64 protein-coding genes, 1 tRNA gene and 1 riboswitch (1 of these 66 cut by a window edge) are annotated in these 55,876 nt (G+C 38.8%); of the genes, 54 read left to right on the top strand and 11 right to left on the bottom strand.

Annotated elements, in window-relative coordinates; genetic code table 11:
- The 3 genes in view from tsaE to brpA are tightly spaced (at most 9 nt apart) and all read left to right on the top strand, a layout consistent with a single transcriptional unit that may run on beyond the window.
- On the top strand, window positions 1–313 hold the 3' portion of the coding sequence (tsaE, locus tag FRX51_RS05305) for a tRNA (adenosine(37)-N6)-threonylcarbamoyltransferase complex ATPase subunit type 1 TsaE (protein WP_146496526.1). The gene continues 131 nt to the left of window position 1, outside the view; only the last 313 of its 444 coding nucleotides appear in the window; its start codon lies beyond the left edge, outside the window; it ends in the stop codon at window positions 311–313.
- The gene (locus FRX51_RS05300) at window positions 306–827 is read left to right on the top strand and encodes a GNAT family N-acetyltransferase (protein WP_146496524.1); all 522 of its coding nucleotides are present in this window, start codon (window positions 306–308) and stop codon (window positions 825–827) included. The genes tsaE and FRX51_RS05300 overlap by 8 nt, the downstream gene beginning before the upstream one ends.
- 9 nt (window positions 828–836) lie before the next feature.
- On the top strand, window positions 837–2,189 hold the full coding sequence (brpA, locus tag FRX51_RS05295) for a biofilm formation/cell division transcriptional regulator BrpA (protein ID WP_146496521.1): 1,353 nt from the start codon (window positions 837–839) through the stop codon (window positions 2,187–2,189).
- Between the two features lie 50 nt (window positions 2,190–2,239).
- Here brpA and FRX51_RS05290 read toward each other — a convergent pair whose 3' ends face one another.
- On the bottom strand, window positions 2,240–2,545 hold the full coding sequence (locus FRX51_RS05290; RefSeq protein WP_146496519.1) for a hypothetical protein: 306 nt from the start codon (window positions 2,543–2,545) through the stop codon (window positions 2,240–2,242).
- 2 nt (window positions 2,546–2,547) lie between these two features.
- Window positions 2,548–2,961 (bottom strand): HIT family protein, encoded by a 414-nt coding sequence (locus FRX51_RS05285; protein ID WP_146496517.1) that lies wholly within the window; start codon window positions 2,959–2,961, stop codon window positions 2,548–2,550.
- Between the two features lie 195 nt (window positions 2,962–3,156).
- On the opposite strand from FRX51_RS05285, the gene FRX51_RS05280 reads away from it, so the two are divergent.
- The 15 genes from FRX51_RS05280 (at window position 3,157) to FRX51_RS05210 (ending at window position 15,631) form a co-directional block, all read left to right on the top strand.
- A complete protein-coding gene (locus tag FRX51_RS05280) occupies window positions 3,157–3,894 on the top strand; it encodes an ABC transporter ATP-binding protein (RefSeq protein ID WP_146496515.1) in 738 nt (245 codons plus the stop codon).
- Window positions 3,891–4,925, top strand: a complete 1,035-nt coding sequence (locus tag FRX51_RS05275) for an ABC transporter permease (RefSeq protein WP_146496513.1) — start codon at window positions 3,891–3,893, stop codon at window positions 4,923–4,925. The genes FRX51_RS05280 and FRX51_RS05275 overlap by 4 nt, the downstream gene beginning before the upstream one ends.
- Window positions 4,926–4,983: 58 nt before the next feature.
- Window positions 4,984–5,772, top strand: a complete 789-nt coding sequence (ccrZ, locus tag FRX51_RS05270; protein ID WP_146496511.1) for a cell cycle regulator CcrZ — start codon at window positions 4,984–4,986, stop codon at window positions 5,770–5,772.
- Window positions 5,773–5,774: 2 nt separating this feature from the next.
- A complete protein-coding gene (gene trmB, locus FRX51_RS05265; protein WP_146496509.1) occupies window positions 5,775–6,419 on the top strand; it encodes a tRNA (guanosine(46)-N7)-methyltransferase TrmB in 645 nt (214 codons plus the stop codon).
- Window positions 6,420–6,451: 32 nt separating this feature from the next.
- Window positions 6,452–6,538 (top strand) — tRNA-Ser (locus FRX51_RS05260).
- Window positions 6,539–6,589: 51 nt separating this feature from the next.
- Window positions 6,590–6,835 carry a hypothetical protein gene (locus tag FRX51_RS05255; RefSeq protein WP_186627138.1) on the top strand — a complete coding sequence of 82 codons (246 nt, stop codon included), beginning with the start codon at window positions 6,590–6,592 and terminating at the stop codon, window positions 6,833–6,835.
- Between the two features lie 491 nt (window positions 6,836–7,326).
- Window positions 7,327–7,797, top strand: coding sequence for a ribosome maturation factor RimP (gene rimP / locus FRX51_RS05250; RefSeq protein WP_146496505.1), 471 nt, complete (start codon window positions 7,327–7,329; stop codon window positions 7,795–7,797).
- A gap of 26 nt (window positions 7,798–7,823) precedes the next feature.
- Window positions 7,824–8,972, top strand: a complete 1,149-nt coding sequence (gene nusA / locus FRX51_RS05245; protein ID WP_146461891.1) for a transcription termination factor NusA — start codon at window positions 7,824–7,826, stop codon at window positions 8,970–8,972.
- Window positions 8,973–8,991: 19 nt separating this feature from the next.
- Window positions 8,992–9,288, top strand: coding sequence for an RNase P modulator RnpM (gene rnpM / locus FRX51_RS05240; RefSeq protein WP_146496503.1), 297 nt, complete (start codon window positions 8,992–8,994; stop codon window positions 9,286–9,288).
- Window positions 9,281–9,583: a YlxQ-related RNA-binding protein gene (locus tag FRX51_RS05235; protein WP_146496501.1), complete on the top strand. Its 303-nt coding sequence runs from the start codon at window positions 9,281–9,283 to the stop codon at window positions 9,581–9,583. The genes rnpM and FRX51_RS05235 overlap by 8 nt, the downstream gene beginning before the upstream one ends.
- Before the next feature lie 18 nt (window positions 9,584–9,601).
- Window positions 9,602–12,322 carry a translation initiation factor IF-2 gene (gene infB, locus FRX51_RS05230; protein ID WP_146496499.1) on the top strand — a complete coding sequence of 907 codons (2,721 nt, stop codon included), beginning with the start codon at window positions 9,602–9,604 and terminating at the stop codon, window positions 12,320–12,322.
- A 29-nt stretch (window positions 12,323–12,351) separates the two neighbouring features.
- Window positions 12,352–12,705 (top strand): 30S ribosome-binding factor RbfA, encoded by a 354-nt coding sequence (gene rbfA / locus FRX51_RS05225; protein ID WP_146461898.1) that lies wholly within the window; start codon window positions 12,352–12,354, stop codon window positions 12,703–12,705.
- A 115-nt stretch (window positions 12,706–12,820) separates the two neighbouring features.
- Entirely contained in the window at window positions 12,821–13,723 is a 903-nt protein-coding gene (locus FRX51_RS05220; RefSeq protein WP_146496497.1) for a hypothetical protein, read from the top strand.
- 144 nt (window positions 13,724–13,867) lie between these two features.
- A complete protein-coding gene (locus tag FRX51_RS05215; protein WP_146496495.1) occupies window positions 13,868–14,686 on the top strand; it encodes a Cof-type HAD-IIB family hydrolase in 819 nt (272 codons plus the stop codon).
- A 102-nt stretch (window positions 14,687–14,788) separates the two neighbouring features.
- Window positions 14,789–15,631 carry a DegV family protein gene (locus FRX51_RS05210; protein ID WP_146496493.1) on the top strand — a complete coding sequence of 281 codons (843 nt, stop codon included), beginning with the start codon at window positions 14,789–14,791 and terminating at the stop codon, window positions 15,629–15,631.
- An 86-nt stretch (window positions 15,632–15,717) separates the two neighbouring features.
- Here FRX51_RS05210 and FRX51_RS05205 read toward each other — a convergent pair whose 3' ends face one another.
- The 4 genes from FRX51_RS05205 to trkA form a co-directional block, all read right to left on the bottom strand.
- On the bottom strand, window positions 15,718–16,536 hold the full coding sequence (locus tag FRX51_RS05205; RefSeq protein ID WP_146496491.1) for a hypothetical protein: 819 nt from the start codon (window positions 16,534–16,536) through the stop codon (window positions 15,718–15,720).
- 20 nt (window positions 16,537–16,556) lie between these two features.
- On the bottom strand, window positions 16,557–17,024 hold the full coding sequence (locus tag FRX51_RS05200; protein WP_146496489.1) for a hypothetical protein: 468 nt from the start codon (window positions 17,022–17,024) through the stop codon (window positions 16,557–16,559).
- A gap of 118 nt (window positions 17,025–17,142) precedes the next feature.
- Complete coding sequence (locus FRX51_RS05195; protein ID WP_146496487.1) at window positions 17,143–18,582, bottom strand: TrkH family potassium uptake protein; 1,440 nt, start codon at window positions 18,580–18,582, stop codon at window positions 17,143–17,145.
- A 4-nt stretch (window positions 18,583–18,586) separates the two neighbouring features.
- Entirely contained in the window at window positions 18,587–19,936 is a 1,350-nt protein-coding gene (gene trkA, locus FRX51_RS05190; RefSeq protein ID WP_146496485.1) for a Trk system potassium transporter TrkA, read from the bottom strand.
- Window positions 19,937–20,204: 268 nt separating this feature from the next.
- Here trkA and FRX51_RS05185 point away from each other — a divergent pair, with 268 nt between their 5' ends.
- The 8 genes from FRX51_RS05185 to FRX51_RS05150 all read left to right on the top strand — a co-directional run bounded on the left by FRX51_RS05185 (window position 20,205) and on the right by FRX51_RS05150 (window position 27,505).
- Window positions 20,205–20,753, top strand: coding sequence for a tRNA (cytidine(34)-2'-O)-methyltransferase (locus tag FRX51_RS05185; RefSeq protein WP_146496483.1), 549 nt, complete (start codon window positions 20,205–20,207; stop codon window positions 20,751–20,753).
- A 31-nt stretch (window positions 20,754–20,784) separates the two neighbouring features.
- Window positions 20,785–20,917, top strand: a riboswitch (FMN riboswitch).
- A gap of 59 nt (window positions 20,918–20,976) precedes the next feature.
- The gene (locus FRX51_RS05180) at window positions 20,977–21,546 is read left to right on the top strand and encodes an ECF transporter S component (protein ID WP_146496481.1); all 570 of its coding nucleotides are present in this window, start codon (window positions 20,977–20,979) and stop codon (window positions 21,544–21,546) included.
- Window positions 21,536–22,189, top strand: coding sequence for a phosphatase PAP2 family protein (locus FRX51_RS05175; RefSeq protein ID WP_146496479.1), 654 nt, complete (start codon window positions 21,536–21,538; stop codon window positions 22,187–22,189). The genes FRX51_RS05180 and FRX51_RS05175 overlap by 11 nt, the downstream gene beginning before the upstream one ends.
- Before the next feature lie 52 nt (window positions 22,190–22,241).
- Entirely contained in the window at window positions 22,242–22,793 is a 552-nt protein-coding gene (locus FRX51_RS05170; RefSeq protein ID WP_146496477.1) for a class I SAM-dependent methyltransferase, read from the top strand.
- 79 nt (window positions 22,794–22,872) lie between these two features.
- Window positions 22,873–24,207 carry a hemolysin family protein gene (locus FRX51_RS05165; protein ID WP_146496475.1) on the top strand — a complete coding sequence of 445 codons (1,335 nt, stop codon included), beginning with the start codon at window positions 22,873–22,875 and terminating at the stop codon, window positions 24,205–24,207.
- A gap of 164 nt (window positions 24,208–24,371) precedes the next feature.
- A complete protein-coding gene (locus tag FRX51_RS05160) occupies window positions 24,372–25,610 on the top strand; it encodes an MFS transporter (RefSeq protein ID WP_146496473.1) in 1,239 nt (412 codons plus the stop codon).
- A 104-nt stretch (window positions 25,611–25,714) separates the two neighbouring features.
- Complete coding sequence (pflA, locus tag FRX51_RS05155; protein ID WP_146496471.1) at window positions 25,715–26,503, top strand: pyruvate formate-lyase-activating protein; 789 nt, start codon at window positions 25,715–25,717, stop codon at window positions 26,501–26,503.
- Between the two features lie 69 nt (window positions 26,504–26,572).
- Window positions 26,573–27,505, top strand: a complete 933-nt coding sequence (locus FRX51_RS05150) for a manganese-dependent inorganic pyrophosphatase (protein WP_146496469.1) — start codon at window positions 26,573–26,575, stop codon at window positions 27,503–27,505.
- A 38-nt stretch (window positions 27,506–27,543) separates the two neighbouring features.
- Here the strand turns inward: FRX51_RS05150 and FRX51_RS05145 are convergent, their stop codons facing one another.
- Genes FRX51_RS05145 through FRX51_RS05130 form a run of 4 tightly spaced genes read right to left on the bottom strand, consistent with a single transcriptional unit; the run spans window position 27,544 to window position 31,276 of the window.
- The gene (locus FRX51_RS05145) at window positions 27,544–28,530 is read right to left on the bottom strand and encodes an iron ABC transporter permease (protein WP_146496467.1); all 987 of its coding nucleotides are present in this window, start codon (window positions 28,528–28,530) and stop codon (window positions 27,544–27,546) included.
- A complete protein-coding gene (locus FRX51_RS05140; RefSeq protein WP_146496465.1) occupies window positions 28,527–29,546 on the bottom strand; it encodes an iron ABC transporter permease in 1,020 nt (339 codons plus the stop codon). Before FRX51_RS05140 ends, FRX51_RS05145 begins: the two co-directional genes overlap by 4 nt.
- 9 nt (window positions 29,547–29,555) lie before the next feature.
- Window positions 29,556–30,482 carry an iron-hydroxamate ABC transporter substrate-binding protein gene (locus tag FRX51_RS05135; RefSeq protein ID WP_146496463.1) on the bottom strand — a complete coding sequence of 309 codons (927 nt, stop codon included), beginning with the start codon at window positions 30,480–30,482 and terminating at the stop codon, window positions 29,556–29,558.
- A gap of 2 nt (window positions 30,483–30,484) precedes the next feature.
- Complete coding sequence (locus FRX51_RS05130; RefSeq protein WP_146496461.1) at window positions 30,485–31,276, bottom strand: ABC transporter ATP-binding protein; 792 nt, start codon at window positions 31,274–31,276, stop codon at window positions 30,485–30,487.
- Between the two features lie 198 nt (window positions 31,277–31,474).
- On the opposite strand from FRX51_RS05130, the gene upp reads away from it, so the two are divergent.
- From upp to FRX51_RS04990, 28 genes are all read left to right on the top strand, one after another.
- On the top strand, window positions 31,475–32,104 hold the full coding sequence (gene upp, locus FRX51_RS05125; protein WP_146496459.1) for a uracil phosphoribosyltransferase: 630 nt from the start codon (window positions 31,475–31,477) through the stop codon (window positions 32,102–32,104).
- Window positions 32,105–32,244: 140 nt separating this feature from the next.
- Window positions 32,245–32,847, top strand: a complete 603-nt coding sequence (locus FRX51_RS05120; RefSeq protein ID WP_146461934.1) for an ATP-dependent Clp protease proteolytic subunit — start codon at window positions 32,245–32,247, stop codon at window positions 32,845–32,847.
- A gap of 79 nt (window positions 32,848–32,926) precedes the next feature.
- Window positions 32,927–33,175, top strand: coding sequence for a DUF2129 domain-containing protein (locus tag FRX51_RS05115; protein ID WP_146496457.1), 249 nt, complete (start codon window positions 32,927–32,929; stop codon window positions 33,173–33,175).
- 113 nt (window positions 33,176–33,288) lie between these two features.
- Window positions 33,289–34,464, top strand: a complete 1,176-nt coding sequence (locus FRX51_RS05110; protein ID WP_146496455.1) for an ABC transporter substrate-binding protein — start codon at window positions 33,289–33,291, stop codon at window positions 34,462–34,464.
- Between the two features lie 98 nt (window positions 34,465–34,562).
- Window positions 34,563–35,432, top strand: coding sequence for a branched-chain amino acid ABC transporter permease (locus tag FRX51_RS05105; RefSeq protein ID WP_146496452.1), 870 nt, complete (start codon window positions 34,563–34,565; stop codon window positions 35,430–35,432).
- A gap of 1 nt (window position 35,433) precedes the next feature.
- Window positions 35,434–36,384 (top strand): branched-chain amino acid ABC transporter permease, encoded by a 951-nt coding sequence (locus FRX51_RS05100; RefSeq protein WP_146496450.1) that lies wholly within the window; start codon window positions 35,434–35,436, stop codon window positions 36,382–36,384.
- Entirely contained in the window at window positions 36,384–37,148 is a 765-nt protein-coding gene (locus FRX51_RS05095; RefSeq protein ID WP_146496448.1) for an ABC transporter ATP-binding protein, read from the top strand. Before FRX51_RS05100 ends, FRX51_RS05095 begins: the two co-directional genes overlap by 1 nt.
- On the top strand, window positions 37,148–37,858 hold the full coding sequence (locus tag FRX51_RS05090) for an ABC transporter ATP-binding protein (protein ID WP_146496446.1): 711 nt from the start codon (window positions 37,148–37,150) through the stop codon (window positions 37,856–37,858). Before FRX51_RS05095 ends, FRX51_RS05090 begins: the two co-directional genes overlap by 1 nt.
- Before the next feature lie 99 nt (window positions 37,859–37,957).
- Entirely contained in the window at window positions 37,958–38,614 is a 657-nt protein-coding gene (locus FRX51_RS05085) for a CBS and ACT domain-containing protein (protein WP_146496444.1), read from the top strand.
- Between the two features lie 112 nt (window positions 38,615–38,726).
- The gene (gene tmk, locus FRX51_RS05080; protein WP_146496442.1) at window positions 38,727–39,365 is read left to right on the top strand and encodes a dTMP kinase; all 639 of its coding nucleotides are present in this window, start codon (window positions 38,727–38,729) and stop codon (window positions 39,363–39,365) included.
- A 1-nt stretch (window position 39,366) separates the two neighbouring features.
- Entirely contained in the window at window positions 39,367–40,242 is an 876-nt protein-coding gene (locus tag FRX51_RS05075; RefSeq protein ID WP_146496440.1) for a DNA polymerase III subunit delta', read from the top strand.
- 8 nt (window positions 40,243–40,250) lie between these two features.
- Window positions 40,251–40,568, top strand: coding sequence for a DNA replication initiation control protein YabA (gene yabA, locus FRX51_RS05070; protein ID WP_146461957.1), 318 nt, complete (start codon window positions 40,251–40,253; stop codon window positions 40,566–40,568).
- 2 nt (window positions 40,569–40,570) lie between these two features.
- Window positions 40,571–41,443 carry a 16S rRNA (cytidine(1402)-2'-O)-methyltransferase gene (rsmI, locus tag FRX51_RS05065; RefSeq protein ID WP_146496438.1) on the top strand — a complete coding sequence of 291 codons (873 nt, stop codon included), beginning with the start codon at window positions 40,571–40,573 and terminating at the stop codon, window positions 41,441–41,443.
- Window positions 41,440–41,799, top strand: a complete 360-nt coding sequence (locus FRX51_RS05060; protein WP_146496436.1) for a hypothetical protein — start codon at window positions 41,440–41,442, stop codon at window positions 41,797–41,799. The genes rsmI and FRX51_RS05060 overlap by 4 nt, the downstream gene beginning before the upstream one ends.
- On the top strand, window positions 41,799–42,161 hold the full coding sequence (locus FRX51_RS05055; RefSeq protein ID WP_146496556.1) for an arsenate reductase family protein: 363 nt from the start codon (window positions 41,799–41,801) through the stop codon (window positions 42,159–42,161). The genes FRX51_RS05060 and FRX51_RS05055 overlap by 1 nt, the downstream gene beginning before the upstream one ends.
- A 100-nt stretch (window positions 42,162–42,261) precedes the next feature.
- Window positions 42,262–42,990 carry a M15 family metallopeptidase gene (locus FRX51_RS05050; protein WP_146496434.1) on the top strand — a complete coding sequence of 243 codons (729 nt, stop codon included), beginning with the start codon at window positions 42,262–42,264 and terminating at the stop codon, window positions 42,988–42,990.
- Window positions 42,987–43,574, top strand: coding sequence for a glycoside hydrolase family 73 protein (locus FRX51_RS05045; RefSeq protein WP_146461968.1), 588 nt, complete (start codon window positions 42,987–42,989; stop codon window positions 43,572–43,574). The genes FRX51_RS05050 and FRX51_RS05045 overlap by 4 nt, the downstream gene beginning before the upstream one ends.
- 124 nt (window positions 43,575–43,698) lie before the next feature.
- A complete protein-coding gene (gene hrcA / locus FRX51_RS05040; protein ID WP_146496432.1) occupies window positions 43,699–44,754 on the top strand; it encodes a heat-inducible transcriptional repressor HrcA in 1,056 nt (351 codons plus the stop codon).
- Entirely contained in the window at window positions 44,744–45,259 is a 516-nt protein-coding gene (gene grpE / locus FRX51_RS05035; protein WP_146496430.1) for a nucleotide exchange factor GrpE, read from the top strand. Before hrcA ends, grpE begins: the two co-directional genes overlap by 11 nt.
- Window positions 45,260–45,616: 357 nt before the next feature.
- Window positions 45,617–47,431, top strand: coding sequence for a molecular chaperone DnaK (dnaK, locus tag FRX51_RS05030; RefSeq protein WP_146496428.1), 1,815 nt, complete (start codon window positions 45,617–45,619; stop codon window positions 47,429–47,431).
- Between the two features lie 187 nt (window positions 47,432–47,618).
- Complete coding sequence (gene dnaJ / locus FRX51_RS05025) at window positions 47,619–48,755, top strand: molecular chaperone DnaJ (RefSeq protein ID WP_146496426.1); 1,137 nt, start codon at window positions 47,619–47,621, stop codon at window positions 48,753–48,755.
- A gap of 87 nt (window positions 48,756–48,842) precedes the next feature.
- Window positions 48,843–49,592 carry a tRNA pseudouridine(38-40) synthase TruA gene (truA, locus tag FRX51_RS05020; RefSeq protein WP_146496424.1) on the top strand — a complete coding sequence of 250 codons (750 nt, stop codon included), beginning with the start codon at window positions 48,843–48,845 and terminating at the stop codon, window positions 49,590–49,592.
- Window positions 49,582–50,343 carry a bifunctional hydroxymethylpyrimidine kinase/phosphomethylpyrimidine kinase gene (locus tag FRX51_RS05015; protein ID WP_146496422.1) on the top strand — a complete coding sequence of 254 codons (762 nt, stop codon included), beginning with the start codon at window positions 49,582–49,584 and terminating at the stop codon, window positions 50,341–50,343. The genes truA and FRX51_RS05015 overlap by 11 nt, the downstream gene beginning before the upstream one ends.
- Window positions 50,330–50,791 (top strand): ECF transporter S component, encoded by a 462-nt coding sequence (locus FRX51_RS05010; protein WP_146496420.1) that lies wholly within the window; start codon window positions 50,330–50,332, stop codon window positions 50,789–50,791. The genes FRX51_RS05015 and FRX51_RS05010 overlap by 14 nt, the downstream gene beginning before the upstream one ends.
- Window positions 50,792–50,991: 200 nt before the next feature.
- Window positions 50,992–51,579, top strand: a complete 588-nt coding sequence (locus FRX51_RS05005) for an ATP-binding cassette domain-containing protein (protein WP_186627134.1) — start codon at window positions 50,992–50,994, stop codon at window positions 51,577–51,579.
- Window positions 51,580–51,589: 10 nt separating this feature from the next.
- Entirely contained in the window at window positions 51,590–52,753 is a 1,164-nt protein-coding gene (locus tag FRX51_RS05000; protein ID WP_146496416.1) for a hypothetical protein, read from the top strand.
- Window positions 52,754–52,767: 14 nt separating this feature from the next.
- Window positions 52,768–53,460: an ABC transporter ATP-binding protein gene (locus FRX51_RS04995; protein ID WP_146496414.1), complete on the top strand. Its 693-nt coding sequence runs from the start codon at window positions 52,768–52,770 to the stop codon at window positions 53,458–53,460.
- On the top strand, window positions 53,420–54,724 hold the full coding sequence (locus FRX51_RS04990) for an ABC transporter permease (RefSeq protein WP_146496412.1): 1,305 nt from the start codon (window positions 53,420–53,422) through the stop codon (window positions 54,722–54,724). Before FRX51_RS04995 ends, FRX51_RS04990 begins: the two co-directional genes overlap by 41 nt.
- Window positions 54,725–54,793: 69 nt before the next feature.
- On the opposite strand, the gene FRX51_RS04985 is transcribed toward FRX51_RS04990, so the two are convergent.
- The gene (locus FRX51_RS04985) at window positions 54,794–55,633 is read right to left on the bottom strand and encodes an exodeoxyribonuclease III (protein ID WP_146496410.1); all 840 of its coding nucleotides are present in this window, start codon (window positions 55,631–55,633) and stop codon (window positions 54,794–54,796) included.
- Between the last annotated feature and the right edge of the window lie 243 nt (window positions 55,634–55,876).

Here is a 55,876-nt window from a genome sequence, read left to right as displayed (position 1 = left end):
CGCCAAAGGTCTAGGGATTGATCAAATGATTAAGAGCCCAACTTATACCATTGTCAGAGAGTATGAGGGGCGTTTGCCCTTATATCACTTAGATGTTTATCGTATTGGTAATGACCCAGATTCTATTGATTTAGATGAGTTTTTGTATGGCAATGGTGTGACTGTTATTGAATGGGGACACTTATTGGGTGCAGATTTTACGAATGATTATATGGAAGTTGTGATTGAAACAAAAGACGTAGGTCGTTATGTGTCATTAGTCCCTAAGGGAAAACGGTCCAATCAACTAAAGGAGGTCATTAGTCATGGCTGAACAAGAATTTATCATCAAAGAAGCAGAACCAAATGATGCCAAAGCACTGGTTGAAACCCTCAATCAGATAGGGGGAGAAAGTGAATTTATGACCTTGGACGAGGCGGGCATTTTGATGACAACTGAGCAGATGGTTGATTTTATCAAGCATCGACAAGAATCGGTCAATCAGCTCTGCCTTTTAGCTAAGAAAGGTTCAGAAGTGGTTGGTGTGCTTAATGTCACCAGTGATTTTCACGAGCGGGTTAATCATATTGGAGATATTTTTATCGGCATTAAAAAACAGTATTGGGGTTATGGTTTAGGTCAAGTTTTGATGGCTGAAACAATTGAGTGGGCCAAACAATCTGGAGTGATTCGTCGTTTGGAATTAACCGTACAAAAACGAAATCAGCGTGCCGTCCATGTTTATGAAAAGATTGGTTTTGAGATAGAAGGCGTTAAGAAACGTGGAGCTAAGACAAGTACAGGTGAGTTTCTTGATGTCTATATCATGGGAAAAATGATTGATTAGGAAGACAGCATGAGCATTGGAAAAAAAATTAGTATCATGATTGTTGCGATTTTAGCAACGACAGCACTAGCAGTGGGGCTTTATTTTACGACCCTATCTAGTTTCACGAATAGTGAATTTGCAAAAACCTTTAAGAACTATCAAACCTCGAAAAATGTTAGTCAAGCCATTAAGCAGACTAAACCTTTTTCCATATTGTTGATGGGAGTGGATACAGGTAGTGCCGATCGAACGGATCGTTGGCAAGGTAATAGTGATTCTATGATTTTGGTGACGGTTAATCCTAAAACGAAAAAAACAACCATGACCAGTTTGGAACGAGATATTTTAATTAAACTATCAGGGCCAAAGAAAAATGACATGACTGGAGTTGAGGCCAAATTAAATGCTGCCTATGCTGCTGGCGGTGCTCAGATGGCTATCATGACAGTTCAGGATCTTTTGGATATTACCATTGACTATTATATGCAAATCAATATGCAAGGGATGGTTGATTTGGTAGAGGCTGTTGGTGGAATTACCGTAACCAATAATTTTGATTTTCCGATTCAAATATATGAACAAGAGCCAGCCTATACAGCAACAGTGCCTGTAGGAACTCACAAAATCAATGGCGATCAAGCCTTAGTTTACGCTCGCATGCGTTATGACGATCCAGATGGTGATTATGGACGCCAAAAACGTCAGCGAGAAGTGATTAAGAAAATCATGGCGAAAATTTTAGCCTTGGACAGCATTAGTAACTACCGTAAAATTCTTTCAGCAGTCAGCAGTAACATGCAGACTAACGTGGAAATATCAACGAAAACTATTCCTAAGTTGTTGGGCTATCGAGAGGCTTTGAAAAATATCAAGAGCTATCAACTTCGTGGAGAAGATGCCACCATGGCTGACGGTGGTTCTTATCAAGTGGTCACAGCAGAACATCTTTTGGATATTCAAAATCGCATTAAGAAAGAGTTAGGCTTGAAAACAAATCAGTCGAAATTAAAAACCAGTGCAGTCGTTTATGAAACCTTATATGGTTTGGACAGTAAGATTGCCATCAACGAAACTAAAGCCTCTTCTGAAAGTAGTGAAGACAAGAATGATAGTTCTTCAGTAGTAGAAGCCGACACACAAGTGAGCAGTTATGAGAGCAGTTCCGTTGACAGTATGCTAGTACCAGCTAGCGAAATCGTGTCTGTTCCTGTTGTTCCAGAAGTTAGTCAAGTGACACCAGAAGTCTATCCAAGCTATTCTGAAAGTTACCCTGTGTATTCTACTCCTGTAGAGTCTGTCTATGAGCAACCAGTTGTGTCTAATGTAATTGAAACACCACAAGTGGTAGAAACTCCAGTTGTTAACACTATAGTAGAATAAGAGTTAACTAAAATGAAAAACAACCAAGAAGTTACTTTCTTGGTTGTTTTTTATTTAGGATTGGTTTCTGTTGCTTTGTATTTACTTAATAGTTTATTGATTTCTCGCAAAGTTGCTTGGGTTTCAATCTGGAAAACTCTTGCTTGATAAGAGAAATCTTGGCCTAGTTTACTTGCCTGTAAACTTTCTTTTTGGATGGTTTTCAAACTCTTTTGAGCTTTAGCAAGGTCTTGTTTTCCTTGCTGGATACGATTGGTTTTATCCTTGACTTCTGTTTCGATGACTTGACGATTGTCATAGAGTTTATAAAGCGTTGCTCCGACTAATCCTGACAAGATAAAGGTTTTTAATTTCATTTTTATACCTCATTTGTAATCGCCTTAGCTAACTGACTGAGTTGTTCAAAGTTGGGTTCATTGGTTTTGAAGTCGATAGTTAAGCCGTCTTCATCATTAAATCTTGGAATAAGATGAATATGGGCATGAAAGACGGTCTGTCCAGCCACTGCTTCGCTATTATTAAGCATATTAAGTCCACTAGCTCCAGTAACGGTTTGTAAGCGACGTGCTAGTTGTGGAATAGGGGCAAAGACCTGTTGGGCAGTTTCTGAATCCATATCTAAGAGATTACGAACGTGTTTTTTAGGGATAACAAGGGTATGGCCTTTGGTGACTTGGGTAATGTCTAAAAAGGCGAGAACGTGTTCATCTTCATAGACTTTGCTAGCAGGAATGTCACCTGCAACGATTTGACAAAAAATACATTTTTCCATAAGCTCAACCTTCTTTTCTTTAATTTACTATCAGTATAGCATATTGTTAGTCACTGGTCTGTGAAAAAGTCATTTTATGATTGATTAGATTGCTTTAAGAAAATGAGAATGGATTTCTTTTGTTTTGTTTAGGATTTTGTCTAAATCAAATAATATGATAAAATGAAAGGTAATCTTATAACAAGGAAAATGACGATGTTAAAACTAGAACATGTTACAGGGGGCTATATCAATATCCCTGTTTTGAAAGACTTGAGTTTTGAAGTAAACAAGGGGCAGTTGGTTGGTTTGATTGGTCTGAATGGAGCGGGAAAATCAACGACGATTAGCGAGATTATTGGGCTTTTAACGCCTTATCAAGGACAAATTAGCTTAAATGGTTTGACCTTATCTACGGATCCAGTTAATTATCGTAAGCAGCTAGCCTTAATTCCGGAAACACCTAGTTTGTATGAAGAATTAACTTTAAAGGAGCATTTGGAAACTGTCATCTTGGCTTATGATTTGGATCAACAAAAAGCCATGGCTTGTGCTGAACGTCTATTAAAAATCTTTCGTTTGTCAGATAAGTTGGATTGGTTTCCAGTCAATTTTTCTAAGGGAATGAAACAAAAGGTGATGATTATTTCAGCCTTGATGGTTGAACCTAGCCTTTTGATTGTGGATGAGCCATTTTTGGGGCTTGATCCAGTAGCTATCAAGGATTTGACTGACTTGCTTATGGAGGAAAAGGAGAAAGGAACAGCCATTCTTATGAGTACTCATGTGTTGGATTCCGCGGAAAAGATGTGTGATGAATTTGTTATCCTTCATCATGGTCAGGTCAAGGCTAAAGGTAGTCTGGCTGATTTACAAAAAAGCTTCGCAAAACCATCCGCTAGTCTCACTGATATTTATTTAAGTTTGACCCAAGAGGAAAGTGGCAGTCTATGAGAGAGCTTTTTGGTAAACGACGTTTCGATTTTCATCAGCTCTGTCTGAAATACTTGCGCTATGTGTTAAATGACCATTTTGTTTTGATTCTAGTCTTTCTGACAGGCTTTGTAATGGTGGAATACAGCAAATTATTAAATGATTTTCCTAGCCAAACCTGGCCCATTTGGTCAGTGATTGTATTGCTTTTGCTGATTTTATTGAGTATGGGTCGGGTCGCGACTTACTTAGAACCAGCAGACCAATTGTTTTTATTGGTAAAAGAAGCAGAGGTCAGAAGAGAAATTAAGAAAGCCTTAAAGAGAAGTGTCTTACTTTGGGGAAGTCTTCAAACAATAGGTGTCTTATTTTTAAGTCCACTTCTACTAAAATTGAGTTGGACGAGTTGGCAGATTTTACTATTAGTGGTATTACTTTGGGTAGTTAAGGCTGGTTTGATGTCTTGGAAAATTAGAGACTTTTTTCAACCTTCATCTTTGCATTGGTCAAAGGCTATTGCTTATGAACAAAGACGCAAGCAGGCAATTTTAAAATTTTTCTCACTCTTTACAGATGTGAAAGGCATTTCCAGCCCAGTTAAGAGAAGGGCTTATTTAGATAGCCTTATCACGTTTTTGTCAGGCAAGACACCAAGTCTATGGTCCAAACTTTACGCTCAGGCCTTTGTGCGTAGTGGCGATTATCTACATTTGACACTTCGATTGTTCTTTTTATCTCTATTAAGTTTGGTAACCATTTCTAATCCATGGCTATCCGAGGCTTTAGGTTTGCTGTTTAATTACTTGTGGCTTTTTCAAATGACGGCTTTGGGACGTCATTATGACTACCAGTATCTAACACGTTTATATCCTAAGCAAGCAGATAAAAGTGTAGCCCTTCAAGGTGTCTTGCAACGTTTGTTTTTAATCTTTTATATCATCCAAACCAGTTGTTCTTTCTTTTTTGGTTTTAGTGGCTTGTTTGCTGTCGGAGGTTTGCTATTAGGTTTCTTTTATTTACCCAAAAAAGTTAAGTCAAGTTTGACTAAGTGATTGAAAACAAGTACAATGTAAGATGATAAGGCTCAATAGAAAAATAGGAGGAAAAACAATGGCTGGTACAGATCAAGAATTACAATTAACTCTTCTTAAAGGTAACAGTGGTCAGGCTTATATGGGAACTTATCCTAATGGTGAGCGAGTTTTTGTCAAATTGAATACCACTCCTATCCTTGCTGCTCTAGCCAAGGAACAGATTGCTCCTCAACTGTTGTGGGCTAAGCGTATGGGCAATGGCGACATGATGAGTGCTCAAGAATGGTTAGATGGTCGGATTTTGACCAAACAGGATATGAATAGTAAACAAGTTGTTCAAATTTTGGTTCGGATGCATCGCTCTAAAGCGTTGGTTAATCAACTGTTGCAACTTAATTTTAAGATTGAAAATCCTTATGATTTATTGGTGGATTGGGAAAAGAATGCACCGTTACAACTGCAAGAAAATTCTTACCTACAATTAGTGATTAAGGAACTCAAACGTAGTTTGCCAGAATTTCGTTCAGATTTGGCGACTATTGTCCATGGGGATGTTTGTCATAGCAACTGGGTGATTACAACCAGTGGCATGATTTATTTAGTGGATTGGGATTCTGTTCGCCTAACTGATCGTATGTATGATGTAGCCTATGTTTTGAGCCATTATATCCCTCGTGTTCGTTGGCAGGAATGGTTGGCCTTGTATGGTTATAAGTATAATGAAAAGGTCATGAATAAGTTATACTGGTATGGTCAATTTTCTTACTTATCACAAATCATCAAATGCTTTGATAGTCGTGATATGGAGCATGTCAATCAAGAAATCTACGAACTTAGAAAATTCCGTGAAACATTTAGAAAGTAAAAATGAGAGTTAGAAAACGTAAAGGTGCTGAAGAACACCTAGAAAATAATCCACAGTATGTGGTGTTGAAGCCAGAAGAAGCCAAAGGACACTGGCAAGAGGTTTTTGGCAATGAACAGCCGATTCATATTGAGGTAGGTAGTGGTAAGGGATCTTTTATCACTGGCATGGCAGCAAAAAACCCCCATATCAACTATATTGGTATTGATATTCAGCGTTCGGTCTTGTCTTATGCCTTGGATAAGGTTTTAGAGAGTAATCTTCCAAATATTAAATTACTCTTGGTTGATGGGTCAAGTTTAACCAATTATTTCGCTGATGGTGAGATTGATTTACTTTATCTCAACTTTAGTGATCCGTGGCCTAAAACTCGTCATGAGAAACGTCGCTTGACTTACAAAACCTTTTTAGAAACCTATGAGCAAATTTTACCAGAAGAGGGGCAGATTCATTTTAAGACGGATAATCGTGGCTTGTTCGAATATAGTTTAGCGTCTTTATCGCAGTATGGCATGGTATTGAACCAAGTCTGGCTAGATTTGCACGCTAGCGACTATGAGGGCAATGTGATGACAGAATATGAGCGTAAGTTCTCCAACAAAGGTCAAGTCATTTACCGTTTGGAAGCTCAATTTGCTAAGAAATAAACTATTTTGAATGTGAGCCTAGCTCACATAATGGAGAGGTCGCATAGTGGCCGAGTGCGCACGCTTGGAAAGCGTGTAGTCCTTCACGGGGCTCGGGGGTTCGAATCCCCTCCTCTCCTTTTATCCTATTGATTTTATAGGTTTTATTAGACTTTAAGAAAGGCGTTTTGATGATGTTGTTATTGCAAAAGATAAAGAATTCAAATCGCATAGGATATTTTTATACTCCTGAAAATTATCCAGGGCCTGGTATGGTGGAAATCAATACAACTACAGGAGATGTTGAAATCGTGGAACTATCTGCATTCGATAAGAAAGATGGTTGTCCTTATTTTGCGAATAAAGCTCGAGGAGTGGTTAAGCAAATGTGGGATAGTGGAGAATTGCCAGATGAAAAATTCTTAGCTTGGGGATAGATGGTCTGTTTTTAAATTTCTTGTTAAATAAAATTGTTTACAAAAAAGAGTAGCAGTAGTATAATTAAGATAAAGATAGAGGTTGAGAATCTGTCACCAACGCGCCACTTTCTTAGTGGGTCGAGAAATGCAGGAGCCCCGACAGTCCTGCCTATCTTAGCATTTAGATTTACTCTAGGTGCTTTTTATTTATCAATTTCAGTTGAGAGAGGTATAAATTGGAAACTCAATATTTTATCATTAGGACAGAGCAGACTAAAATTATTCGTTATGTTAATGGTAGTACAGCAGTTCTATTGATTAAAGAAATGACTATTGATTGAAATTGTGCTAAAAATAAAAGTAAGTTTTTATCGATGTATAGGACTTAGTTAACAAAAAATGATTTTCTTTGCATTGATAAAGAAAATGTGATAGAATGAAATTAACTAATAAAGAAGAGGGGGACTGAGGTGTATCTTGGTCCTCTTAGCTATACAAGGAGGTATGCCATGGCATCACTTATTGAACAGGTGATAGAAGTCATTGCTCCAGCAATTCCAGAGCCGTTTGAGCTAGTGGATATTGAGTACGAAAAAATGGGTGGCGATTATGTGTTGTCTGTACTCGTTGATAAACCTGAGGGGATTAGCGTAGAAGACACAGCAGAATTGACCGAGATTATTAGCCCACTTTTAGACACGATTCAGCCTGACCCGTTTCCTGACCAGTATTTTTTAGAAGTGTCTAGTCCAGGCTTGGAACGTCCTTTGAAAACCAAGGATAGTCTTACTGCAGCTATTGGGAAATATATCAATGTCAGTCTTTATCAAGCCATTGATAAGGTTAAGATTTTTGAAGGCGATTTGTTGGCTTTTGATGGTGAAACCTTGAAAATGGCTTACTTGGATAAGACTCGTCAAAAAACAGTTGAGATTCCTTACAAGATGGTGGCTAAGGCTCGTCTTGCAGTGAAATTTTAGAAAGGAAGGTCGAAAAGACCAAGATTATGACTAAAGAAATGTTAGAAGCCTTCCGTATTTTGGAAGAAGAAAAACACATCAATAAAGCAGATATTATTGAGGCAGTGACTGAATCTCTAAAATCAGCCTATCGCCGTCGTTATGGGCAATCTGAAAGTGCCGTTGTTGAATTTAACGAAAAAACTGGAGATTTTCAGGTTTATACAGTGCGTGAAGTGGTTGATGAGGTCTTTGATAGTCGTTTGGAAATCAGTCTAAAAGACGCCCTTGCCATTAACCCTGTCTATGAATTGGGAGATAGAATTCGCTTTGAAGAATCAGTAACCGAATTTGGTCGTGTGGCTGCCCAATCAGCTAAACAAACGATTATGGAACGCATGCGTCGTCAAATGCGAGAGGTGACCTTTAACGAGTACAAGCAGCATGAACGTGAAATTATGACGGGAACGGTTGAACGTTTCGATGATCGCTTTATCTATGTTAATCTAGGTTCGATTGAAGCTCAGTTATCTAAGCAAGACCAGATTCCAGGTGAAATTTTCAAATCTCATGATCGCATCGAAGTTTACGTTTACAAGGTTGAAAATAATCCTCGTGGAGTCAATGTTTTTGTGAGCCGAAGTCACCCAGAATTTATCAAACGCTTGATGGAACAAGAAATTCCAGAAGTTTTTGATGGCACAGTAGAAATCATGAGCGTTTCGCGTGAGGCAGGAGATCGTACCAAGGTAGCGGTTCGTAGCCATAATCCTAATGTTGAAGCGATTGGAACCATCGTCGGTCGTGGTGGTGCCAACATTAAGAAAGTGGTGAGCAAATTCCACCCTAAACGTCTTGATCAAAAGACAGGTTTATTGGTTCCTGTAGAAGAAAATATTGATGTCATCCAATGGGTAGAAGACCCCGCAGAGTTTATTTACAATGCGATTGCACCAGCAGAAGTGGACTATGTTATCTTTGATGAGAATAACAGTAAGCACGCGACAGTTGTGGTGCCTGATAATAAGCTATCGCTTGCCATTGGTCGTCGTGGGCAAAATGTACGTCTAGCGGCTCATTTGACAGGCTATCGTATTGACATCAAATCAGCTTCTGAATATGAAGCAATGGAAAATGAACCTTTTTCAAGTGTAGAAGAAGTAATTCCTGAACAAACAGAAGACGTTACAGAATAAACTATTGGAGAGGTGTTTGATGGCAAAAGTAAGAAAAATACCTTTACGAAAATCTGTCGTTTCTGGTGAAGTGATTGACAAACGAGATTTGCTTCGCATTGTTAAAACCAAGGAAGGCGAAGTCTTTATTGACCCAACAGGTAAGAAAAATGGCCGAGGTGCCTATATCAAGTTGGACAATCAAGAAGCACAGCTAGCCAAGAAAAAACAAGTTTTTAATCGAAGCTTTTCTATGGAAGTGCCAGAAACTTTTTATGATGAACTGATTGCTTATGTGGATCATAAGGTAAAAAGAAGAGAATTAGGTCTTGAATAATAAAGAAAAATTGTCAAATTTGCTAGGCTTGGCACAGCGAGCAGGTCGTGTGATTTCTGGTGAGGAGTTGGTGGTTAAAGCCATTCAACACCAGCAGGTTGGCTTGGTTTTTCTCGCTAATGACGCGGCTAGTAATTTAACAAAGACAGTAACTGATAAAAGTCGTTATTATGATATAGAAGTCTCTACAGTGTTTTCGACACTGGAATTAAGCACAGCACTGGGCAAAGCTAGAAAAGTCGTTGCGATTACAGATGCTGGATTTATTAAGAAAATGAGGACTCTTATGGACTAGAGAATAGGAGGACACCAATTGTCTAAGAAAAGATTATACGAAATTGCCAAGGAACTTGGTAAGGCAAGTAAGGAAGTGGTTGAGCGTGCCAAGGATTTAGGCATGGCAGTTAAGAGCCATTCCTCTTCAGTTGAAGAAACAGATGCCAAAAAAATTATTGCTAGCTTTAACGATAAAAAAGTTGCGTCAAAACAGACAACACCTGTGGTGGAAAAAACAACTGTTGCAACAGTAAGTGAAAAAGTTGTTCCAAGCTCTGAAAAAGTAGAACAAGTAGCTGAACAAAAAGCTGTTAAGCCACAAAGTCGTAATTTTAAGGCTGAGCGAGAGGCTAGAGCTAAGGCTGAAGCAGAACGTCGCAAACAAAATCGTTCAAATCAACAAGGTCGAGTAAGCAAACAGGCTCAAAATGCTTCAACAAAGAGCAATAAAGAAGCCGGTCGTCAGTCTTATAACCAAGAAAAACGTCAGGGTCAAACTAGACAAGACCAACCAAAACGACCGACTCAGCAAACGTCAGCACAATCACCAAGAATTGATTTCAAGGCTCGTGCTGCTGCTCTTAAAGCTGAACAAAATGCCGAGTATGCTCGTCAGAGTGAGAACCGTTTCCGTGAAAATGAAGCAGCTAAATTAAAGGCAGAAAAAGAACGAGAATTAGCACGTCAAGCTAAAAAAGAAGCTCAAAAAGCACAAATGAAGCAGGTAGTTGAACCAACTAAGCCTGCTCCAGCAGTGGTAGAAGTTGCACAAACAGCGACTGATACTCGTCGTAAAAAAGCCCGTCCAGAAAAATCTCGTGAGTTTAGTCATGAAAATGAAGACGGACCAAAACAAAACAAGAATAAGAAGAGTTGGAATAATCAAAATCAAGTGAGAAATCAAAGAAATAGTAACTGGAACCCAAATAAGAAGAAAAAAGGTAAACAAAATCGTCAGGAAGCTCCTAAGGCTATGACCGAACGCAAATTCCATGAATTGCCAAAAGAGTTTGAATACACAGAAGGCATGACCGTTGCAGAGATTGCTAAACGTATCAAACGTGAACCAGCTGAAATTGTTAAAAAACTTTTTATGATGGGAGTTATGGCAACCCAAAATCAATCTTTAGATGGTGATACCATCGAACTATTGATGGTAGATTATGGCATTGAAGCCAAGGCTAAGGTCGAAGTTGATAATGCGGATATTGAGCGTTTCTTTGTTGATGAGTCGTATCTCAATCCAGAGAATATGGTAGAGCGTGCACCAGTTGTTACCATCATGGGACACGTCGATCATGGTAAAACCACTTTACTAGATACCTTGAGAAATTCTCGTGTCGCAACAGGCGAAGCAGGTGGGATCACACAACATATCGGTGCTTATCAGATTGAAGAAAATGGTAAGTTGATTACTTTCCTTGATACCCCAGGACATGCGGCCTTTACTAGCATGCGTGCTCGTGGTGCTTCTGTCACAGACATTACTATCTTGATTGTTGCTGCTGATGACGGTGTTATGCCTCAAACTATCGAAGCTATCAATCATGCTAAGGCAGCCGATGTGCCGATTATTGTGGCGATTAACAAGATTGACAAACCAGGAGCAAATCCAGAGCGTGTGATTGGTGAATTGGCTGAACATGGTGTCATCTCAACAGCTTGGGGTGGAGATTGTGAATTTGTTGAAATTTCAGCGAAATTCGGTCAAAACATTGAAGAATTGTTGGATACGGTTCTTCTTGTTGCAGAAATCCAAGAATTGAAGGCTGACCCAACGGTTCGTGCTATCGGTACGGTTATCGAGGCTCGTTTGGATAAAGGAAAAGGAGCGGTTGCTACCCTTCTTGTGCAACAAGGAACACTTAATGTTCAAGACCCTATCGTTGTTGGAAATACCTTTGGTCGTGTGCGTGCCATGACAAATGACCTTGGTCGTCGTGTTAAGGTAGCAGGGCCATCTGCCCCAGTTTCGATTACAGGTCTTAACGAAGCTCCTATGGCAGGTGACCATTTTGCCGTTTATGAAGATGAAAAAGCTGCGCGTGCTGCCGGTGAAGAACGTGCTAAACGTGCCTTGCTGAAACAACGTCAAGCCACTCAACGTGTCAGTCTGGAAAATCTTTTTGATACCCTTAAAGCTGGAGAAGTTAAGTCAGTTAACGTTATCATCAAGGCAGACGTGCAAGGTTCTGTTGAAGCCCTAGCCTCATCTCTTCTCAAGATTGATGTCGAAGGCGTTAAGGTTAATGTTGTCCATTCAGCAGTTGGTGCCATCAGTGAATCAGATGTGACTCTAGCTGAGGCAAGTAATGCCATTGTGATTGGTTTCAATGTTCGTCCGACACCACAAGCGCGTCAACAAGCCGATGCAGATGATGTTGATATTCGCCTACATAGCATCATTTACAAAGTCATTGAAGAAGTTGAAGATGCCATGAAGGGTATGCTAGATCCAGAATTCCAAGAAAAAGTAATCGGTGAAGCCCTTATCCGTGAAACTTACAAGATTTCTAAGGTTGGTACAATCGGTGGCTTTATGGTTATCAATGGTAAGGTAACGCGTGATTCTAAGGTTCGTGTTATCCGTGACGGTGTGGTTATTCATGACGGTGCCCTTGTGAGTTTGAAACATTATAAAGATGATGTTAAAGAAGTGGGTAATGGTCGTGAAGGTGGTCTGATGATTGAGAATTTCAATGACCTACAAGTCGATGACACCATTGAAGCCTACATCATGGAAGAAATCAAACGCTAATTCAGCTAGCTAAGCAGAAAGGAGTTAGCATGGCAAATTCATTTCGTGTTGACCGTGTTGGCATGGAAGTCAAACGTGAAGTCAACGATATTTTACAAAAAAAAGTAAGAGATCCCAGAGTTTCAGGGGTAACGGTGACAGATGTCCAGATGCTTGGCGATTTGTCAGCCGCAAAAGTTTACTATACTATTTTAAGTGACTTGGCTTCAGATAATCAAAAGGCTCAAAAAGGCTTGGAAAAAGCCACAGGAACCATCAAACGTGAGTTGGGTAAACGCCTAACCATGTATAAGATTCCTGATTTGGTCTTTGTCAAAGATCAGTCCATTGAGTATGGTAACAAGATCGACCAAATGCTTCGTGAACTCGAACGTAAAGACTAAGAAAACCAGCTACAGCTGGTTTTTTGTAATGAAAAAGCTTGGCAAAGGCTTTCTATGGTATAATGAAAGAAAACAGAGTAAGGAAGTAAATGATGATTAAATTAATTGATATAATATGATTAAAAAATTTATTATATATTTTATGACTAAAAAGTATTTATTAGTTATTATTTTGAAAATAAATGAAAGGATGGCAAAGGCTTTGAAAGAATCAGAAGTATTAGATAGATTAGGTTTAAAAGATGGTGAACTTGAAAAGATTTTAGGTTTTAAAGTATGCTATGATGAAAAACACACTATTTTCAGAGTGCTAGACGATAATAGGCCAGTTAAAAAATTAAAGGGTTCTAAAACAAAAGGATGGCGAGTAAGATTAAATGGAGATACTGAAAGTTGTGAAAAATCAACATCAAAATTAGGATTAAAAAACCTACGATCAAATAATCCTGTTAAAATTAATGGACAATATTTTTTTAATCATGGACATATTTTAGCTAGCCAATTTTATAGTTTTATTAATGATAAAGAAAAAGAAAATATTATCAAAGATAATAAAAGGAATGGTTTTATTCAATTTAGTGTAGCTAATTTGCAACAAGAGGAAGCCAGTGATAATTTTAGAAAAAGTCAAGCATTTTATGAGAATAAAATAGTAAATTATCTTAAAAATGAAGGCGGAAAAATACAATATGAAGTCACAATATTATTTTATGATAAAGATGATAAGATACCAATAGGCACTAAAATCTTATTCAAAACAATAAAACAGAGTAATAGTCAAAAAATATTGGAAAATGATGAAGATAGTCATATTTTTATTCCAAATTTTGATAAAGATTTCGATCTTCCTCAAAATGATGATAATGCTAATAATGTTGATTCATATCGTGAATTTTATTGTAAGGGATATGATGATAAATATCAGAAATGTTTTAAGAATATAGCTATTCCAGATGAAGATGGTAAGGTGTATGATGAAGCAGGGCATCAAGTTTTCTATCCATCTAGATGTCAGTGAAAAAATATTTCAGCGATATTTTTCAATTATGAACTAAGTAAAAATTTACCTGGATTTGGAGCGAATGGATTACCACAACAAAAAAAATTAATAGATGCTCTTCGAATATTGGGTTGGTTAGATGAATAAGTAAGGAGAACTGGTATGATTAAACTAATTGCGATTGATATGGATGGCACTTTATTAAATGACGACAAACAAATTCCGCAAGCCAATAAAGAGGTCTTGCAGAAAGTAGCTCAAAAGGGTGTGAAGATTGTCCTTTGCACAGGTCGAATGAAGCCAGGTGTTATTCCTTATTTTGATGAATTGGGGATTGGTGATTATGCTATTTTGAACAATGGTTGTTCGACCTATGCGACAAAAGATTGGTCCTTGGTGGAAACTCACGGAGTGAGTTTTGAAGAAATTGAACTCTTACTAGGTATTGCACAAGAGTATCCTGGGATTTATTTAACCTTAATCACAGATAATCATTTCTATGTTTTTGCCGATCATGTGCCAGAAATTGTTGCTTATGATGCTAGTTTAGTATTTACAGAAGCGATCGCTATTGATTTAGCAGACCTAAAAGCCAAGAAAGAACCAATTTTTCAAGCCATGTTTTTAGGTGATGAGCGTGTTTTAGATCAATTCCAAAAAGAACAAGAAGAAAAATTAGCGAGTCTTTTTTCAGTTGTTCGTAGTCAGCCTTATATTTTTGAAGCCATGCCTAAAGGGGTTACTAAAGCGAGTGCTTTGGCAGATTTAGCTCGTCATTTTGATCTGAGTTCAGAAAATATTATGGCTCTCGGTGATGGTAATAATGATTTGGAAATGCTAGCTTACGCAGGTTTGGGTGTCGCTATGGGCAATGCAACAGAGCAAGTGAAAGCTATTACAAGTCACCAAACAAGTTCTAACAATGAAGCAGGAGTTGCTAAGGCCATTGAAACTTATATGCTAAATCCGGTGTTTGACTAAAATCTCCTTTGATTATCAAATGTTTTTTGCTAGCTGATTCATACAAATGGTGTTATAATAAGAATGAAAGCATTTTATTTTTAAGAAAAGTGAGAAATGATTATGTCATGGAAAATTGTTGCAGACTCAGGTTGCGATCTAAAAAACATTGAAAACTTAGCTCCTAACATTAGTTTTGAGCGAGTTCCCTTAACCTTACAAATCGGTAATGAGATTTTTGTAGATGATGAAGGTTTGGATATTCCTAAAATGATGGAAACCATGTATCAAACTTCTGCTGCAGCAAGTTCAAGTTGCCCTAGTCCTGACGCCTTCTTGCAAGCCTATCGTGGAGCAGACCATGTGATTGCGATTACGATTACAGGGACACTATCAGGTAGTCATAACAGTGCTCGTCTAGCTGTTGAAATGTTAAAAGAAGAAAATCCTAATATCAAGGTTCATCTGATTGATTCCCTATCAGCAGGTGGTGAAATTGATTTATTGGTGATGGAGATTAATCGCTTGATTGCTTCAGGCTTATCCTTTGAAGAAGTGGTTGATAAAATTACAGCCTATCAAGAAAAGACAAAATTACTTTTTGTTCTAGCTAAGGTTGATAATTTAGTTAAAAATGGCCGTTTAAGCAAACTAGTAGGAGCAGTGGTTGGTCTTTTGAATATCCGTATGGTTGGCGAAGCTAGTCAAGAAGGCCGTTTGGAACTCTTGCAAAAATCACGCGGTCAGAAAAAAGCCATTTTAGCTAGTCTGGAAGAGATGATTAAGGCAGGTTATCAAGGTGGTAAAGTGGTTATTGCTCATTCTAACAATGAGAAAATCTGCCAACAATTAAGTGAGAAGATTTTGAGTCAATTTCCCCAAGCAGAAATTAGCTTTCATGCAACATCTGGTTTATGTAGTTTTTATGCAGAAGATGGTGGCATTTTGATGGGTTATGAAATCTAATATTAAAACCATCTCGTGGGTAAAGCGAGATGGTTTTTAAGTTTATTGATGATAAAAAGCGTGTGAGACACGCTTTTTTGATATGATTAATCAGCGGTAGATGTTTCTACTTCTGAATCAGCAACGTTAGTTTCTGCTGGGACTTCAGTAGGAGCTTCTACTGGTGTTTCTGATACAGCAGGTGTTTCCTCTACGCTAACGCTAGGTGTAACGGTAGAGCTAGCCGTAGATGAGTTTGTTGTTTGAGTGGTACTTGGTACGTAATAATTTGTATTAGAAGTTGTGTTGTTATAATTAACACTTTCAGTATCCGTATTAGTATTTGTAACTGTAGTAGTTGCCGGCTCATTAGATTCAGCACTTGAACTAGCTTGGTTACTGGTTTCTGAACTTGACTCACTACTTTCCTCTTGGCTGCTACTTGATTCAGAAGACTGATCGGCATTTTCAAAGTCTTTTTTAATTTGATCTAAACGTTTTTGGAATTCTTCTTTTTTGCTAGGAATCGTGATACGATTGATGGCGTCTTGAGCAGCTTTTATGGTACGCTGACTAGGATTTTTCTCAGCGCTTTGAAGTGCTTTTTCTGTACTTTCAATTAGCTTGAGTTTTGCCTTGATTTTATTTAGTCGATTTTGTAAACTTTCTTTTTGATCTCGATCTGTTAATTTATCAATGGCAGCTTGAGCTTGAGTTATGCCAGTTTGATTAGGATCGTTTTCCAAAGATTGAAAGAGTTTTTCTAATGCAGGTGGAATAGGTGTGCTAGTTGAGCTACTAGATGTTAGTGTAGTAGTTGATGTGGAAGACTTGGTTGTGTTTTTGTTTAACGATAGGTAGCTAACTCCTAAAACAAGTAGTAATAAGAGCGTTATACCACTATAGATAAGTTCTTTACGTTTCATATCAATTGCTCTCCTTTATTTTAATTTTCAGTTGCAATCGCATCCAGTCTTGCTTGCAATTCATTTTTCTTATTGTCGTCTTTTAATTGTTCAATGGCTTCTCTAGCAGCTTGAATGTCCTGGTCATTTAAGCTAGCTTCAGCAGTTTCAACAGCTGTTGTAGCCACTTGTTGATTGGTTAATTCAGTACTTAAATCATCAAGTTTTGCTTGTAGTTCTAATTTGTCTTTTTCATCTCCTACTTGTTGGAGAGCTCCTTGAGCTAAGGCGATGCTTTCTTCGCTAGGATTAGCCACGGCAGCTTCTACAGCAGCTTTGGCAGCTTCAAGATTTTGATTGGTATCTTGTCTTACAGTCACTGAAGGACTTGGTGTAGGTGGAAGTTGAGTCTGACGAATGTTGCCAAATAGAAAATAAATGGCCCCAATAAAAACGACACACAAAATCGTTAAAACAAGATAGACTGCTTCATTCTTGGAAGATTTCATAGGAGATGCCTCTTTCAAATTATATTCAATACTTTCTATTATAACGATAAAATCAAACTTTTTCAAGTCGAATCTATCAAAAACAGGTTAAATCTTATTGATGTTAACCTGTTTGCTTTTAGATTTTAGACCATGTTCTAGGTAAGAAGAAAAGTAGTAATGGATAAATTTCTAAACGCCCAGCAATCATCATGATAGAAAGCAGGACTTTAGTTATGGGACTAAAGAGATTGAAGTTTTGTGATGTGCCTAGTATTGGGCCAATATTATTTAGGGTTGATAGGGCAGCACTAAAAGCAACAAGAAAATCATTGGTGTCTAAACTAAGAATCAGGATCAAGCCGGCTAGCATCATGAAGTAAATAATAGAATACCTAAGAATACTATCTTGAGTTTGTCGATCCAAAGGTGTTTGATTGATATGGAGAGTAAGCACTCGATTGGGGTAAAGAGTTGCTAGCATTTGATTTTTGACTAATTTTAGTAATATGAGTATCCGCATTAGCTTGAATCCACCTGCAGTTGAGCCAGCCATTCCCCCACAAAACATCAATCCAATTAAGATGGTCTGTGAAAAAAGTGGCCAAGGGCTGATGTCAGGGTGACTGAAACCTGTTGAGCTTATGGTTGCGGCTACTTGAAAGAAAACTTTTTCTATTGATTCTGGGAGTGTCGGATAGAGATGTTTTACATTGAGCCAAATGGCTAGACTACTGCTAATAATAATAAAAAAATAAAGTTTTAGTTCTTCATTTTTGAAAAAGGTACGAATCTTACCTAGAAGTAGCAAATAGTAGAGATTAAAGTTGATACCAAACAAAATCATACTAACTGAAATAATGTTAGTGACTACTGGATTGTTATGGTAGGCGATGTTGTTTTCATAACCAGCAAAGCCTCCGGTTCCAGCTGTTGCCATAGCGGTTATCAAACTATCATAGAACGAAAGTCCAGCAATCCATAAAATGATGGTAAGGATAATAAAAAGAATGAAGTAAATGAGGTAGAGAATTTGAGCAGTGTTTTTTAGTTTTGCCACAATTTTACCAAAAATAGGCCCAGCCATTTCTGCTTGCATCACTTCTAAATTGTTATTTTGATAATTATCTAAGATAGCTAGGGCAAAGACCAACATCCCCATTCCTCCAATGAGCTGGGTAAAACTTCGCCATAATAAGAGAGAATGGGATAAGACATTCGTTGATGGCAAGATGGTTGCTCCAGTTGTGGTGAAGCCAGCAGTTATTTCAAAAAATGCGTCAATTAAGTTGGGGATTTGACCAGAGAAAACAAAAGGAAGGGCACCAAAGAAAGACCAAAGGAGCCAACAAAGAGAAACAATAATCAGTCCTTCCTTGGTATAGAGTTTTTGATTTTGTGGTTTTAAGTGTGTTCCAATGAGACCTAAAAGTGTTAATAGTGTCATGGTTAATAAAATAGACAATGTGATTTTTAGATTTTCTCGGTAAATAAGAGAAGTAATTAAAGGCACACCAAGCAAGGCAACTTCAATTAACAGCAATTTAGCAAGGAGATAACTAATCATACGTTTATTCATTTGCTTACCTCATTAATAAATCTTTGATACTAGAAATGTTTTTTAATAAGGTAATGACAACAACCTTGTCACCGATTTCTAGATGGTCTTGACCAGTTGGAAAGAGGGTTTTATTTTTACGAATAATGGCAGCAATCAAAACATGTTCTTGCAACGGGATGTCGGCTAGTTGATGTCCAGCCAAGGGATTGCCTTCCTTGATTTCAAATTGTAGGGTTTCAATCTGTTCATTGGCGACATGGTGCATAGCGTCTAGTTTTGAGCCTTCGGCATTCACACGTCCACGAATAAAGTGCATGATACTATCGACAGCAATGCGTTTTGGAACGACGATACTTGAAAAAGGTTGGGTATCAATAATTTCTAGTAGGGCAGTACGATTGACCTTGGTGATGTTTTTGTCCACACCTAAGGTTTCTAAGAACATGGAAGCGATAATGTTTTCTTCATCATAGCCTGTCAGAGTAGCCACAGCATCATAGTGTTGGATATTTTCTTCTAGCAGAATTTCCTTGGCGGTTCCATCGCCTTGTATGACATGCAGATGGGGAAATTCTTGACTAAGCCAAGCTGCACGCTCTGGATTGATTTCTAGGACTCGCACCTTGATATTGGTGTTTTTTAGAATATGGAGCAGATAATAGGTAATTTTTCCTGCCCCAATTAGCATCATGTTTTTGACCTCTTTCTTTTTAACATAGTTGTGAAAATGAATCATCTCAGTACGATTGCCCGTAACAAAGATGTGGTCGTCAGTCTGAATTTTTGCGTCACCATTGGGAATTAAAACTTGATCATCACGCTGGATGGCACAGACCACTAAGCCGTTAAATCGTTTTCGAAATTGGTTGAGTGTCAGATGACAAAGCTGACTCTTTTTGGTGATGTGAAATTCCATTAACATAACACGTCCATTGGCAAAATGTTCTACTGATTGGGCGTTTGGAAATTCGACACTGTTAGCGATGTATTGGGCTGTCAGAAGTTCAGGATTGACAACTGCTGAAAAACCAAGAAAATTTCGATCCTTAAAGTAAGAGTTAGAATACTCTGGATTACGCATCCGAACAATCGTTTCCTTGGCACCCATTTTCTTAGCCAAAACAGCAGCAATCATGTTGACCTCGTCTTTTTCAGTCAAGGCGATAAAGATGTCACAGTGATTGACTCCAGCTTCTTCTAAAATCTTAAAATTGGCACCATTCCCCACAATGCCCATAATATCATAAAGTTTAGTCAGACGTTTCAAGACGTCTTTTTTTTCTTCAATGAGAATCACATCGTGATTTTCTTCAACTAAAGATTGGCAAAGGGCAGAACCGACCTTACCTCCACCAATAACAATGATTTTCATGATTGTTTCTCCTTTTATATACCCTATATCATACTCCTTTTTTAGCAAAAATGCACATTTTTCTGACCGAAATGCGTTATTTGTCTAAGAAATTTATCAAAAAAGCTATTGACAGACCGTTTAAGCATGCTATAATAAGGATAGTCACTCATTGGTTTAACTCAATCCTGTTATGATTTAAGTCAATGAGCTATCAACCATGTTGCCTGCTGATTTAATCCGGGTGGCATGGTTATTTTTTTAATCAAAAGAATGGGGACTAATCAAGATGAATTTAGCAGAATTGAGCCAGGATAGACAAGTAACGGTTGAAAGACAAAATCATATTGTGTTGTATCAGCCTCAAATCCCAGCCAATACAGGTAATATTGCTAGAACTTGTGCAGCAACCAATAGTCCACTTCATATCATCAAACCCATGGGTTTTCCGATTGATGATAAGAAAATGAAGCGAGCAGGATTGGATTATTGGGATAAGTTAGAGATTTATTTTTATGATAGCTTGGACGACTTTTTAGAGCAATGCCAAGGGCGACTTCATCTGATCACGAAATTTGCTGAGAAAGTTTATAGTGAGGTTGATTATCATGATAATCAATCGCATTATTTTATGTTTGGTCGAGAAGATACAGGGCTGCCAGAGGATTTTATGCGTCAGCATGCTGACCAAGCCTTACGCATTCCTATGAATGATCAACACGTCCGTAGCCTAAATGTGTCTAATACGGTGTGTATGATTGTCTATGAAGCCTTGCGTCAACAAGGTTTTCCCCAACTCGAGTTGGAACATACCTATGAGCAGGATAAGCTCAAATGATTGTTCCAACCATAAGTTTATGATATACTAAAAAGGTCTTCAGGGCAGGGTGAAATTCCCGACCGGCGGTGACTAGGTGCAGTGGCATGTAGAAGTCCGTGAGCGTAAGCTGATGTGGTGTGATTCCACAACCGACAGTAAAGTCTGGATGGGAGAAGACAAAGGGTCTTTTAGTGTACTCTTTGCTACTTCTTCCAATTTGTCAAAATTGGAGGAATTTTTTATGTTACAAACAAGACAGATGGTTTTAATTGCCATTTTATCAGCCCTATCTTTTAGCTTAATGCTTTTTGGCTTTCCAATTATTCCAGGAGCTGATTTTTTAAAAGTGGAGTTGAGTATTTTACCTATTTTGTTGGGGTTGTATTTGTTTGATCTTAAAACAGCCTACCTTATTTTAGGTCTGCGAACTATTCTCAAGTTTGTCCTAAATAATCGCGGGGTCAATGATTGGATTGGCCTGCCGATGAATGTGTTAGCCTTGGCCATTTTTGTGGCTTGCTTTGCATTGATTTGGAAAACAAAGGAAACGGTCTCTCGCTATGTGATGGCGAGTCTAGTTGGAACAGTTGTCTTAACCCTTAGCATGTTGCTTTTGAACTGGGTATATGGTATCCCACTTTATGCGAAATTGGCGAATTTTGATATTAGTCAGTTTATCGGTACCTCACTTTATCTTTTTGGCATGGTTTTACCATTTAATCTTGTTCAAGGATTGATTTTTTCTCTATCCTTTGCCCTCATTTATCGTTTATTGAAACCTATTTTATCCACTTATCGTTATGAAAAATAAAGAAACTTACCTACTTCGTGGCACATTTGCCTTGGTCATTTTTGTCTGTATGGGCTATGTGATTAAATTTTATCCAGAAACCGTTCTATCTTTTGATCAAACTGTACAAGCAAAGTTTAGAAGCGATCTACCAAGTTTTTGGACAGACTTTTTCCAAAACATAACTGTTTTAGGTAATCCACCTGTTCAATTAGCTTTGACTATTTTTCCTGCCCTTGTTTTTTGGTTGAAAAAATGGCGAGCAGAAGCCTATTATTTGTTAACTAGTGCAAGTTTAGCTGGCTTGGCAATTGTTGTTTTCAAATCAGTTTATCAACGTCCACGTCCAAGTATCCCACATCTAGTATCAGCATCCGGCTATTCTTTTCCAAGCGGACATGCTTTGGGCATAATGGCTATATTGGGAGTGATTTTGATTGTTTGCTACCAACGTTTGAACCAAAGAAGTGGTTTACGACTGATTGTTAGTTTGGTTTTGACTAGCTTGATTGTTTTGGTAGCTCTATCTCGAGTTTACTTGGGTGTTCATTATCCAATAGACATTTTAGCAGGTTTATTAGTTGGCTATGCGATTTTGAATATGTTATTTCCCTACTATGATCGCTGGCGTTTTAAATGGCGTTTTCAAGCCAAACAAAAATAAAATAAGGTTAGGTCAACCCTAGCCTTATTTCATTAAAAGAAGGAGATTTAAGATGAAAAAACCATTGGCCATGGCTCACGATTTTTTAGCTGAGGTATTAACACCCGATAGTGTAGTGGTAGATGCAACCATGGGTCAAGGTTTTGATACAGTTTTTTTGGCCAAAAAAGCGGGGAAGGTTTATGCTTTTGATGTTCAAAAGCAAGCGTTGGTTTGGACGCAAGAACGATTGGCAAGAGAAAATCTGGTGGCTAACTTGATTCATGCAGGACATGAGCAAGTGGCAGACTATGTTAAGGAAAAAATTGATGGTGCGATTTTCAATCTAGGCTATTTGCCTAGAGCAGACAAGTCTTTAACAACTCAACCCAAAACCACCTTGCTGGCTCTTGAACAAATTTTAGAATGTTTATCTTTTGGTGGTCGTATCTCAATCATGGTCTATTATGGTCATGAGGGTGGGCAAAGAGAAAAAGACTCCCTGCTTGATTTTGTCAGCCGTCTGCCTCAAAAAGATTTTGCAGTCATGTCCTATCAGGCTCTTAATCAAATCAATCAGCCACCTTTTTTGATTATGATTGAGAAATTAGGGAAGGCTAAGTAGGAGATAATCGTTCAAAACGTGATATTTATGGAAAATATGATATAATAGACTGGATTATTTAGAAATTAGGAGATGAAAAATGGAAGACCCTAGCAGTCAGTCCTTGTTATTGCAATTTTTATTATTATTACTACTCACCTTATTCAATGCCTTTTTCTCAGCTAGTGAAATGGCTATGGTCTCGCTCAATCGTTCTCGTGTGGAGCAAAAGGCAGCCGAAGGAGATAAACGTTATGCCCGTTTGTTGAAAATTTTGGATAATCCCAATAATTTTCTGTCAACTATCCAAGTCGGCATTACCCTCATTACCCTCTTATCAGGGGCAAGTTTTGCAGATTCCTTGGGAACGGTGATTGCGTCTTGGTTTGGCCAATCAACAACTGCGAAAACGGCAGGAGATATTATTTCTTTGGTTTTCTTGACTTATATCTCGATTGTAATTGGTGAGCTATATCCTAAGCGAATTGCCATGAACCTCAAGGAAAATTTGGCGATTTATTCAGCCCCAATTATTCTCTTTTTGGGTAAATTGGTCAGTCCCTTTGTTTGGTTCTTATCAGCATCAACCAATCTTTTGAGTCGTCTAACGCCCATGACCTTTGATGATGCCAATGAGCAGATGACTAGAGATGAGATCGAGTACCTGTTGACCAATAGTGAGGCGACATTGGACGCTGAAGAGATTGGCATGTTGCAAGGGGTCTTTTCTTTAGATGAAACCATGGCGCGTGAAGTGATGGTGCCAAGGACAGATGCCTTTATGGTTGACATCAATGACGATACCACAGAGTTGATTAAGGAAATCTTAAAAGAAAACTATTCTCGTATTCCTGTTTATGATGGGGATAAAGACAAGATTATCGGCTTGATTCATACGAAAAATATTTTGAGTGCAGCCTTTGCTCAAGGTTTTGATAAAATTAATCTTCGCCAATTACTGCAAGAGCCACTTTTTGTGCCGGAAACGATTTTTGTGGATAATCTTTTGACCACTCTACGTAACAATCAGCGACAAATGGCGATTTTATTAGATGAATATGGTGGCGTATCAGGTCTGGTGACCTTGGAAGACTTGCTAGAAGAGATTGTCGGTGAAATCGATGATGAAACAGACAAGGCAGCAGAGTCTGTTCGAGAAATCGCCGATCAAACCTATATTGTCCTTGGTAATATGACACTCAACGAATTCAACGAATATTTTGAAAGTGAATTAGTTAGTGATGATGTGGATACCATTGCAGGTTTTTACCTAGCAGGTATTGGCACTATTCCTAATCAAGACGTTAAAGAAAGTTACCAAGTTGATAGCCAAAATAAACGCTTTGATTTTATCAATGATAAGGTCAAAGATGGTCGTGTCGTCAAGTTGAAAGTGGTAGTCAGTCCATTAGAAACTGATGAACAAGTCAGCTAACATCATAAATCATAGGAATTGATGGTTAAATCATCAGTTCCTATTTTGATGCCTATCTAGCTCTTGGTTTACAGGTCTTGTCTGTTGAGATATACTAACGATAGACGAACAATTACATATCTTCTAGCAATAAGATTTCTTTGTTAGCAAATGGAGGTAAGCAAATGACACTTAGAGTAAGACTTCCGTTATTTTTAACCGTTCTGTTCACGCAATTTGGTAGTGCGGTGTTGACATTTTTCTTGTCCTTGACCATACTCATGCAGACCAAAAGCCCTCTTGCCTTTAGTCAGATTGTCTTGATTGGTTCAGTTGTTAGTTTATTGGGAACACCTGTCATTGGTCTTATGGTGGATCGTTATCCTAAAAAACCACTATTGCTTATGGCTCAACTCACTAGTATGCTGATTTTGGCAATGTGTTTCTTTTTCAGTATGAATCAAGTGACACCAAACTTTTTCATAGTCATCTTGATTGTGGTCTTGCTGAATCTAATGGATAGTCTAGTATCAACCACGATATTGGCATCGGCTGTTCATTTGGTTGAGTCAGAAGAAGAACTTGGACAGTTTAATGGCTTGATTCAGAGCGTTGACTCTGCCTCATCCTTGCTTGGTCCAGTTGTAGCAGGGGCGATTTATCCCTTAATTTCCTTAGATATGGCGATTGGCTTGGAGCTTTTGTTAGAAGGTCTGGGTTTAATCTCACTTTGTTTTCTTTCGTTTAGCAATCGCCCATTTCAGCAGCTTGACGATGACATGGTTGATGGAAATGCTAAGGAAGAGCAGACATTGAAAGCTGCCTTGTCTTATTTATTTGACCAAAAAGTCTTGCTGATTTTATTGTTTGGCATGTTGGTCATGAATTTTCTTCTATCAGCTTTGGTGATTGGTTTTCCAATCATTGTGACCACTTATTTTTCAGAAAATAGTCTAGCAGTGGGCATTTTAGAAGCAAGTGTTTCGGTAGGTATGCTACTAGCCAGCAGCGTCTTTGCCTATCGCTCAATCAATCCTGATAAGATTAGTCTAATTATTAAGAGTTGGTTGGTTAGTGGATTTTGTCTTTTTGCCATTGTTTTTGGCGTTACGATTTTCAAACATAACCTGTTCTTTTTATTGATTTTCCTAGTCATTATCAATCTGATGATAGGTTTGGCTTTGACAGCAGGTAGAATTTCTATTTTGACCTTATTTCAAAAGCAGATTGCACCAAGTAAGCAAGGTCGAATTTTTGCTATTCTTGATGTTTTGGTTCAGGTGTCAGTTCCTGTAGGGACCTTGATTTTTGGCTTGTTATTTGAGTGTTTTCCTATTTTGACCGTGTTTTTCGTTTCAGGTTTTCTAATGCTTGCCTTTGTAGCTTATCTTAACCGTTTTTTGAAAAAGAAAGATTTGCTTTAAGATAAGAGAAAGACGAAGTGATGTCTTTCTTTTATTTTAGCTAGTTTTTTGTCTAAAAAAGGAGTATAATAAACATATAAAGCGTTTTCAAAAGAGGTGGTTTGATGACTGATATTGATTATAAAAAAGTAACGGGTATGGTGCATTCGACAGAAAGTTTTGGAACAGTGGATGGTCCAGGCGTTCGCTTCATTATTTTTATGCAGGGCTGTAAGATGCGTTGTCAATATTGTCATAACCCAGACACTTGGGAAATGGAAACCAATAACTCTCAAGAACGGACGGTTGAAGATGTCTTGAAAGAAGCCTTGTCTTATCGTCATTTTTGGGGTAAAGAAGGTGGTATTACGGTTTCTGGTGGTGAGGCTCTTCTTCAGATTGAGTTTGTCACAGCCTTGTTTACGGAAGCTAAAAAATTAGGTATTCATTGTACCTTGGATACCTGTGCCTTGCCGTTTCGTGATACGCCAGCCTACCATGAAATTTTTGATAAACTGCTAGCAGTGACGGATTTGGTGTTGTTGGATATTAAAGAAATCAATGATGAACGCCATAAATTTGTGACCAGCCAAAGCAATAAAAATATCATTGCCTGCGCTAAATACCTATCAGATAAAGGAGTTCCTGTTTGGGTTCGCCATGTCTTAGTGCCTGGTTTGACAGATATTGACCAAGATTTGGTGGAGCTAGGTCAGTTCGTCAAAACCCTTAAAAATGTGGATAAGTTTGAGATTTTGCCTTATCACACCATGGGCGAATTTAAGTGGCGAGAGTTGGGGATTCCCTATGCCTTGGCTGGTGTTAAGCCACCGACAGCAGACCGTGTCAAAAATGCTAAGGATTTGATGCAAACAGAAACCTATACCAACTATATGAAACGTATTCATTCCTAGTGTTTTGCGACTTGGCTTGATTTTTGGTATAATAAAGCCAAACTTAGAAATATATGAGGTAGAAAAGACATGTCGATTTTAGTATTTGGTCATCAAAATCCTGATACGGATGCCATTGCATCATCTTATGGTTGGGCTTATTTGGAGAAAAACGCTTGGGGGCGTGATGCTAAAGCAGTAGCCTTAGGCACTCCGAACGAAGAAACTGCCTTTGCCTTGGATTATTTTGGTGTTGAAGCACCGACTGTGGTAACGTCAGCCAAGGAAGCAGGTGCGAGTCAAGTGATTTTGACAGACCACAATGAATTTCAACAATCAATTAGCGATATTGCAGAACTTGAGATTTTGGCAGTGGTTGACCATCACCGTGTGGCGAATTTTGAAACAGCCAACCCACTTTATATGCGTTTAGAGCCAGTAGGTTCAGCGTCATCAATTGTTTATCGTGCTGCTAAAGAGGCTGGTCTAGTATTGCCAAAAGAAGTGGCAGGTCTATTGTTGTCAGGTTTGATTTCTGATACGCTTTTATTGAAATCACCAACAACGGCAGAAAGTGATCATCAAGTGGCTAAAGAATTGGCTGAATTGGCAGAGGTTGATTTGGAAACTTATGGTTTAGCCCTATTGAAAGCAGGAACAAATCTCGCTAGTAAGTCAGCGGCAGAATTGATTGATATTGATGCTAAAACATTTGAATTAAATGGCAATCCAGTTCGTGTGGCTCAAGTCAATACCGTTGATATTGCAGAAGTTTTAGAACGTCAAGAAGAGATCGAGGCAGCCATGTTAGCAGCTAATCAGGCTAATGGCTATTCAGATTTTGTATTGATGATTACAGATATTGTTAATTCAAATTCAGAGATTTTGGCATTAGGTCAACACATGGATAAGGTTGAAGCGGCATTTGACTTCAAATTGGAGAACAATCATGCCTTTTTACCAGGTGCTGTATCACGTAAGAAACAAGTAGTCCCACAATTAACAGAGAGTTTTAATGCGTAAAAAAGTTGAGCCATATTTGGCTCAACTTTTTGAATTTATTAGTCCATTTTCAACATCAGATAAAGAAAGTAAGGTGCACCAACGATAGCAACAAGCAGTCCAGTTGGAATGCCCATGCCAACAAGGAAGATACGTCCCAAAGTGTCTGCGATTAGGAGGATGAGCATGCCGACCATCAGGCTAGTAGGAATGGTTAGAAGATGATTGTTCCCAAGCTGTCGCTTGACACTATGACCAGCAATTAAACCAACAAAGCTGATATTGCCAACCAAGATAACACTGATGGCAGCTAGGGAGGTGGCTAGAAAAAGAATAAACAAGCGTTGTTTTTTTAAGTTAAGCCCTAAGGCAGTTGCAGTATATTCGTTAAGGTTCATGATATTTAAAGCTTGATATTGACTGTAAGTTAGCCCCCATAATATGACTAAGGGAAAACTACAAATTAAAAGACTCTGCCAATTATCACCCGTTATTTGTCCACTTAGCCAGTTATTGATGTAATCAATCTTGTAGCGATCTACATAGCTAACTAAGGTTACGATAAGACTAGACATCATGGTGGAAATACCGACTCCAGCAATAATCAGTCGATTGGGATTGATGTTGTGATTGGGTTTATAAGAAAGTAGATAGACTAGAAGAATTGTAGCATAGCTACCAAGAATGGTAAGACTAGGAAGCAAGGACTGGCTAATTGCAAACTCTAATTTTCCAAAAGCTAGTAAACTTGCAATAACCAAACCTGCCCCAGCATTGATACCCAAGATACCTGAGTCTGCTAGTGGATTTTGAGTAAGGGTTTGCAATAACAAACCTGCGAGAGCCAGAGAGCCGCCTCCCATAAGGCTGGCCAAAATTCGAGGAAGACGTATGTTAAACAGAATGAGCTGACTTTGTGTTTGATTGGATTGGTTAAAGAGCTGAGTAAAATTAAGTTGACTCTCTCCTAGTGACAGAGCCAAAATACTGGTAAATAGTACAACAAAAAACAGGAAAATGATGACTTTATTAGGGGATGTTTTCATAGATTTTGTTCCTTTCTAATAAGAATTAGAAAAGAAGGTAGGCTAATAAGACTGACAACAGCATTTAGTGAGGTTTCGTATGGTGAATTGATCATGCGACAGAGAAGATCAATCCAAACCATAAAACTTGCTCCCCAAAGCATAGTTAAAGGAAGAAGTTGCTGATAGTGTTGTCTGATGACCAGTTTGGCTAAGTGGGGAATGAGCAGACCAATAAAGGCTAGGTTACCAACTAAGGCGACACTGCTAGCTGAAAGAAGCAAAACGATTGCTAAAAGAAGCAATTGGGTGCGTCTGATATTTTGCCCCAAGGCTTGAGAAAGTGATTTTTCGAGGTTAAGAAGATTGAGTTGGTGACTAAAAAATAAAGCAGAACCTAAACCAAAAAGGATAAAAGGAGCTATGAAGGTAATCATAGACCAGTTAACAGCAACTAGACCGCCAGATTGCCAACCAATGATGGTAGTAGATAAGCGATTGGTGATAGTAATGACTTGCCCTATGGCTGAAAAAAGTGTAGTCATCATAGCTCCTGCTAAAATGAGACGGATTTGATGGTTGCTTGCTTTTTTTTGATAGGCTAATCCAAAAACGAAAAGGGCAGCCAGACTAGCACCGATTAAACAAAAAAGTAAAATGAAGCTGTAATGTGGTTTTTTAATTAGCAGATAAGCTAAGACCAAGGCAAGCCCTGCCCCAGCATTGATTCCCAGTAAACCTGGATCAGAAATAGGATTTCGAGTAACTGCTTGTGTTATTAAACCTGAGGTCGCAAGTCCTGCTCCCACCAAACAAGCGGCGATTAGACGAGGAAAACGACTATCAATAATGATATTCTGAGCTTGGCTTTCTAAAAAAGGTTGAGCTAAAATCGTTATGACTTCTTGATGACTATAACGAATAGCCCCAAAACGTAGGCTGGCATAGCTACCCAGTCCTAAACTAATCAAACTGATGAAAAAAACAAGCCAAAAATGATTTGGCCTTGTTTGAAAATAAAATTTACTTGTTGTCATAATGTCTTTCTAGTTGTTTGTGGCTAGAATGGCTTTTTCTAAAACCTCTAACTGATAATCAAGAGCCTTAGGATCATTGAAGTAAAAGGCATTGGCAGGAACTTTTATGATATTACCGTTTTGAACAGCAGGAATGGCTTGCCAGAGATCACTTTCATAAAGAGCAGAATTAGTAGTGGTTGAATCTGCTGCAACAATAGCATAATCTCCCATATAAGCACTTAAGACTTCTTTAGAGATTGAGAGATAGCCCTTTGGGAAAACTTCTTGAATGATTTTTTCAGGAGCCTTAAATCCAAGGGCTTGGTAAAGAATTTCTCCGCCACGTCCCCAATTATTACCAAACAGATAGATTTCTTTTTCACTTAAACCAATGAGGGTAAACGTTTTATCTTGACCAATGGCTTTAGTCAGCTTGTCTTTGGTTTGAATAACCTTTGTTTTCCAAGAATCAAGCCAGGCTTGTGCTTCTTTTTCTTTGTTAAACACTTGTCCAAAATCAGAAAGCACTTGTAAATAATCATGTTTGCCATAGTCAACAGCGATAACAGGTGCAATTGTGGCTAATTGTTCAAGATTGGCTTCAGTTGTGCCTGCAATGATTACATCAGGTTTAGTTGCAGCAAGAGCTTCAAGGTCGGTAGGCATGACTTCTTTGGCTTGACTTAGTTCTTTTTTAAGCACAGGATTATCCAAATCATAAGTCGTTGCAGCGACGATATTAAGCCCTAACTGCATGAGATAGCCAGTATAGCTGGCAGATAAGCTAGCTACTCGTTTTGGTGACTGGGGAACTTGACCGTAGTAGGTAAAGCCGTCGATTTTAGGCAAATTCTCAGAATCAGAAAGAGATTGATTGTTTGATGTAGCCTTGCCACAAGCTGCTAAAACCATAATCATGAGAAGGGTTAAAACTAAGCTAGTCATTTTTTTCATGTTTAGACTCCTTTGTGTAATTGATAACTGATTAGAATCGGTTTTTGTGAAAGCTTATCGGTTGTGATTTGAGCATCGATTTGGAAAATCTCTCGTAAGACAGACTTAGTCAAGACCTGGTTAACAACTCCATGATGATGGATTTTGCCCTCTTTCATAGTAATTAAATAGTCAGAAAAACGAGCAGCTAGATTTAAGTCATGTAAGACCATAATAATGGTTTTTCCTTGCTGCTGATTGAGGTCTTGTAAGAGCTCTAAAATTTCCAATTGATGATTCATATCCAAGTAGGTAGTTGGTTCATCTAAGAAAATCGTTGGCGTATCTTGGGCTAAAGCCATGGCAATCCAAACACGTTGGCGTTGCCCACCTGATAACTGGTCAACATCCGTCTGGGCAAAAGGAGTAACCCTTGTGATTTCCATAGCCCAATGAATTTTATCACGGTCTTCATTGCTAAGGCCACCCAGATACTTTTGATGTGGAAAGCGACCATAAGAAATCAACTCATAGGTTGACAGCCCTTTTGGCACTTGTGGCGTTTGTGGTAAAAGGGCAATTTTTTTAGCCACGTCCTTGGTTGGTAATGAATGAATAGCCTGTCCATCCAGAAGAATTTGCCCTTTTTCAATAGGTGTTAGACGCAATAAAGCCTTGAGCAAGGTAGATTTTCCACAGCCGTTGGGACCAATAATGGTTGTGATTTGTCCATCGTTTAATTTAGTACTTAAATTTGAGAGAATCTCTTGTTTATGATAAGTGACATGGATACCCTTAGCTTCAATCATTGACATCGTTTCTAGTCTTCTTTCTGATTTTTATTATAGCACAAAATAAAAGTCAGCCAAGAGGAGAAAGCTCTTTTCAGAAATATTGGAATCATTATTGACTAATCTAGAGGAAGTCGCATAAAATTCTCATTTTCATAACCTTATAGCAGATTTTCAGTTAATAATCTGCTATAATAGAAAAAAATAATAGAGGTGATTGTTATGGGTAACTTTCAAGTAATTTCACATCCGTTGATTCAACATAAATTGTCAATTTTGCGTCGCACAACAACCTCGACCAAGGACTTTCGTGAATTGGTTAATGAAATTGCCATGTTAATGGGTTATGAGGTTTCTCGTGACCTTCCCCTAGAAGATGTGGAGATTGAAACACCGATTACTAAGACTGTCCAAAAACAATTGACAGGGAAAAAGTTAGCGATTGTGCCAATCCTACGAGCTGGTGTTGGTATGGTTGATGGTTTGTTGAGTCTAGTTCCAGCAGCCAAGGTCGGTCATATTGGCATGTACCGTGATGAAGAAACCTTTGAGCCAGTGGAATACTTGGTTAAGTTACCAGAAGATATTGATCAACGTCAAATTTTTCTAGTTGATCCGATGTTGGCGACAGGAGGCTCGGCTATTTTGGCTGTAGATTCCCTTAAAAAACGTGGAGCAACCAATATCAAATTTGTTTGTTTGGTGGCGGCACCAGAAGGTGTAAAGAAATTACAGGCAGCCCATCCAGATATTGACATTTACACAGCAGCCTTGGATGAAAAATTAAACGAGAATGGTTACATTGTCCCTGGTCTTGGTGATGCAGGTGACCGTTTATTTGGTACCAAGTAGGTCGAGTAGGACTGAAACAGTTGTTTCGGTCCTTACTTTATGAAAGTAGTTAAATAAAAAAATTGACCTTTTTTGACCAATGCTTTATAATAGACTTATTGAATGTTGTAACGGTCATAATTGACCAAGCAAAATTAGAAATGGAGAGAATTATGATTCCAGTAGTAATTGAACAAACTAGTCGTGGCGAGCGTTCGTATGATATTTACTCACGCTTATTAAAAGATCGTATTATTATGTTGACAGGTCCTGTTGAGGATAACATGGCAAATTCTGTCATTGCCCAACTCCTGTTTCTTGATGCCCAAGATAATACCAAAGACATTTATCTTTATGTCAATACTCCAGGTGGATCAGTGTCAGCAGGTCTTGCTATTGTTGATACCATGAACTTTATTAAGTCAGATGTTCAGACTATTGTGATGGGAATGGCTGCTTCAATGGGAACGATTATTGCCTCAAGTGGTACTAAAGGTAAACGTTTCATGTTACCAAATGCAGAATACATGATCCATCAGCCAATGGGTGGCACTGGTGGCGGTACTCAACAAACAGATATGGCTATTGCAGCTGAACACCTCTTGAAAACCAGAGAAAATCTTGAACGAATTTTAGCAGAAAATTCAGGTCAACCTGTTGAGAAGATTCATCAAGATGCGGAACGCGATCGTTGGATGAGTGCAAAAGAAACACTAGAATATGGCTTTATTGATGAAATCATGGCCAATAACAATTTGCAATAAAGTGAGTAACAAGAGATAAAAAGCAATTCCTTAGATAAATTGGTTAGCTTTTTATCTCTTATTTTGATGAGGAGAAGTGATGTTTGAAAGGCAAAAACGACTAGGTTTACTGGTTTACCTCTATTACAATCGAGATGCGAAAAAATTAAGTCAGTATGGCGATAAAATTTATCATTCAAAAAAAATGCGTTACCTGTTACTCTATGTTAATGCAGAAGGGGCTGAACAAATCTTAGCAGAAATTAGTCAGTTAAACTATGTGAAAACTGTGTTGCCATCGTATTTTACGGACATTAACCAAGAATTTGTTGGCAATTTACAGGAGTGAAAACGTTTTTATAATAAAATAAAAAAATTTAATAAAAAAAGTCTTGACAATTATCTGACAATTCAGTATGATATAAAACATATCAATTAAGAAATTCTTAAGGAGAAAAGATTATGAAGAAAAAATTTGCATTAGCGACACTTGCTTTTGTTAGTACAGCTGTCCTAGCAGCTTGTGGTGCAGCACCAGGTAGTTCGTCTAATTCAGCAGGTAATGAAGTTGGTGAAACGGTAAAAGTTGGTTACAACTTTGAGTTATCTGGAGCAGTAGCAGCTTATGGTAGTGCTGAGAAAAACGGTGCTGATTTAGCGGCTGAGGAAATCAATGCGGCTGGTGGTGTTGATGGTAAAAAACTTGAAATTATTTCTAAAGACAATAAATCAGAAACCACTGAAGCAGCCAATGTTGCAACTAGTTTAACTACTCAAGATAAAGTTGTTGCAATGGTTGGTCCAGCAACATCAGCCAATACAGCAGCAACAGTTAGTGCTGCTCAACAAGCTGCAGTACCGTTGGTAACACCTTCAGGTACATTAGATAGCTTGACTTTGGATGCGTCTGGTAAAGTACAAGATTATGTTTTCCGTGCGACCTTCGTTGATAGCTTCCAAGGAGCAATCCTTGCACAATATGCAACAGATAACCTAAGTGCTAAAAAAGTTGTTCTTTTCTATGACAACTCAAGTGACTACGCGAAAGCTGTAGCTGATCAATTCAAGAAATCTTACAAAGGGGAAGTTGTTGTTGAAGAAACATTTGCTTCAGGTGATAAAGACTTCCAAGCTGCTTTGACAAAAGTTAAAGATAAAGAATTTGATGCTATCGTTATGCCAGGTTACTATACTGAAACTGGTTTGATCACAAAACAAGCTCGTGAAATGGGAATCGACAAAGCAATCCTTGGTCCTGACGGATTCAATGACCCACAATTTGTTGAAACAGCAGGTGCAGCAAATACAAACAACGTTTACTATGTATCAGGTTACTCTACATCAACTAGCTTGACTGAAAAATCATCAGCCTTTGTTAAAGCTTACAAAGAAAAATATGGTACAGAACCAAACATGTTTGCCGCTCTTTCTTACGACTCAGTTTACATGGTGGCAGAAGCAGCTAAAGGAGCTAAAACATCTAAAGATGTGGCAACTAACCTGGCTAGTTTGAAAGATTTTGAGGGTGTAACTGGTAAATTCACAGTTGATGCTAACCATAACCCAGCGAAAACAGCACTTGTTGTTAGCTTGAAAGATGGTAAGGAAGCTTCAGCAACTTCAGTTGAAGTCAAATAAGGGACTTGACTATTTACATAGTCTGAATTAAAATATCATAAGTGGAAGAATAAATTCTTCCACTTATTCATTATATTGATAGAAAGTTTGGTGACTCTATGCTTCAGCAACTTGTCAATGGGTTAATTTTAGGGAGTGTCTATGCTCTGATTGCCCTTGGTTACACCATGGTATATGGTATTATCAAGTTGATTAACTTTGCCCACGGTGATCTTTACATGATGGGTGCCTTTATTGGTTACTATTTAATCTCTACCTTCCAGATGAATTTCTTTGTTGCTCTCTTGCTAACAATGGTTTTAACGGCGGCATTAGGTGTACTGATTGAATTTTTAGCCTATCGTCCATTAAGAAATTCAACTCGAATTGCTGCGTTGATTACAGCAATTGGTGTGTCTTTCCTTTTAGAATACGGTATGGTTTACTTGGTTGGTGCCAATACGCGTGCCTTTCCACAAGCCTTAAAAACCGTAAAATATAACTTAGGTCCGATTAGTATTACTAATGTTCAGTTGACGATTTTATTTGTTTCGGTTAGTTTGATGATTGCTTTGCAATTTATCGTTAAGAAAACAAAAATGGGTAAAGCCATGCGTGCAGTGTCTGTTGATAGTGATGCGGCACAACTCATGGGAATCAACGTTAACTCAACCATCAGCTTTACCTTTGCTCTTGGTTCGGCTCTTGCTGGTGCAGCAGGTGTTTTGATTGGTCTTTATTACAACTCGATTGATCCTTTGATGGGGATGACACCTGGTATTAAAGCCTTCGTTGCTGCCGTTTTGGGTGGTATCGGGATTATTCCAGGTGCAGCACTTGGTGGCTTTATCATTGGTCTTTTGGAAACATTCTCAATCTCAATTGGTTTGTCAAGTTTCCGTGATGCAGTGGTGTATATTATTTTGATTGTCATTTTGCTGATTAGACCAGCAGGTATTCTTGGTAAAAATGTGAAGGAGAAGGTATAGCATGAAAAATTTGAAAGTAAATCTTGTTTGGCTTGCTTTGATTGCTGCCGTCTTTGTTCTCTTATCTGTTTTGATTTCTAGCGGTTTATTAGGCGTTTATTATGTGCAAATTTTGATGGGAATTGGTATTAGCGTTATCATGGCCTTGGGGACGAATCTTATTCTTGGTTTCTCAGGTCAATTTCCACTAGGTCAAGCCGGTTTCATGGCTATTGGTGCCTATGCGACAGCTATTTTAACAAAATCAATGCCGACCTATGCGGGATTTTATGTATCTATGCTTGTAGGTGCCTTGATTGCAGCAGTAGTTGCCCTAGTTGTTGGTTTACCAACGTTACGTTTGAAAGGGGACTATCTTGCTATTGCAACCCTTGGTGTATCTGAAATTATCCGTATGATTATCATCAATGGAGGAGAGCTAACTAATGGTGCAGCAGGTCTGACTGGTATCTTACAATACACGACTTGGCCAACTGTATTCATCTTTGTGGTGGGTATCGTCATCTTGGTTTTGAACTACCTTCGTAGCCCAATGGGACGTGAAGTGATTGCAGTTCGTGAGGATGAAATTGCGGCTGAGTCAATGGGTGTTAACACGACAAAAGCTAAAGTACTAACCTTTGTGATTGCAGCCATGATGGCAAGTTTGGCAGGTTCACTTTATATTGGTTATCTTGGAACGGCAGTGCCAAAAGATTTCACCATTCTACGCTCGATTGATTATTTAATTATTGCCGTACTGGGCGGTCTAGGTTCAGTAACTGGGACAGTGGTTGCTGCTATTGTATTAGGTGTTTTAAATATGTTCTTGCAAAATGTATCAGAATTGCGAATGATTATTTACTCACTTGCTCTTATCTTAGTAATGGTCTTCCGTCCAGGTGGTCTTCTTGGTACCAAAGAACTCATGTTATCTAAATTTTTCGCAAAAGGTAAGGAGGGCAAAAACTAATGGCACTTCTTGAAGTAAAAAATCTGACTAAAAACTTTGGTGGTTTAACTGCCGTTGGTGATGTCACTCTAGAATTAAATGCAGGTGAATTGGTTGGTTTGATCGGTCCTAATGGGGCAGGTAAAACCACACTGTTTAATCTCTTGACAGGTGTTTATGAGCCAAGTGAAGGAACAGTGAGCTTAGACGGCACTCTCCTTAATGGGAAAAAACCATATACTATTGCTTCACTTGGTTTGTCGCGTACCTTCCAAAACATCCGTTTGTTTAAGGATATGACGGTATTGGAAAACGTTTTGGTTGGTATGGGGAACAATCGTAAGCCAAATCTATTAGCTTCTTTTCTTCGTCTGCCAAAATTCTATCAAAATGAAGAAGAATTAGAAGCAAAAGCCATGAGCTTACTTGCCATCTTTGATTTGGATAAGGATGCGGATACCTTGGCTAAAAATCTTCCTTATGGTCAGCAACGTCGTTTAGAAATTGTTCGTGCCTTGGCAACAGAGCCTAAGATTCTTTTCTTGGACGAGCCAGCAGCGGGTATGAACCCACAAGAAACGGCAGAGTTGACTAGCTTAATTCGTAAGATTAAGGAAGAATTTGGTATTACCATTATCCTTATCGAGCATGACATGAGTTTGGTTATGGAAGTAACAGAACGTATCTATGTGTTAGAATACGGTCGTCTAATTGCTCATGGGACACCAGAAGAAATTAAAAATAACAAACGAGTAATTGAAGCCTACCTAGGAGGTGACGCCTAATGTCTATGTTAAAAGTAGAAAATTTATCAGTCAGTTACGGTGTTATCGAGGCTGTTAAAAATGTTAGTTTTGAAGTTAACGAAGGAGAAGTGGTTACCCTAATCGGTGCCAATGGTGCGGGTAAAACATCGATTCTACGAACCATTTCTGGTTTGGTTCGTCCAAGTGGTGGTACGATTTCATTTTTGGGTAATGAAATTCAAAAAGTCCCTGCTCGTAAGATCGTAGCAGATGGTCTGTCACAAGTACCAGAAGGTCGCCATGTCTTTTCAGGTTTGACCGTTTTGGAAAATCTTGAGATGGGTGCTTTCCTTAAAAATAATCGAGAAGAAAATCAGGCTAATCTCAAAAAGATTTTTGCACGTTTCCCTCGTTTAGAAGAACGTAAACATCAAGATGCAGCCACCCTATCTGGTGGTGAGCAGCAGATGTTGGCTATGGGGCGTGCTTTGATGAGTCAACCCAAGTTGCTCTTACTAGATGAGCCGTCAATGGGATTGGCACCAATCTTTATTCAAGAAATTTTTGACATTATCCAAGATATTCAGCGTCAAGGTACAACGGTTCTTCTGATTGAGCAAAATGCCAATAAGGCCTTGTCAATCGCTAATCGTGGTTATGTTTTAGAAACTGGTAAAGTAGTTCTTTCAGGAACAGGTCAGGAACTTTTAGCTTCTGATGAAGTGAGAAAGGCCTATCTTGGTGGTTAACGAGAAAATCTCTGACACTTGTCAGGGATTTTTTTAACATAGAAAACGATTTCGACTTATGCTATAATAAAAGTAGATAAAAAGAGTGGAGGAGTATTTATGGCTGTTAAAGATTTTATGACTAAAAAAGTGGTTTATGTATCGCCAGATACGAGTGTGGCTCACGCAGCTGACTTGATGAAGGAACAAAATTTGCGTCGTTTGCCTGTTATTGAAAATGATAAACTAGTCGGTCTGGTGACAGAAGGAACCATGGCAGAAGCGACCCCTTCAAAAGCAACCAGTCTATCGATTTATGAGATGAATTATTTGTTGAATAAGACAAAGATTCGTGATGTCATGATTAAGGATGTGATTTCGATTTCACCTTATGCGACGTTAGAAGATGCGATTTATCTCATGATGAAGAATAAGGTTGGTGTCCTTCCTGTAGCAGAAAATGGGATTGTGTCTGGTATCATTACTGATCGAGATGTCTTTAAAACTTTCCTTAAAGTATCTGGTTATGGTGAGGAAGGGGTGCGTGTGCGTTTGTTCTTGAAAGATCAAGCTGGAGCCTTTGAAAAGGTTGTTAAGATTTTTGCTGAGGACCATCTCAATATCCGAAGCGTTTTGGTGAATAATGAAAATGCAGAGAAGGTCTTGGTAGAAGTTCAACTAGATGGACGTTTTGATATAGACGTTCTAAAAAAAGAATTGATAGAACAAGGGGTACAGGTGGACAGCATCACATTGACTCAAGTGAAGGCTTTGTAAAATCTATTTTTGGTTGGAAAGGCAAAACCTTTTCAACCTTTTTACTTGCTGGCGACTGCTTTTTTAGATTTTTTTTGATAAAATAGAACTACTAAACTAATGAAGGGTTGCTATGACAAAAGGATTATTGATTTCATTTGAAGGACCAGATGGAGCGGGGAAAACCACGGTTTTAGAGCGAGTTTTACCTAGTTTGCAGGCTGCTTTAACAACTACTGTGTTAGCAACTAGAGAACCCGGTGGGATAGAGATTGCCGAAAGAATCCGTGAGGTGATTTTAGATGTCAAGCATACCCGCATGGATAGTAAGACGGAATTGTTGCTTTATATGGCAGCTAGACGTCAACACATGGTTGAAAAGATTATGCCTGCTTTAACAGAAGGCTCTCTTGTATTGGTTGATCGTTTCATTGACAGTTCCATGGCCTATCAAGGTTATGGGCGTGGCTTAAATAAGTCAGCTATTACTTGGCTTAACGCTTACGTTACAGATGAGCGTCAGCCGGACTTGACCCTTTATTTTGATGTGCCAGCTGAAGTTGGTTTGGAGCGTATCACTCGAAATAAGGAACGAGAAATCAATCGGTTGGATTTGGAAAAATTAGATATGCATCAGCGAGTCAGACAAGGTTACCAAGAGCTAGCTCAGCAAAATCCAGAACGGATTAGATGCATAGATGCAACGCAGCCCTTGGACAGCGTAGTGACAGAAGTGGTAGAGCAGATATTGCTTCTAGTGAAAGATAGTTAGTATGACAGTAGCCCAATTGCAACCTAAGATTTATAGGGATTTTGTTAGGATTTTACAAACCAATCGCTTGAGCCATGCCTATCTTTTTGATGGGCAGTTCGCTAGTTTGGAAATGGCCTTATTTCTTACTCAGAGTCAATTTTGTGCTGACTTGGTGGATCGATTACCTTGTGGAAAATGTCGTTCTTGTCGTTTGATTGTTAGACAGGAATTTCCTGATCTACATGTGATTGAACCAACTGGGCAGCTTATTAAAACAGAAACCATACGAGAGCTTTTGCATGATTTTTCGCGTTCGGGTTTTGAAAGTGACAAGCAAGTTTTTATCATTCGTCAAGCAGAAAAAATGCATCCTAATGCTGCCAATAGTCTTTTGAAAATCATGGAAGAACCAAGAGGCCAGAGCATCATTTTTCTTTTGACGGATGAAGCAAATCTTGTCTTGACGACGATTAAGAGTCGTTGTCAACAGGTTTTCTTTCCTAAAAATGACTCCTACCTTAGAGAGTTTTTGAACCGAGAAGGCTTATTGCCCAATCAAGCCAAAGTATTAGCTCAAGTGGCTCAGAATCAAGAAGAAGCCATGTTTTTAGCGAAAAGTCAAAAAGTGTTGCAACAACTGCAACATTTGGAACGTTTTTTAGGCATGTTGTTCAGAGATCAAAAAATGTCTTTTTTAGAAGTGGCACACTTGGCAACTATTTTCAAAGAAAAGAGTGAACAAGAATTGGCTTTTAAGTTATTGAGTTTTTTGTTGGCAGAACAATTACCTAAGGAATTGGCTTTGTTTTATCTCGAGCGGCTTTATGTTGCTCAGAAAATGTGGAAAAGTCATGTTAGTTTTCAAAATGTTTTGGAATATATGGTGATAAGTTGAGGAAAATAATGGTAAAAAAAGATTTATTTGATGCCTTTGATGGCTTTTCACAAAATTTAATGTTGACCTTGGCTGATGTGGAAGCCATGAAAAAACAAGTGCAAGCCTTGGTTGAAGAAAATGCTCGCTTGCGTTTAGAGAATACCAAGTTGCGTCAATATTTTGAAGAAGTTGAAAAAGGTAAAACGAGAACCAGTAAGGAAACTCGTGATACCTTATTGGGCATCTATCAAGATGGCTTTCATGTGTGTAAGGATTTTTATGGTCAACGACGAGATAATGACGGTGACTGCCTTTGGTGTGATGAGCAGCTAGAAAGAGCTTAACGATGCAAATTCAAAAAAGTTTTAAGGAAGTAAGAGCAGTCGGTAGTCTTTATCTGGTGCCTACACCTATTGGCAATCTACAAGATATGACCTTTCGAGCTATCGATGTCTTAAAGTCGGTGGATTTGATTTGTGCGGAAGATACAAGGACGACTGGTCAACTACTTAAGTATTTTGACATTGAAACCCCTCAAACGAGCTTTCACGAGCATAATGCTTATGAAAAAATAGAAGAGTTAATTGAGTTGTTGTTGTCGGGGAAATCACTAGCTCAAGTATCTGATGCTGGCATGCCAAGTATTTCTGATCCAGGTCATGATTTGGTACAAGCAGCACTTGCTAGGGAGATTCCAGTTATCTCTTTGCCTGGTTCTTCTGCAGGTATTACGGCTTTGATTGCCAGTGGTATTGCTCCTCAGCCACATATTTTTTATGGCTTTTTACCCCGTAAAAAAGGTCAGCAGCTTAGTTTTTTTGAAGCAAAGAAGGCTTATCCGGAGACCCAAATTTTTTATGAATCGCCTTATCGAGTGTTGGATACGTTGACGAATATGTTGGCAGTCTATGGTGATCGTCAAGTGGTTTTGGTTCGTGAATTGACTAAGATTTATGAAGAATATCAGCGTGCTAGTTTAAGTGAATTGATTGCAGCTTTAGAGGGGCAAACCATTAAAGGTGAGTGTCTTATCATTGTTGCAGGAGCGGTTGTTGAAGAAAAATCAATCGCAGATCAAGATCCGGTAGTGTTGGTTGATGAGTTGATTGCTTTAGGTCATAAGCCCAACCAAGCGATTAAGGCAGTTGCTAAAGAATACGGTCTAAATCGTCAGGAACTTTATCAAGCTTACCATGAGAAAAGGAAGGAAGAAGAATGACTCGTCGTTTTCTTTATTATGTATTAAAACAGCCTTTGATGCTTTTGGTTGATTGTGAAACGGGAGTAGAATACTTGACAACACTTTATAGCCAAATTCCTGTGATGGATAAAGAAGGTGGGATTGTCTTAACGGGACTTCCCAGATTACCCGTTTCCTTAGATAAGGATAGAAAAAAAGAGTATGGACGTGAATTGAAAAAACGTTTTACCTTTCAGGTTGAAAACATAGACTTTGTCAGAAGGGCCTATCTAGTGACGGATCAGCAGACTGGGGTTGAATATTTCTTTTCTAGAGGGACGGTGACTCCTTTGTTGACGGAAACGGCTCATTTGAAAATTAAGGAGAATGAATGATGCTAACGTTTTATGAATATCCAAAATGTTCAACCTGTCGTCAGGCTAAAAAAGAACTTAAAACCTTAGGATTGGACTTTGAGGCTGTTGATATTAAGACGACACCGCCAACCGTAGATGTCTTAGCTGACTGGTTGGGGAATAACGAGCTACCCTTGAAAAAATTATTCAATACCAGTGGGAACTCCTACCGTCAGCTAGATTTGAAAAATCGCTTTGACCAATTGTCACAAGATGAATTGTTAATCTTGTTGTCACAAGATGGTATGCTGATTAAGCGTCCGATTTTGGTTGATGGCAATCGCATCTTACAAATTGGTTATAAAAGTTCTTATGAATTGTTGGCGATTGAGAAAAATTGATTTGATTTTGCGAATAGATATTAGAAAGGCTAAAGAAATGGCAATTAGCCTTTTTTATTTTTTTATGCTAAAATAAGTCTATGTGAAAGAGGTATTGCAGATGTTATCGACTAGAAAATCTGTTATGGCTATTATTTTTGGCGTCATATTTTTAGTCTTGTTGGGAGCTTGCTCTTTTGGTAAACAGACTGAATCGTCACTCCAACAAGAAGAATCTGCTTCATCAACAACAGTTGAATTAGCCGATTTACCCAAGGTGTCGTCAACGGATTGGGAGTTGGTTTTAGTTAATCGTACTTACCCTAAAGCTGAGTTGAATCCTGATTTGGTAGAAGTCAATGGGGTGTTTGTTGATAGGCGGATTGAAAATGAGGTCAGACAGTTTTTAGCAGCAGCACAAAGCATATCATCTAATGAACAGTTGATTTCAGCCTATCGTAGCGTTGCTTACCAAGAACAAGTCTATAATGGCTATGTGGAGAGAGAACTACTGGGTGATCCGAGTTTAAGTCGAGATGAGGCTGAGAAAATTGTCCAAACATTTTCTCAACCACCAGGAGCTAGTGAACATCAAACTGGGCTTGCTTTTGATATGAGTACGACGCCTAACTTAGATGGTAGTGATGAAGCGATTGCCAAGCAAGTACAACAGTTGGCAGCAACGTATGGTTTTGTTTTACGATTTCCAAAGGATAAGACAGTCATTACAGGCATTGCTTATGAAAATTGGCATTACCGTTATGTTGGAAAAACCTCAGCAGCCTATATGGTCAAGCATAACTTGGCTTTAGAAGAATACATTGAATTATTGAAGGAGAACGGACAATGAAGCGTCGCTTATCATTGAAGGGTATGCTTTGCCTTACCTTTTTGCTCTTGATAGGATTAGTGTCGATTTTGAGTCGGCCACAAATGATGCGAGCAGAAACGGTAGTTAGAACGTCCTATACTCAGGAACAATTTATTGAAAAAATAGCTCCGATTGCTCAAGAATTATCAGACGCCTATGGAGTACCAGCATCTCTTATTATTGGTCAGGCGGCTTTATCTTCTAATTATGGTACTTATGTCGTGGCAGTGAATTATCATAATCTTATGGCCTTGCCAGCTTATGAGGGTCGTGATAGTGTTTCTTTGTCAACCACCCGTTACTTATCTAATAAATTAACGACTGTGACAGATCGTTTTGCGATTTATGACAGTTGGAAGGCGTCTCTCTATGATTATCTGGCAATTTTGAAGTCAGGAAAGGTCTGGGGCAAGGAACTTTATGAAACTCTGGTCACATCAACAGATTATAAAATTTCGGTCAAAGCTTTAAATAAAGCGGGTTTTAGCCCTATTGCTGATTATGAAGCAAAATTGATTAAACTGATTGAAGAGAAGAATTTAACCCGTTACGATAAAAATTAGCAGTCTCCAAGAAAGAGTGCTAATTTTTTGTGTTTTTTTCTTGACAAGACAATTTATTGGGGTATAATAGAGTTATAAATTAGCAGTCTCCAAGAAAGAGTGCTAACGAATGGAGGTGGGTCTTATGATCACTCAACGTCAGAGTGATATTCTGAATCTGATTGTTGATCTATTTGTTCAGACTCACGAACCTGTTGGTTCAAAAAGTTTGCAAGAAATGATCGAGTCAAGTTCGGCCACCATTCGTAATGATATGGCTCGCTTAGAGAAGATAGGCTTATTGGAAAAAGCCCATACTTCTAGTGGTCGAAAACCGAGTTTAGCTGGCTTTAAGTATGTGATTGAGCATTCCATGCAAGAAGGGCGGCTTGATGAAGCAGATGCTTATCAAGTCATTAAAGCTTTTGATTTTGAAGCCTTTAAGTTAGAAGATTTGCTCCAAACAGCTAGTCGGCTTTTAGCTGACATGACAGGCTATACAGCGGTGACACTTGATGTGGAAGCTAAGGAACAGACCCTAACAGGTTTTAAGATTGTCCAGCATAGTAGCCATGATGCTTTGGCGATTATGGTTTTAGATGCGTCAAAGCCAGTAACGATTCAATTTGCCATTCCGAAAAACTTTTTGAGTCGAGATTTATTGGTCTTGGAAAATCTGGTTAATGAGCGTTTGCTTAATAAATCTGTCCTAGAAATTCACTATAAGCTCAGGACAGAGATTCCGCAGGTTGTGCAAAAATATTTTGTGACGACCGATAATGTTCTTGACTTGTTCGAATACATTTTTTCTGAGTTATTCCGAGAAAGTGTTTTTATAGCTGGTAAAGTTAATAGTTTGAGCTATGCTAACTTAAAAACCTATCAATTTTTGGATAATAATCAAGAGGTCGCCAACTTATTAAGGAGGCAAATGCAAGAAGATGAGATGACTCATATTGACCTAGCTGATCAGCTAAAACAAGATTTGGGACAGGTCGGTGTCATCCAACAAAAATTTCTCATTCCCTATCGTGGTTTTGGGCAGTTAAGTCTAATTGGTCCGGTGGAGATGGATTATCGCCGATTGATTAGTTTAATCAAATTAGTGAGTAAGGTTTTGGCTGTTAAATTGGGTGATTACTATCGCTACCTTAACAGTAACCATTATGAAGTAGAAAAAGGAGACGATTATGTCAGATGATGTGAAAAAAGAGGACTTGCAGGAAGAAGTCGTTGAAGCTAGCGAAGAGGTGGTAGAAGTAGAAGAAAGTTCTCCTGTCGCTGAGTTGGAAGCTAAGGTTGAAGAGTTGGAAAACAAGTACTTGCGCGCTCATGCCGAAATGCAGAATATTCAACGTCGTGCCACAGAAGAACGCCAACAACTACAAAAATACCGTTCACAGGATTTGGCCAAAAAAGTTCTGCTGGCTCTGGATAACTTGGAACGTGCCTTGGCAGTTGATGGCTTGACCGATGATGTCAAAAAGGGCCTTGAAATGACCCGTGATAGCTTACTGCAAGCTCTGAAAGAAGAGGGAGTAGAAGAAGTAGCTGTGGAAAGTTTTGATGCCAACTATCACATGGCCGTTCAAACCCTGCCAGCAGATGACGACCACCCAGCAGATACCATCGCAGAAGTCTTCCAAAAAGGCTATCAACTGCATGATCGTCTGCTTCGCCCAGCCATGGTGGTGGTGTATAACTGAAAAGAATATGATGTTAAGTAGACAGAAACAATTTAAAAAAATAAAAGATATAAATTTTTTGACGGTGGTTATTTTAGGTATACTTGCTCTGGTGATAGTTTGTTACTATCCAGCTATAGAAGGAGGAACAGAGACATTATTAAAAGGGGAGCCGAATTATATTTTTCAAAAATTTGCAGAGTTAATCTTGTCTCCTCTTTTAATATCGCTACTACTCGTGTTCCTTACTAAGCACGTAGATTCAAATAAAAAAGATTAAACTTCAGAGATATTTTGTCCGCAATGACGGTAAACTAGGTAAGATTAAAATAAACAGTGAGCGAAAGCGAGCATTTAAAAAAATAAGAGGTAATAAAGATGAGTAAAATTATTGGTATTGACTTAGGAACAACTAACTCAGCAGTGGCGGTTCTGGAAGGAACTGAGAGCAAAATCATTGCTAACCCAGAGGGAAATCGTACGACACCGTCTGTTGTTTCTTTCAAAAATGGCGAAATTATCGTTGGTGATGCCGCAAAACGTCAAGCAGTTACGAACCCAGAAACAATTATCTCAATCAAATCGAAAATGGGAACATCTGAAAAAGTTTTTGCCAATGGTAAAGAATATACGCCACAAGAAATCTCGGCTATGATTTTGCAGTACTTGAAAGGTTATGCAGAAGATTATCTAGGTGAAAAAGTTGAAAAAGCAGTTATCACGGTGCCAGCTTACTTCAATGATGCTCAACGTCAAGCGACAAAAGACGCTGGTAAAATTGCAGGTCTTGAAGTCGAGCGTATCGTCAACGAACCAACGGCAGCAGCCCTTGCTTATGGTCTGGACAAAACAGATAAAGATGAGAAAATCCTTGTGTTTGACCTTGGTGGTGGTACGTTTGACGTGTCAATTCTTGAACTTGGTGACGGTGTCTTTGATGTACTAGCAACTGCAGGTGACAACAAACTTGGTGGTGATGACTTTGACCAAAAAATCATTGATTTCTTAGTAGAAGAATTCAAGAAAGAAAATGGTATCGACTTGTCAGCTGACAAGATGGCTCTTCAACGTTTGAAAGATGCGGCTGAAAAAGCTAAAAAAGACCTTTCAGGTGTGACACAAACTCAAATCAGCCTACCATTTATCACTGCAGGAGCAGCAGGCCCACTTCACTTGGAAGTTGCTTTGACTCGTGCTAAATTTGATGATTTGACACGTGACTTAGTAGAACGTACAAAAATCCCAGTTCGTCAAGCTCTTTCAGATGCAGGTTTGTCAATCTCTGAAATTGATGAAGTTATCTTAGTTGGTGGTTCAACACGTATTCCAGCCGTTGTTGAAGCTGTAAAAGCTGAAACTGGTAAAGAGCCAAACAAATCAGTTAACCCTGATGAAGTAGTTGCTATGGGTGCAGCGATTCAAGGTGGTGTCATTACAGGTGATGTGAAAGATGTCGTTCTTCTTGATGTCACACCATTGTCACTTGGTATTGAAACTATGGGTGGTGTCTTTACGAAATTGATTGAGCGTAATACAACAATCCCAACGTCTAAATCGCAAGTATTCTCAACGGCAGCAGACAATCAACCAGCCGTAGATATTCATGTGCTTCAAGGTGAGCGTCCAATGGCAGCAGACAACAAAACACTTGGTCGTTTCCAATTGACAGACATTCCGGCAGCTCCTCGTGGTATTCCACAAATTGAAGTGACATTTGATATTGATAAAAACGGTATTGTGTCTGTTAAGGCTAAAGACCTTGGTACTCAAAAAGAACAACATATCGTCATCAAATCTAACGATGGTCTTTCAGAAGAAGAAATTGATCGCATGATGAAAGATGCTGAAGCAAATGCTGAAGCAGATAAGAAACGTAAAGAAGAAGTTGACCTTCGTAATGAAGTTGACCAAGCTATCTTTGCGACAGAAAAAACGATTAAAGAAACAGAAGGCAAAGGTTTTGATGCAGAGCGTGACGCAGCTCAAGCGGGTCTTGATGATTTGAAAGCGGCTCAAGAGTCTGGCAATCTTGATGAGATGAAAGCTAAACTAGACGCTCTTAACGAAAAAGCACAAGCCTTGGCAGTGAAACTGTATGAGCAAGCGGCAGCAGCTCAACAAGCAGCAGGTGCTGACCAAGCTACTGATAGCTCAGCAAATGATGTTGTCGATGGTGAGTTTACTGAAAAGTAAAGCTAGACTAAAAAATGCAGAGGTTGCAGCCCAGCCTCTGTTTTTGGGTAAGAAGAGAGAAAGGAAGAGTGTTCGCAATCGAACACGGGCTAAGAACTGAGCCAAAAAGATAATTTTCTAGGTTATAACATGCCTATCGTTAAAATATCTGTTTTTGGCTTCCTTTTAACGCCCTTTGTATCTTATTATGAATAATACAGAATTTTATGAGCGTTTAGGTGTGTCAAAGGATGCGTCGCAAGACGAAATCAAAAAAGCCTATCGCAAAATGTCGAAAAAATACCATCCTGACTTGAATAAGGAAGCAGGAGCTGAACAAAAATACAAGGACATTCAAGAAGCCTATGAAACCTTGAGTGACAGTCAAAAGCGTGCCAGCTATGACCAATTTGGTGCTGCAGGAGCAGGTGGTGGTTTCGGTGGCGGAGCTGGCGGCTTTGGTGGTTTTGGCGGCTCTGGTTTCGGTGGCTTTGAGGATATTTTCTCGAGTTTCTTTGGTGGTGGAGCAAGTCGTAATCCTAATGCCCCACGTCAGGGGGATGATTTACAATATCGTGTCGATTTGAGTTTTGAAGAAGCGATTTTTGGTACGGAAAAAGAAGTCAAGTATAGCAGAGAAGCGTCTTGTGGGACTTGCTCTGGTTCAGGTGCCAAGCCTGGTACCAGTCCTGTTACTTGTGGACGTTGTCATGGTGCAGGTGTCATGACAGTAGATACGCAAACACCGCTTGGCATGATGCGTCGTCAAGTGACCTGTGATCGTTGTCATGGTCGTGGTCAAGAAATCATCTCACCATGTCAAACCTGTCGTGGAACGGGTCATGAAGAACAAGTTCACAAGGTGTCCGTCAAGGTGCCGGCAGGTGTCGAAACAGGTCAACAAATCCGTTTGGCAGGTCAAGGAGAAGCAGGATTTAATGGAGGCCCATATGGAGATCTATTTGTCATCATCAATGTTCGCCCAAGTGATAAGTTTAAGCGTGAAGGGGCGACGATTTACTATCAGTTGGATTTGAACTTTGTTCAGGCAGCTTTGGGAGATACGATTGAAGTGCCAACTGTTCATGGTGCCGTTGAGTTGACCATTCCAGAAGGCACCCAAACAGGCAAGACCTTCCGTCTCAAAGGTAAGGGAGCACCACGTTTACGAGATGGTGGTCAAGGGGATCAACATGTTACAGTGACAGTGGTTACCCCAACCAAACTTAATGACGGTCAAAAAGTAGCCCTTAAATCCTTTGCAGAAGCTAGTGGCTTTAATCAAGTTCATCCTAAGAAAAAAGGATTCTTTGATAAGGTAAAAGACGCTTTTGATGATATTTAAGATGTAAATGAACCAAGGTCTGAGGACCTTGGTTTTTATAAAAACTGGGGCTTTGAGAATAGTGGTTGATTTGCTATAATAGGAGGCATGGTAAGATATAAGGCAACCATCTCTTATGATGGCAGTGGTTTTGTTGGCTTTCAAAGACAAAGTCACGGACGAACAGTCCAAGAAGAATTAGAAAAAACCTTGACCAAGTTAAATAGTGGTCAAGCAGTTACGGTACATGGGGCTGGTCGGACAGACAGTGGTGTCCATGCCTATGGTCAGGTAGTTCATTTTGATTTGCCTCAGTTACGGGATTTGGAAAAATTACGTTTTGGCTTAGACACGCAGAGTCCAGATGATATGGCAGTGTTGCAAGTGGAGCAAGTGGCAGATAATTTTCATGCTCGCTATCATAAACATCATAAAACCTATGAGTTTTTGGTGGATATTGGTCGTCCCAAAAATCCAATGTTGCGGCATTATGCAACACATTTTCCTTATGAAATCGATGTTTCTTTGATTGAGCTTGCCATTAAGGACTTGGTCGGAACGCATGATTTCACGGGGTTTACAGCTAGTGGAACCAGTGTGGATAATAAGGTGCGAACGATTAGTCAAGCAAGTGTTCGTTTGGATAAGAGTCGTCACTTGTTGATTTTTACCTTTACAGGCAACGGGTTTCTTTATAAGCAAGTGCGTAATATGGTGGGAACGCTATTAAAGATTGGTAATGCTCGTTTTCCAGTTGGTCAAGTGAAAGAGATTTTGAAGCAAAAAAATCGACAACTGGCTGGACCAACGGCGGCTCCTAATGGGCTATATCTAAAGGAGATTATCTATGAAGACTAAATATATCCTAGCTATCTCTGGTAGTGACATTCTTAGTGGTGGAGGCATGCAAGCTGACTTGGCGACTTTTACTCATCACGGTTTGTTTGGTTTTGTTGCCTTGACAAGCCTTGCCACAATCAATGGACAAGGCTTTGAGATTCATGCTTTGTCTGATGAATTGTTGGCTAAACAGTTGACAAGTTTAGAAGATGTTCCATTTTCTGCGATTAAGTTAGGGTTATTGCCTAATCCTGCCGTGGCTAATCGTGTGTTAGATATGATTACAGCTCGTTCGACACAACCTATCGTTTTAGATCCTGTCTTGGTTTTTAAGGAAAATGGTGATGAGCAGATTAGTCAGATGAGAGCAGAACTTTTGAAGTTTTTTCCTTATGTGTCTATTATCACTCCCAACCTTCGTGAAGCAGAAATCTTATCTGGCATTAGTATTTCTAGCCTATCTGATATGAAACAAGCTGCTCAAAAATTATATGAGTTAGGGGCTAACCAAGTGGTTATCAAGGGTGGGACACGTCTGGATAAGACGCAAGCTATTGACTTGTATTATGATGGTAAGGACTGTTATGAGTTGGCTCTGCCTATTTTACAAAACAATAATAATGGGGCGGGTTGTACCTTTGCAGCAAGTTTAGCTAGTCAGTTGGCATTAGGTCAGCCCATGTTTGATGCCATAAAGGCAGCCAAGTCTTTTGTTCATCAAGCGATTCAGGGAGCCAATGATTATGGGGTACAATATGAAAACAAGTAACACGCAATATTTAACGCTTTTGGCGATTTTGGTAGCAGTGACCTTGGTCTTGGGGCGATTTGTCATGATTCCTATGGGCAAGGGATTTTTAACCCTGTTAGATGTAGGGATTTATTTTACGGCGGCTTATCTAGGAAAAAAAGAAGGAGCCTTGGTTGGAGGTCTGTCAGCCTTTTTACTGGATTTGTTAGCAGGCTATCCTAACTGGATGCTGATTAGTTTGTTTGTTCACGGAGTTCAAGGCTATTTTGCTGGTTTTAAGGGCCGTCAAAAAGGATTAGGTTTAATTCTGGCTAGTTTGGTCATGGTTAGCTCCTATTTTTTAGCTTCCTGGGGCTTTTATGGGCTAGGTATCGCCTTGGCAGATGTGTTGGGAAATATCTTGCAAAACACCTTGGGTATGTTCTTGGGACTAAGTTTAGCTAAGGTTTTTGCAAAACTGAACTAATAGCATCTTTTTTACTTAAATGTAAGAATTTTTGTTATAAAAAATAGAAAAACGACCGTTTGTGTTCGTTTTTTTATTATAGTTCTTTTTTCAATAGTGTTATGGCTTTTGAGTAAAAAAAAACACAAAAAATGTTTGTTTTATACGATTGTTGTTGCTATAATAAATAATATCTAGTGAAAATGTTAAGAAAGAGTCTAATGATGAAAGCCACTCAATTATCCTATCGTAATCAGAAAAAAGTATTATTTTCTAACCTGTCTTTTGATACTAAAAAGAACCCTTTAATCGTTATTGAAGGAAAAAATGGTTCTGGTAAATCAACCCTGTTGAAGATTTGTCTAGGTTTGGTCAAGGCTAGTTCAGGACAGGTTGAGTTAAGTGAGCGAGTAGGCTATGTACCAGACTCGTCAGAACCCTACTTTATTGGCATGTCACCACAGGTCTTTTTTCAATTTTTATGTGTCAATCTTAGTTTGCCTGAGTCAGATTTCCAACAACGCTTAGAGGGCTTGCGAGCAAAATTTTCTTTTCATCATCAGTTAATGACAACTCCCATTCAATCGCTGTCTTTGGGAGAAAAGAAAAAGGTCATGTTAATGGCGGCTTTTCTTCTTGATCCCCCGCTTTATTTGATGGATGAGCCATTTTCTGGTTTGGATGAGCAGAGTTTGACCTACCTATCAGAAAAAATTAAAGAGGAGTTGACAAAAGGGAAGTCTTTTGTCATCGTGACGCATGGCTATCAAGATTACTTGTCTGACCCTGCCTTGACGCTACAACTTTAAGGAGAGTGATATGTTAGCTAATCTTCACCTCTTGTTTATTGCCAGGCAAGGCTACTGGCAGGACAAAGAAGAGGTCAAACCCGGACAATTTTGGCTTTATTTGTTTCCCTATCTTTTCTCATCTATCCTAATTTTCGTGTCATTTTTATTAGTCAAAGAGAAAATCATTGGCCTACTTGATGGTTATTCATTTTATGGTTTGATGTCCTATCTGAAATTAACCAAGTACATTCTTTATGCCATTATCCCCTTAGGCATAGCCTATGAAAATTTCTACTTGGTTAAGAACCAAACCAAAGAAACCTTTCATCTCTTTTTTGGTATCAATAGATGGTCTTGGTCACTTCTAGTCCTGTTGAGAAATAGTGTGATTATACTACCGGCACTGACTTTAGGCTTATTTTTTCAACCAGTTTTAACGATTTGTTTATTTCTTGTCAGCCATTTTTTGAGTTTTCCGTTGTTGAGCCGTTATCAATTCTGGCAAAGAAACCGTTGGACCCCATCACAAACTCTGGGCCAGTTGACCTATGTTCGTTCTGTGGTGGATGACTTAACCCTACTGCGTGCTTTTTTACTGCCACTGAGTTCCCTTCTTCTCTTTCTCGTCTGGGAATTTAGCTTGGGCAAATCCGTCACCTTGTTAAGTCAATCGCCAGTTTCTCTCGCCTTCTTTTTAGGAACAATCGCCTACTATTCTAAAAGCCCAATCTATTACTTTTTAGCTCTCTTAAAAGATATGCCCTACTTAAAAGTCTTGCAACTGAATTTGACCAGTTTCTTTTTGCCGAAACTGTTACTGATGGCAGCCTTGTCCTATCTGCTAGTTGCTGTTCCGGTTCTGTTTTTCTTGATTTGGAAAGGGGCAAGTCTGTCTTACAGTTTGAGTTGGGCAGGAACCTTGCTTGTCGTTTACCTAACCTTACAAGGTTTTCAGTTACGCGAGGTGATTTATTTCAAGGAAATGCGTTTCATGCTAGCCAAGGAAATTGATAGTTATCGTTTGCCCATGTCTTATTATCTCAAACGTTGGCTCATCAGTTTAAGCATGAGTTTAGTTGGTGTGTTGTTGCTGAAGTATTCGTCGTTTTATTTGTTAGTGTCTGTGGTATGTCTATGTTTACTGAGTCAGTTCATTAACTATTCTTATTTGATTCGCCGTTATTTTTCATAGAAAGGGTATTTGCTGTGAGTTTAATTCATCTTGAAAAATTAAGTAAGCATTATCGGATTAGTCAGACCCAGACGGAAAATGTCTTGCGTTCGCTGACTGCCGTGATTGAAGCTGGTAAGTTGACCGCCTTGTATGGGCCGTCTGGCTGTGGTAAGACTAGCCTACTCAATATTTTGAGTGGCCTAGACCGTGATTACGAAGGTAGGGTCTTGTTTAAGGGGCAGGATTTCAAGGAACTTTCCGAACAAGAGCTAACCCTTTTTCGTAAGGAACATATTGGTTTTGTCTTTCAAAACTTCAATCTCATCGCTCATCAGTCAGTATTAGATAATGTTCTGTTGCCACTGTACTTAAAAGGTATCTCCCATAAGGAAATGGTGGCTAGGGCAGAAAAGGTTCTTGAAGATTTAGATATGCTAGCCTTCAAGAATAAAAATGTCAAACAGTTGTCTGGTGGTCAAAAGCAGCGTGTCGCTATTGCGCGTGCCTTGGTCAATGATCCCGATTTGATTGTGGCAGACGAACCAACAGGTTCTTTGGATTCTAAATCCCAAGAAATGGTGTTAGAAATTTTTCAAGACCTAGTTAAAGAGGGCAAGACAGTCTTGGTGGTTACCCATAATCCAGAAGTGGCAGACTATGCCGATGTGATTATCAAAATGAAAGATGGTGAGATTATTGAAGAAAGCAAAGGTCAAAAAGAATAACTTATCTCAACTATATCAGCTCAAGTTGGCTTGGAGTAATTTTTTAGAACGTAAGTGGCGGAATCTCTTGATTGCTCTTGCAACCTCGATTGGTTTTGTTGGGATTCTAATTTCTTTTGGTTTGGGAAATGCAATTATTAAGATGATTGATGAGGAAACTGGTAATGGCCAACTTCCTGCTCAGATTCAAGTGATGATCAATAGTGAAGTCAATCCAGGTGGTGTCATCAATCAGGAAGATAAGGCATTTATTGAGAAAATAGTTGGAAAAGATAAAATTAAATACTTAGAGCTTCCTTTTTCAACCATGGCAACTCAGTTAAAGTTAGCTGATAAAGGAGAGTTAGATCTATCCACGACTCTTCCTAATTATGCTCAGATCGTTAGCCTTTATCAAGATAGTGGAATCTCAGTATCGTCTAACACTAAGGAGCAAGTTTTGGCAGGGGCTCTTTATCAAGACGCTAAAGAAGAAGGTTTGACCATTCCTGAAACCTTACTTAACGATTTTAATAAGGCTAATAAAACTCAGCTAACGGCTAAGGAAGTCATTGGTCAAGAAGTTAGCTTGACGTTGATTGAAAATACTAGCCAAGGCAGTAAAAGTAGTCAGATTCAAACCAAGATTATTCGTGTTCTCAAAGATGAGATGGCTGATAGTAACAGCTATATGTCTAGCACCCAGTTAAGTCAAGTTTTATCTAGTAATGGGTTTAGCAAAACCACCCCTTATATGATTTTTGAGTTGAAAGATCCAGCTCAGACAGACCGTGTCATCGACAAGCTAAAGACTTATAAAAAATATACCGTCTTGTCGCAACAACAGATTTTGGGAGTCATCGTTAACTTTATCAAGGTGATTCAAGGGCTGTTGGTTGTGCTATCTAGCCAGGCATTGCTGGTTTCTATGGTTATGATTGGGGTTATCATTTATATCAACATCATGCAACGCTCGAAAGAAATTGGTGTCATGAAAGCAGTAGGTTACTTAAATCAGAATATCAAACGGATTTTTATCTATGAATCCCTGTTGATTACTGGAATTTCTTTAATTATGGCTTTTCTTGTGTCACTAGGAATCGGTAGTCTAGCCAATCTCCTTGTCAAGCGATTTTATCCAGAGATTGAACAAGTCTTTCTACTTGATGCAAAATCAGTACTAATCATGTGTTTGCTCGCTTTGGTCATGGGTGTTCTATCAGCCTATTTCCCAACTCGTAAGATTAGTCAATTAGACCCAGTGGAATCCCTACGATATGAGTAAGTCGTTATAATTTTGATATGATAAAAAACCTGTAAAGTATTTCTTTACAGGTTTTAATATATCTTGTGATTAAGAAAGTGGTTCAAGATTGATTTCCAATACGATTGGTGTGTGATCTTGGCGTGTACCAGAGGAGATCATATCTGATTTCGATACCAAATCAGCAAGTCGCTGACTAACTAACCAATAATCAATTCTCCAGCCAGTATTGTTGATTTTACTAGTCTTACTACGTTGTGCCCACCAAGTGTATTGATGAGGGAGATTTCCATGTAAATGACGAAACGTATCAACAAAGCCCTTGCTTAACAGGTTGGTAAAGCCTTGACGTTCTTCATCAGTGAAACCTGGAGATTGACGGTTGCTGCTAGGATTGGCAAGGTCGATTTCATGATGAGCGACATTATAATCTCCAGTTGCTAAAACAGGCTTAATCTTATCGAGTTCAGCCAAGTAGTCAGCGTACTTTTGATCCCAAACTTGACGTTCAGCCAAACGTTTTAATCCATCTCCGGCATTGGGGGTGTAAACCTGAGTGACAAAACAATTTTCAAATTCAAGTGTGATGATACGCCCTTCATCATCCATCGTAGATGGAGCATTAATTTTAGGGAAAGTAATTTTAGGTTGCAGTTCTTTCTTATAAAGAAACATAGTGCCGGCATATCCTTTTCGAGCAGGTTCAACAGAAGAACGCCAAGTTACCTCATAATTTGGGAAGTAATCAGTTAAAATGTCCAAGTGCTTTTTTGTTGGACCTTTAGCAGAGAGTTTAGTTTCTTGAATGGCAATAATATCAGCATCTTCTTCTACTAAGGTATCCAAAACAGCACGAGATAGTTGGGCACGACTGGAATCGCTGGTCAAAGCTGCATTAAGAGAATCAATATTCCAAGAAATTAGTTTCATGAAATTATCCTTTCCAATGTTATAATTAAAACTGTCTTTTATTATAGCAAAAAGTTTCTGGAAACGTCACTAAGAGTAATCAAACAGAGTGGTAAAATAACGCATTTCAATTTTTTTTAATTTTTTTTGTAAAAGTAGTTGACAGGGGATGTATAGTTTGATAGAATGTAATAGTTGTCGCCTGAGAGGTGACGTTAAGACCTTTGAGAACTGAATAAGACGAACCAAGTGCGGGTTATGAGA

Source organism: Streptococcus sp. sy010, from assembly GCF_007859175.1.
Taxonomy (GTDB): Bacteria; Bacillota; Bacilli; order Lactobacillales; family Streptococcaceae; genus Streptococcus.
The sequence above is the reverse complement of the archived record's forward strand: the minus strand, read 5'-3'. Positions and strand labels throughout refer to the sequence as shown.

Bases quoted from the DNA above. Each gene is read 5' to 3' on its own strand.
- FRX51_RS05085 (WP_146496444.1), top strand. From the start codon at position 37,958: ATGGCTGTTAAAGATTTTATGACTAAAAAAGTGGTTTATGTATCGCCA.
- FRX51_RS05140 (WP_146496465.1), bottom strand. From the start codon at position 29,546: ATGACAACAAGTAAATTTTATTTTCAAACAAGGCCAAATCATTTTTGG.
- FRX51_RS05180 (WP_146496481.1), top strand. From the start codon at position 20,977: ATGTTACAAACAAGACAGATGGTTTTAATTGCCATTTTATCAGCCCTA.
- dnaJ (WP_146496426.1), top strand. From the start codon at position 47,619: ATGAATAATACAGAATTTTATGAGCGTTTAGGTGTGTCAAAGGATGCG.
- FRX51_RS05205 (WP_146496491.1), bottom strand. From the start codon at position 16,536: ATGAAACGTAAAGAACTTATCTATAGTGGTATAACGCTCTTATTACTA.
- FRX51_RS05015 (WP_146496422.1), top strand. From the start codon at position 49,582: ATGAAGACTAAATATATCCTAGCTATCTCTGGTAGTGACATTCTTAGT.
- ccrZ (WP_146496511.1), top strand. From the start codon at position 4,984: ATGGCTGGTACAGATCAAGAATTACAATTAACTCTTCTTAAAGGTAAC.
- FRX51_RS05160 (WP_146496473.1), top strand. From the start codon at position 24,372: ATGACACTTAGAGTAAGACTTCCGTTATTTTTAACCGTTCTGTTCACG.
- trkA (WP_146496485.1), bottom strand. From the start codon at position 19,936: ATGAAAATCATTGTTATTGGTGGAGGTAAGGTCGGTTCTGCCCTTTGC.
- FRX51_RS05100 (WP_146496450.1), top strand. From the start codon at position 35,434: ATGAAAAATTTGAAAGTAAATCTTGTTTGGCTTGCTTTGATTGCTGCC.
- FRX51_RS05170 (WP_146496477.1), top strand. From the start codon at position 22,242: ATGAAAAAACCATTGGCCATGGCTCACGATTTTTTAGCTGAGGTATTA.
- FRX51_RS05010 (WP_146496420.1), top strand. From the start codon at position 50,330: ATGAAAACAAGTAACACGCAATATTTAACGCTTTTGGCGATTTTGGTA.
- FRX51_RS05110 (WP_146496455.1), top strand. From the start codon at position 33,289: ATGAAGAAAAAATTTGCATTAGCGACACTTGCTTTTGTTAGTACAGCT.
- FRX51_RS05280 (WP_146496515.1), top strand. From the start codon at position 3,157: ATGTTAAAACTAGAACATGTTACAGGGGGCTATATCAATATCCCTGTT.
- FRX51_RS05060 (WP_146496436.1), top strand. From the start codon at position 41,440: ATGACTCGTCGTTTTCTTTATTATGTATTAAAACAGCCTTTGATGCTT.
- brpA (WP_146496521.1), top strand. From the start codon at position 837: ATGAGCATTGGAAAAAAAATTAGTATCATGATTGTTGCGATTTTAGCA.
- rnpM (WP_146496503.1), top strand. From the start codon at position 8,992: ATGGCAAAAGTAAGAAAAATACCTTTACGAAAATCTGTCGTTTCTGGT.
- FRX51_RS05220 (WP_146496497.1), top strand. From the start codon at position 12,821: ATGATTAAAAAATTTATTATATATTTTATGACTAAAAAGTATTTATTA.
- FRX51_RS05055 (WP_146496556.1), top strand. From the start codon at position 41,799: ATGCTAACGTTTTATGAATATCCAAAATGTTCAACCTGTCGTCAGGCT.
- FRX51_RS05000 (WP_146496416.1), top strand. From the start codon at position 51,590: ATGTTAGCTAATCTTCACCTCTTGTTTATTGCCAGGCAAGGCTACTGG.
- FRX51_RS05135 (WP_146496463.1), bottom strand. From the start codon at position 30,482: ATGAAAAAAATGACTAGCTTAGTTTTAACCCTTCTCATGATTATGGTT.
- upp (WP_146496459.1), top strand. From the start codon at position 31,475: ATGGGTAACTTTCAAGTAATTTCACATCCGTTGATTCAACATAAATTG.
- rimP (WP_146496505.1), top strand. From the start codon at position 7,327: ATGGCATCACTTATTGAACAGGTGATAGAAGTCATTGCTCCAGCAATT.
- FRX51_RS05200 (WP_146496489.1), bottom strand. From the start codon at position 17,024: ATGAAATCTTCCAAGAATGAAGCAGTCTATCTTGTTTTAACGATTTTG.
- FRX51_RS05175 (WP_146496479.1), top strand. From the start codon at position 21,536: ATGAAAAATAAAGAAACTTACCTACTTCGTGGCACATTTGCCTTGGTC.
- FRX51_RS05275 (WP_146496513.1), top strand. From the start codon at position 3,891: ATGAGAGAGCTTTTTGGTAAACGACGTTTCGATTTTCATCAGCTCTGT.
- FRX51_RS05145 (WP_146496467.1), bottom strand. From the start codon at position 28,530: ATGAAAACATCCCCTAATAAAGTCATCATTTTCCTGTTTTTTGTTGTA.
- rsmI (WP_146496438.1), top strand. From the start codon at position 40,571: ATGCAAATTCAAAAAAGTTTTAAGGAAGTAAGAGCAGTCGGTAGTCTT.
- FRX51_RS05195 (WP_146496487.1), bottom strand. From the start codon at position 18,582: ATGAATAAACGTATGATTAGTTATCTCCTTGCTAAATTGCTGTTAATT.
- FRX51_RS05045 (WP_146461968.1), top strand. From the start codon at position 42,987: ATGAAGCGTCGCTTATCATTGAAGGGTATGCTTTGCCTTACCTTTTTG.
- FRX51_RS05150 (WP_146496469.1), top strand. From the start codon at position 26,573: ATGTCGATTTTAGTATTTGGTCATCAAAATCCTGATACGGATGCCATT.
- tmk (WP_146496442.1), top strand. From the start codon at position 38,727: ATGACAAAAGGATTATTGATTTCATTTGAAGGACCAGATGGAGCGGGG.
- dnaK (WP_146496428.1), top strand. From the start codon at position 45,617: ATGAGTAAAATTATTGGTATTGACTTAGGAACAACTAACTCAGCAGTG.
- FRX51_RS05165 (WP_146496475.1), top strand. From the start codon at position 22,873: ATGGAAGACCCTAGCAGTCAGTCCTTGTTATTGCAATTTTTATTATTA.
- nusA (WP_146461891.1), top strand. From the start codon at position 7,824: ATGACTAAAGAAATGTTAGAAGCCTTCCGTATTTTGGAAGAAGAAAAA.
- FRX51_RS05075 (WP_146496440.1), top strand. From the start codon at position 39,367: ATGACAGTAGCCCAATTGCAACCTAAGATTTATAGGGATTTTGTTAGG.
- truA (WP_146496424.1), top strand. From the start codon at position 48,843: ATGGTAAGATATAAGGCAACCATCTCTTATGATGGCAGTGGTTTTGTT.
- FRX51_RS05095 (WP_146496448.1), top strand. From the start codon at position 36,384: ATGGCACTTCTTGAAGTAAAAAATCTGACTAAAAACTTTGGTGGTTTA.
- FRX51_RS05105 (WP_146496452.1), top strand. From the start codon at position 34,563: ATGCTTCAGCAACTTGTCAATGGGTTAATTTTAGGGAGTGTCTATGCT.
- FRX51_RS04990 (WP_146496412.1), top strand. From the start codon at position 53,420: ATGGTGAGATTATTGAAGAAAGCAAAGGTCAAAAAGAATAACTTATCT.
- FRX51_RS05050 (WP_146496434.1), top strand. From the start codon at position 42,262: ATGTTATCGACTAGAAAATCTGTTATGGCTATTATTTTTGGCGTCATA.
- FRX51_RS05005 (WP_186627134.1), top strand. From the start codon at position 50,992: ATGATGAAAGCCACTCAATTATCCTATCGTAATCAGAAAAAAGTATTA.
- rbfA (WP_146461898.1), top strand. From the start codon at position 12,352: ATGGCAAATTCATTTCGTGTTGACCGTGTTGGCATGGAAGTCAAACGT.
- FRX51_RS05300 (WP_146496524.1), top strand. From the start codon at position 306: ATGGCTGAACAAGAATTTATCATCAAAGAAGCAGAACCAAATGATGCC.
- FRX51_RS05285 (WP_146496517.1), bottom strand. From the start codon at position 2,961: ATGGAAAAATGTATTTTTTGTCAAATCGTTGCAGGTGACATTCCTGCT.
- trmB (WP_146496509.1), top strand. From the start codon at position 5,775: ATGAGAGTTAGAAAACGTAAAGGTGCTGAAGAACACCTAGAAAATAAT.
- FRX51_RS04985 (WP_146496410.1), bottom strand. From the start codon at position 55,633: ATGAAACTAATTTCTTGGAATATTGATTCTCTTAATGCAGCTTTGACC.
- FRX51_RS05130 (WP_146496461.1), bottom strand. From the start codon at position 31,276: ATGTCAATGATTGAAGCTAAGGGTATCCATGTCACTTATCATAAACAA.
- grpE (WP_146496430.1), top strand. From the start codon at position 44,744: ATGTCAGATGATGTGAAAAAAGAGGACTTGCAGGAAGAAGTCGTTGAA.
- FRX51_RS05210 (WP_146496493.1), top strand. From the start codon at position 14,789: ATGTCATGGAAAATTGTTGCAGACTCAGGTTGCGATCTAAAAAACATT.
- FRX51_RS05290 (WP_146496519.1), bottom strand. From the start codon at position 2,545: ATGAAATTAAAAACCTTTATCTTGTCAGGATTAGTCGGAGCAACGCTT.
- FRX51_RS05215 (WP_146496495.1), top strand. From the start codon at position 13,868: ATGATTAAACTAATTGCGATTGATATGGATGGCACTTTATTAAATGAC.
- pflA (WP_146496471.1), top strand. From the start codon at position 25,715: ATGACTGATATTGATTATAAAAAAGTAACGGGTATGGTGCATTCGACA.
- FRX51_RS05185 (WP_146496483.1), top strand. From the start codon at position 20,205: ATGAATTTAGCAGAATTGAGCCAGGATAGACAAGTAACGGTTGAAAGA.
- FRX51_RS05255 (WP_186627138.1), top strand. From the start codon at position 6,590: ATGATGTTGTTATTGCAAAAGATAAAGAATTCAAATCGCATAGGATAT.
- FRX51_RS05120 (WP_146461934.1), top strand. From the start codon at position 32,245: ATGGAGAGAATTATGATTCCAGTAGTAATTGAACAAACTAGTCGTGGC.
- yabA (WP_146461957.1), top strand. From the start codon at position 40,251: ATGGTAAAAAAAGATTTATTTGATGCCTTTGATGGCTTTTCACAAAAT.
- FRX51_RS05090 (WP_146496446.1), top strand. From the start codon at position 37,148: ATGTCTATGTTAAAAGTAGAAAATTTATCAGTCAGTTACGGTGTTATC.
- FRX51_RS05115 (WP_146496457.1), top strand. From the start codon at position 32,927: ATGTTTGAAAGGCAAAAACGACTAGGTTTACTGGTTTACCTCTATTAC.
- hrcA (WP_146496432.1), top strand. From the start codon at position 43,699: ATGATCACTCAACGTCAGAGTGATATTCTGAATCTGATTGTTGATCTA.